The organism is Limnomicrobium aquaticum (genome assembly GCF_040545545.1).
GTDB classification, from domain to species: Bacteria; Pseudomonadota; Alphaproteobacteria; order Rhizobiales; family Rhizobiaceae; genus Ensifer_A; species Ensifer_A aquaticum.
This window is the reverse complement of the sequence record NZ_JBEPMB010000001.1, coordinates 1,571,771-1,627,325: the sequence shown is the minus strand read 5'-3', so window position 1 is coordinate 1,627,325 and position 55,555 is coordinate 1,571,771. Positions and strand designations below refer to the sequence as shown.

The following is a 55,555-nucleotide window of genomic DNA, read 5'->3' as shown; positions in this document are numbered from 1 at the left end:
CTGCGGCTTGCTCAACCATTCGGAGCCGGCGAGGAAAATGGCGTCGGGCGCGGCGGACAGCACATATTCCGGACGCAGCGGCCCCCAGTTGCCGACCTGACCCTTGGCGATATTGACGCCGCCGGCCATGTCGATCACCCCGGCCCACATCGTGTCGCCATAGGAATTGCCGAACTCGCCCGGACCCTTCTGGGCAAGCTCCACATAGACCTTCTTCGGCGGACCGCCTTCGGTTTTCTGGGCTTCCTTCACGCGGGCAATCGTGTCCTCGACAGAGCCCTTGTAGAAATCGCCGAGCTTTTTCGCCCGCTCCGGCTGGCCCAGCACCGCGCCGAGAACCGTTGTCGAGCGCAGATGCTTGTCGAGCGTCTGCGCATTGTAATCGATGACGACGACAGGGACGCCCGCCGCCTCGAACTGCTTCACCGTCTCGCCCAGCGCCTTGAACTGCCAGGCGGCGAGGATGACGAGATCCGGCCGCGCCGAAATCGCCTTTTCGACGGAGAACGTGCCGGCCTCGGCATCGCCCACATCCACCTTGTCGGCAATGGAAGGGATCGCCTTTACATAGGCCGCATATTGTCCCGGCCGCCAGTCGCGCCAGACGGGGGCGGAAACGGCAACGACGCGGTCCATGACGCCCGGTCCGCCGACCGCCATGAAGTCCTCGAAGTTGAAGCCGAGCAGAATGCGCTGCGGCGGCGATGCGAGCTCAACCTTGCGATCGAGAACGTCGGTGACGGTGGCCGAAAGCGCGGTGCTTGCGCCAAGGAGAAGAGCGGCGGCGGAAAGCGCCAGTGACTTGAAGATGGTCATGCTGCTTTTCCCTTGCTGCTGCGCGCCGAGGTCGTCGGGTTGTTGCCGGATGCGATTTCCTTCAGTCGCTCGGGGCGGGTGAGTGTCACGATTTCGGCATGGGCGTAGTCGATCACGCCGTCGCGCTTGAACTGGTTGAGCGTGCGGCTCACCGTTTCAATCGTCAGCCCCAGCCAGTCGGCCAGATCGCTGCGCGTCAGATAAAGCGTCAGCACCGGGCGGCCCTGGCGCAGCTTGCGGGGGAATTGTTCGGCAAGGTCGAGAAGCCCGTTGGCCACCTTTTCCGCAGCATTCATGCGGCCCAGCAGCGTGGCGTGGCGGGTCAGCCGCATCAGCGCCTCCAGCGCGGTCTCGGCTGCCAGTGCGGGGTTTGCTGCGGGGTCCAGCACCTCGACCTCGGTATAGGTCAGCGCCTTGATCGAGCGGTTGCCGTCATGCGCGGGCTGCTGCGCAATCGCCCGGCCGGGTCCGATAATGTCGGTGATCTGCCGGCGTCCGTCGGCCAGAAGGTGGTAGACGGCAAGGCAGCCATCAACAACGCGGTAGAGCCGCGGGCTCGTCTCGGAAACGCCGAGATCTTCGCCGGGCGCGATGAAGTTGACGAAGGATTTCACCGTCTCCACCGGTTTCAGGCCGATATGGACGGTGACGGGATGCGGCAGGATCGCTTGCCGCGTGTTGACATGAAGCATGGGAAAATTCCGCTTGGCTGGCGGATTGCGCCGCCTCGATGAGGGTGTGGCGCGGATCCGCTCGTGACAGAGGGCGCCGCACGACAAGGTCGCGGCGCCGGTTCGGTCTGTCAGGCGGATGCGGGTGGTGCGCGCGGGCCGGCGCCGGGCGGATAAAGACGGTGGCGAAGCGCATCCGGTCGCGCCGGATCGAGCCCTTCGGCCACGATGACGAGGCGCGCGCCGGCCGTCTCGGCTGGAACGGGCAGGATCACGTCATGATGATGAAGCCCGAGACTGTCGGCCCCCAGCTTGACGATCTTGCCCTGGCCGGAGCCATCTGGAATGGTGACGCAGAGCGACGGCAGCGAGCCGTCCGGCAGCATGTAGGCTGCGATTTCTTCGCTCGACAGCGCGCGCGAATTGGCCTCCGCCGGGGCTGAAAGCGCAAGCGACAGGAGAGCGATCGCGCAGAAGAAGCGCGTCACGATCCCCGTCAATGTCGCCCGTTTCGACTGCATCGGCAGATAAATTCCCTCGTCCTTCACCACGGATAGGCCGCAGGACGTGAAACGTCAATGCGGCATTCTTGCCCAATCGGTGGGGTGATTCTCCATCCGTTATCAGACCGGATAGCTCAGATCGCGACGGAAGACTTTGCGCTGGCGCAACTCCACAAGTCTGTGGCGCTCACCCGCTTGCCCGCGGCCAACAAACCATCTAGCACTTGTCACAGTGGTTCCATCGCGCCTTGAGGCGCGAGGATTAAAAGGGAACACGGTGAGGCGTATCCATCAGGACCCGAAACCGTGGCTGCCCCCGCAACTGTGAGCGGAGAGCCTTCCTTCGAATGCCATTGGTCTGAGGCATGTCCCTGCGCGACATGCCAGCAAAGATGACCGATAAGGCGAAGGAAAAGGCGAAGACCCGCAAGCCAGGAGACCTGCCATGGACCGCCGCAGCCACAAGGCTGCGGTTCGACAAAACACCTTTTGCGCGGTGGGCGCAAAGCAAGGAAACGAATATGCATATCGAACCTGGAATCATCGATCCCCTGCGCGTGGCAGCCGCCAATGCCGCAGCACTCGCCGTTGTGGCCACGCAGCTCCCGGCGCTCGTCCGCGCGCCGCTCAACATCGTCAAGACCGGCCTTGCGGCGGTGGTCTTTTCCGTCCTCATGCAGTCCTGGCATCTCGCCGTCGGCCCGTCCGAACTGCATCTGATCGGCGCAACGACCGTCTACCTGCTCTTCGGCTTTACGCCGGCCATGCTGGGCTTCGCGCTCGGCCTCCTGCTGCAGGGCTTCTTCTTCGAGCCGCAGGATCTCCTCCATCTCGGCGTCAACTCGCTCTCCCTCATGCTGCCGCTGGTGGCCGTCCACGAGACCTTCGGCAAGCGCCTCTTTGCCGCAAACGCGGCTGACCGCTTCAGCTTCGCCCGCGTGCTGCGCATCGATGCGGTCTATTATGCCGGCGTCTCCGCCATGGTTGCCTTCTGGCTGATGATCTCGAATGACAGTTTCGCCCTTGTCGACTGGGGCCGCTGGGCGCTCGCCTACATGCCCGTCTTCGGTCTCGAGGCGCTGATCACTTTCACGACGGTGACGATCATGAAGACCTGGCGCAATTCGGGCGCGCTCGCCCGCTTCACGGAGCTTGGCCGGCTGAACTTCGCCTGATCCAATTACTGTTTCACCCTTTGGAAAGGGCGGGCTCCTCGCGGAGCCCGCCCTTCTTTCGTGATGCACAGTTTCAGGATATGAGGAAAAAAATCCCAAAACATTCGTCAAATTTCCGAAAACTTAAGAAAAAACAATCATAGATTGCTGAGGGCGGCTTCCAAACATCCATGGAATCCCTCTAGGGTGTATGAATAAATTCCTATCACGTAGGAGGCTTTCATGAATCTCAGCAAAGATCCGGGGGCGGCAGAGCGCACCGAACCCCGCGCGCCGAGGCGGCAACCTGCCCGGCAACCGCTTTCGGCGCTGCGCGATGCGCGGCCGGAACGCATCATCTGCCAGTCGGTGCGGCTGATGACGGCGGAATTTCTCTTCGTCTGCAGCGACCGCATCGGCATGCGCCGCGAGCGTCGTCGGCTCGCCTGCCATATCCGTCAGATCGCCATGTATGTCTGCCATGTCGCACTGCAGATGCGCATGACCACCATCGGCGAGGGCTTCGGCCGCGACCGCTCCACCGTGGCGCATGCCTGCGCGGTCGTCGAGGATCGCCGCGACGACCGCGACTTCGACGAATTCGTCGCCGCGATCGAGCGCATCGCTCTTCTCGCCTTCGGCCATGTCGGCGAGGTCGCCAATGACTGAGAATGCGACGAAATCCGTGCCGGCGCTGCTCCGTTTCCTCAAATCCCTGCCGCCCGCCGGTGCGCAGATTTGCGCGACCGCCGCGCCAAAGACGGGTGCATCGGCCGCGACGCTTGAACTGCGGACGCCGACGGCACGGTTCGGCGTTGCGCCCGCCATCCTGCTCCTCGCCGCCCGGCAGGGGCTGATCGCCCGTGAAGGCACGCGCATCCGCCCGCTGCCCGAGGCGCAAGCCTATCTGGCGCGCCACGAAACGCCCGAGCCGGACTTTGCTCGCCCGCATCGCGACATCGAGGAGACAACCGCTTCCGTCGATGGCGAGACCGTCCGTGTCACCCGCAACCTCGCCGAATCACCGCTTTCAGCGCTTGAGCGGCTGAAGGGCAGGGCGGGCGAGACCTATTTCCCGTGCGAGGCGCTGGCTGCCGGCGAACGCCTGCATCTGGATTTCACCCGCGGCCAGCTGCAGCCGCAGATCACCATGCGCTTCGAGCCGCGCCTCGGCACATCCGTCAAGGGCGATCGAGGCAGTGTCGCCGATCTCTCCGACACGGCAATCGCCGCGCGCCTGCGCGTCAACCGCGCACTCGCAGCGCTGGGCCCCGAACTCTCCGGCGTCGCGCTCGACATCTGCTGCTTCATGAAGGGGTTGGAAACGGTAGAACGCGAACGCCAATGGCCCCCGCGCTCGGCCAAACTGATGCTGAAAACGGCACTAATGGCGCTGCACCGGCACTACACGCCGCCGGCGCGGCGCGAGATGCGGCAATGGGGCGAGGAGGGGTTTCGGCCGGAGTTGTGAGGGGGGGCGAAATACCCCCTCTGGCTGCCGCCATCTCCCCCACAAGGGCAGGGCAATCGCATATGGCCAATATGAAGGTGCAAATTGTCTTGGCTCCCTCTTCTCCCCTTGGGGAGAAGGTGGCCCGAAGGGCCGGATGAGGGGTTCTCTTGACCCCTGCGCAAGATGGGAACCCCTCATCGCCTCACTGCGTTCGGCACTTCTCCCCAAGGGGAGAAGAGGGAGAGGACCGCACACCGTCACCCAGGAATTTCAAATGCGATAGCCCTCCCCCTTGTGGGGAGGGTTGGGAAGGGACTTCTCAAACCCGCAAGCTCACCCCGCCGCCGCGACCGCCTCCGCCCTGATCCGCTTGATCATCGAGCGCAGCCCGTTCGCCCGTTGCGATGACAGGTGCTCCACCAGCCCGATCGTGTTGAACGTGTCGATCGCATCCGTTGCGGCAATCTCGGAGGCCTTGTGGCCGGAATAGATGGACAGCACGATGGCCACCAGCCCGCGCACGATATGGGCGTCGCTATCGCCTTCGAAGGTCATGACCGGGTCTGCCCCTTCGCCCCTATGGCTGACGAGCCAGACCTGACTGGCGCAGCCCTGCACCTTGTTTTCAGCCGTCTTCTCGTGGGCCGGGAGATCCGGCAGCGCCTTGCCCAGTTCGATCACATAGCGATAGCGATCTTCCCATTCGTCCAGAAAGGAGAAGTCCTCGATGATCTGCTCGATAGTCGCCATGCAGTGCCTGTCCATTTTTTGTCAGGCCCGGATATAGAGACAAATTCCGCCGAATGAAACCTTTTCCATTTGGACAAAAAGAAAACGCCGCAGGCACGGGGCTTGCGGCGTTCGCGAAAGTCGCGAGTTCAGGCAGGATCGGTAGATGAGTAGAAACTTAGTGTTTCGGGCGGGCCGAAGGAACGGGGATGACTGTGCCGGTGACCACTGCATCTGGCAGCGGCTGCTCGGCGGCAGCGGGAATGGATTTGGTGGCTTCCGCCACGTTCGGGCTGGTTTCGGCCTTGGCGGCAGCGGTTGCAGCGGCTGTCGTGGCCGGCTTGTCCGAGAAATTCTTGTCGAGAAGCTTGTAGGCGACGAGCGCGCCTTCCTTGGCGCGGTTGCCGAGTGCCGAGACGGTTTCGGCGCCCTTGATGCAGACTTCCGGGCGCTGCGAGCACATTTCGCCGATATAGGAGAGTGCGCCGGTGGCGGCGCTCACGGCATCGGCGGCTTCCACCTGCGGCGCGCCTTCCAGCTTCTTCTGGGCTTCGCCATCAAAGAAGGGCAGCACGACCAGTACGGCGCAAAACCAGAAGGTTCCCTTGATCAGCATGCCCATGGTTTCGGTTCCTGTCTTCTTGCTCTTGTCCCGGTCTTTTTGCCGGTTCTTGTCTGCCGGTTCGTGTTCCCGTCCGGCTTGAGAAGACATTAGGCTTGAAGATGCAAAAACCGCTTTTCAAAAAATGCGAGGCTTTGAAGCGAATTTGTCTCAAATTTTATCGATTTTGCCTTTTGGAGCATTTGAGCCGCATTTGAGCGATCTTCGTTAATCTTGGCCGCCCCGAAGTCCAGTTCTTGCAGGGCTTTGCGGGGATCGGCTGCGGCCGAAACGTTAACGCTTGCGGCAAATTGAGGTTTTTCAGGCGCTTACGGGGTGTTAACCACGATCTCCGATGCCCTCGATAATTCGCTCCAAAACGGGATTGCGACAGAAAAACTCAACGGTTCGGCTCCCGTTTTTAGACTTTCCTTAAGCCGGGTGCGCCAATGTCGTCCCATATAAGAATATGAGTCACAGGGTAATCGCGTTGCGGGTTCTGCGTAACATGGCCGGAAAAATGTCGTCGCTGCCGCCAAGGCTGGCGAACGCATGGGCGCCTGGCCTTGCGCTGGAAAACCCTGCTGCCGCCCGGCGTGTCGAGCGCATCGCCGCCTTCGGTCTCTATGGCATGATGGTCGCGCCCGCCGCCCTTTGCCTCGTCGCCAGCCCCGCCGTTGCGCTTCCCGCCGGTGTCGGTGGCGTTGCGGCGCTCGCGCTCGCCGCCGCCGCCTGGCTTTCCAATAAGACGCAACAGTCTGCTGCCCCGGAAGAGATCGTTGCCGACGACGCGATGGCCCGCACAACCGACGACCCGCTGCTCGACCTGCTGCCCGGCCTCGTCACCGTCCACGACGAACGCGGCCTTGTGATTCGTGTGCGTGGCCGCGACCGTGCCCTGATGATGCGCGACCTGCGCGCGCTCGACGCCAAGGGTTTCCTCGACCAGATCCACGTTTCCGACCGCATCCTTTTCCTGCAGGCCGTCGATGCGATGCGCCAGGGCGGCAGGGGCTCGACGATCGACCTGCGCTTCGAAACGCGCGGTACGGATGAAGACGCCCGCAGCCAGTTCGTTCACCGCCGCCTCATGCTCAGCGCCATTCAGAGCCGCGGCGGCGACTTCGCCGGCTTCCTCTCGCAGATGCACGACACGGCTGCCGACGAGGCGGTGACGCGTGCGCTTTCGGCAAAGGCCGAAGAGGCAAATTCCGCCAATGAGGCGAAGACGCGCTTCCTCGCCGCCGTCAGCCACGAACTGCGCACACCGCTGAACGCCATTCTCGGCTTTTCCGACATTCTGGCCGGCGAATATTTCGGCAAGCTCGAAAACGACCGCCAGCGCGAATATGTCGCCCTCATCAACCAGTCGGGCAATCATCTGCTCGCCGTGGTCAACACCATGCTCGACATGAGCAAGATCGAAGCAGGGCGCTACGAACTCGTCTGCGAGGATTTCGCGGCCGCCGACGCCGTCACCGCCTGCGAATCCATGCTCTCGCTCCAGGCGAAGAACAAGGGCGTGACGCTGACGAGCCGTGTTGCCCGCGATGCCGGCGAACTCGTGGCCGACCGCCGCGCCGTCCAGCAGGTGCTCATCAATCTCGTCGGCAATGCGCTGAAATTCACCGATGCCGGCGGCGTCGTCTCGCTCGATTGCGAACGCAAGGGCGCAGACATCGTCTACACAGTCAGCGATACCGGCATCGGTATCCCGGAAGACAAGATCGCACTGCTCGGCCGCCCCTTCATGCAGGTGCAGAACGATTATGCGCGCCGCTATGAAGGCACCGGCCTCGGCCTCTCGCTCGTCAAGGGCCTGGTCGAGCTGCATGGCGGCCGTGTTTCCATCGCAAGCCGGCTGGGCGAGGGGACCGTCGTCTCCGTCAGCTTCCCCGAAGCCGGTCCTGAAACCTCGAATGAAACGACACCTGCCGTCGTCGAGATTGTCCCTCTCGACGCAAGAGCTGAATTTCCGCCGCGCCTGCCGGTCGCAGCGAAAAGCATGAATGACAAGAAGGAAAATGCCCATGACCACGCGAAAGCGCAGACCGCCTAAGAGGCAGGCCGGGCGCGTCTCGCGATTGATTGCGGGCGGCGCGGCGATGATCGGTGCGGCCGCCATGCGCAACCCGGTTGCGACCGGCGGGACGGCAGCCTTTGCCATCGTTTTCTCGTTCGTAGCCGCCAATGCGCTCTGGTATCAGCCGAGCTCGCATCCGCATCCCTGGCTCGACACGCGCGATGCCTTCCGCGACTATGCCGCCAAGGCGATGCATCCGGGCGGAGACGCCGCGACGACCTATCGCATCGAGCGCGACGCGACCGCCCCCGCGGAAGCCGCCCCGCAGCAAGCTGCGCAGAAGCCGGTGGACGGGGTTGTCGTGCATGACGATCCTGCGCCGGGCGCGGACAATATTGTCGGTCAGATCCAGGCCAATCTCGCCCGCCGCGGTCTCTATGAGGGCCCGGTCGATGGCGTCATGGGCTCGAAGACCGAAGCGGCCATCATGTTCTATCAGGAAACGCGTGGTCTGCAGCAGACCGGGGCAGCGGATGCGGCCGTGCTTGATCTTCTGAAAAAGGACAATGCCGAGTTCAACGTCGTCCCGCCCGACAGGCCCAGCGACGTGACCGGCGCGATTGTCGCCAAGGCCCCCCAGAAGCCCGTCGACAAGCCCGTTGAGAAGTCCGCCGAAAAGCCCGCGCCGAAGGCGGCCGACCCGGTCGCCGCGCTGATTGCCAAGACGCCACGTCCGCAAGCGTCCAAGCCGCAGACGGACATGACGCGGTCCGAGAGCGTGAAGGCCGCCCGCCCTGCCGTGGCCCCGCCCATTCCCCCGGCGCCGATCCCGAATGCCTCGGCCAAGACGGCGAAACAGCCGCATAAGCCCGCCGAAAAGCAGGCCGAAAAGCCGAAACAGAAGCCGGTTCAGAAGGCAGCGGAAAAGCCGTCGGACAATGCCGCACAGAGGGCCGCTCAAAAGCCCGCGCCGCAGAAAATCGTCGCGACCAGCCAGCGGCCCGCCGCCATCCCGGCGAAGGCCGAAGCCCCCGCCAAATCGGGGGGCACGCCCTCGAACCTCACGATGGCCATCCAGAAGGGCCTATCCAATCTCGCCTATCGCGACGTCACCGTCGACGGCGTCGCCCGCGAGCAGACGAAGGAGGCCATCCGCCACTTCGAGAAGCACTACCGTCTCCCCGTCACCGGCGAGCCGAACGAGGCGGTGCTGGAAAAGCTGAAGAAGATCGGCGCGCTCTAGCAACGGCGAGCCGAAAGCAGAAACAGCCCGCTACACCAGCGCCTCTGCGCTTGGCAGTCCCCTCATCCGACCCTTCGGGCCACCTTCTCCCCAAGGGGAGAAGAGGGAGTTTGCCGCAGCCTCTCCGTTCCTCCTCGCCCCACCGGGGAGAGGTCTGCCGAGCGAAGCGGAGGCGGGGTGAGGGGGCGCTGCGAATAAAAACATCACCGGTCTTGCCCGGCAATCCGATGCAATCGTAACGAACACCTAGAACTTCACGCGATAGCTCGCCGAAACCCAGGTCGTATTCTTCCCCGTCTGGTTCGATGTATTGACCATCACCAGCCCGTCGCCGTTGCCGATCTTGTAGCTCACGCCCAGACCGCCACGCAGCCAATCCTGCTGCACCGAAGCGCCGTCGATGGAAAAGGCCGAAAGCCCGAGGATCTGCCCGCTCACTCCCGCACCGGCCTTTTCGAAACGATGGCCGTATTCGAAACGGGTGACGAGGGCGAACTGGTCGTTGAGCGGTGTCGTGGCATCCGCCCCGATACGCACCGCGTTGGAAACCTCGCGCGACCCGTTGAACTGGACCGGGAAGCTCCCGCCCGTTTCGGTGTAACCGTTCATCTGCGCATTGAGATAGGTGTAGCTGACGAAGGGGGAGACGCCGGTGGATGCGAGCTTGAATGCATCCTGCCAGTCGACACGGGCGCGGACACCATAGGTCTGAGTCGCAGCCGAGCCGAAGGACGAATCGTTGGCTGCGCCATTGAGATAGCCGCGACGGATATCGGCCTTGCCCCAGTTGAAATAGCCGGAGAGCGTTGCGACCACGCCGCCGCCGATCGCATAGGACACATCGGGAGCAACATAACCAGAAGAGAACACCGAATTCCCTGCATTCGGCGTATCGAACCTGGCATATTGTCCGCCGCCCGCGAGCCTCACCGTCCAGCCGCCCTCGATCCCGCGCCCGAAGCCGAATTCGCCTGCGCCGAGGCCGCCACGATAGGAAGCGCCATTGGCATAGCCGCCATCGCCCGTGAACGATGCGGAGGACTGCCCCGCATCGAGCAGCATGAAGAGCGGAGATGAATGCGCGCCGTTCATGACGAGATCGGCATTCTGCACCTGCGGCGCCAGCCGCGGCGAGGCGGCAAGGCTGGTGGCGTAGTTGGTCACATCCATCAGGCCGGCGGTGGTGGTGGTCGTCCCGGGGGTCGCGGGATTGTTTGTCCCGCCTGCGGCCGGCGCCTGCACCGCCACCGCGCCGCGCGCGACATAGGCATGGCCGTTCCGCAACCAGCCCACGACAACGTTGCCATCGGCCGAAACGCCTGTGGCGGTCGTGGTCTGGTTGTTTCCAACCGCGACACCATTGTTCTGGAGCCATTGTTCGACCGTGATCATGCCCGTGGCCTGGGTCCAGCGGAAGCCGCGCGTGATCGCGTTCTGGCCGTCGATATCGGCGATGCCGACAATGACCGAGCCGTCCCTGTTCACCGCGTTGGCGCGGGACACGCTGCCGCCATTCAGAATGTCGAGGCTGGTCATGGTTCCGACGCCGTTGACAAGCCTCCAGGCGAATGCGCGTTGAACATTGTTGAGATTGCCGTCGTTGGCATAACCGACGACCACCATGCCGTCGCCGCTCACAGCCGTTGCGTGAACAGCGTTTCCGTTGTTCAGTCTTGAAAGGGCTATTGTGCTATTGGCAGTCCAGCGGTACGCGCGCGAATTCAGGCCCGTCCCGTTGCCGTCATCCACGTTATAGACGGCGACGTTGCCGTCATAGCTGATGCCGACCCCGTGCGAAGAGGATCTGTTATCCAGTGTATTCAGGGCTTCATAACCTACTCCTTGCGTCCACAAGAAGGCGCTGCTCTCCGTGCCCGGCCTGTCACCGACCACGCGGGTGCCATCGGCGCTGACGGCATTCGGGATGGCAAAGACCGGATTGTTCGGGTCCAGAACGGAAGCACCGTTTGTGGCGGTCCAGATAATGGGGATCTCCTGCCTTTGGGAGTTATAGGCCCAGCCGACGACGACCGTTCCGTTAGCGTTTACAGCCGTCGCCAAGCCGGACGTTCCGTTGATTCCGGCGGCTTGCAAGAAGCCCGGTATCGGTTGCATCGTGCCGCCCTGGACGAAGCGGAAAACATCGCCGCCATTGCCCCCGACCACCGTCGTTCCATCCGCGCTCACGGCAGTGGCCCACGATTTTCCTGCGCCATCCATCGTTCCGAGATCGAGCGGGTTAGCCTGCGGCACCTGCTGCGCCATGGCCGGCGCGAATGCCGCGCTTGCCAACAGGGCTGTTACAAGGCCAGTCACCCGCGATGCCGTCCGCGCGGCATGAGCTTCGGTTTTCGTATTGCCCTGCAAGGACTGGAGGGTGGAGGCTGCGCTGAAAATCCGCTTCAACATTAATAAATCCTTAACGCATAAATTGTGGCTACGCCTAACAGCGAAGTTTGCCTTTCGTCAACGCGAACGCGGCAAATAAAACTGGGAGGATTTGAGTCGCGCGCGGAGATTTTTGCGTATATTTCCGTTCATTTATTATTTAACTAAAATATTATATAATGCAAAATCTATGAATTCGCGTCGACCTTTCGGTCTGTACTTGGAAAGTCTCAAGGCTTCACGATCTGTATTGCGAAAGGCTAGAACTTCACGCGATAACTCGCCGAAACCCAGGTCGTGTTCTTGCCCGTCTGGTTCGACGTGTTGACCATGACGAGCCCATCGCCGTTGCCAAGCTTGTAGCTCACGCCCAGACCGCCGCGCAGCCAGTCCTGCTGGACGGACGCGCCGTCGATGGAGAAGGCGGAAAGTCCGAGGATCTGGCCGTTGACACCCGCACCGGCCTTCTCGAAGCGATGGCCATATTCGAAGCGCGTCACCAGCGCGAACTGGTCGTTCAGCGGCGTCGTGGCGTCAGCGCCGATGCGCACCGCGTTGGAAATCTCCCGAGACCCGTTGAACTGGACCGGGAAGCTGCCGCCGGCTTCTGTGTAACCGTTCATCTGCGCGTTCAGATAGGTATAGCTGACAAAGGGCGAGACGCCGGTCGAGGCCAGCTTGAATGCATCCTGCCAGTCGACACGGGCACGAACGCCATAGGTCTGCGTCGCAGCGGTGCCGAAGGAGGAATCGTTGGCCGCGCCATTGAGATAGCCGCGACGGATATCCGCCTTGCCCCAGTTGAAATAACCGGAGAGCGTTGCGACCACGCCGCCGCCAACGGCATAGGAAACATCGGGCGCGATATAGCCGGACGAGAACACCGAATTCCCCGCATTCGGCGTATCCATCCGCGCATACTGCCCGCCGCCTGCAACGCGCACCGTCCAGCCGCCCTCGATCCCGCGCCCGAAGCCGAATTCACCGGCGCCGATGCCGCCCTGCGCGGACCTCACGCTTGAATAGCCGCCATCGCCGGTGAACGATGCAGACGACTGCCCGGCATCCAGCAGCATGAAGAGCGGAGAGGAATGCGCGCCGTTCATGACCAGATCGGCATTCTGCACCTGCGGTGCAAGCCGCGGGGACGCGGCAAGGCTCGCCTGATAGTTGGTGACATCCATGAGACCGGCCGTGGTGGTCGTGGTGCCGGTTGTCGTCGATGTCGTGTTTGCCGGAGTGTCTGTCCCGCCGGAAGCTGGCGTCTGCACCGGCACCGGACCGCGCGCGATATAGGCATGGCCGTTCTGCAATGTCCCGACGACGACGCTGCCGTCGGCCGAAACGCCGGTGGCGGTCGATGTGACGTCGGCGTTCAGCGTCACGCCGTTATTGCGCAGCCACTGGTCTACCGAGATCATGCCCGTGGCCTGGGTCCAGCGGAAGCCGAGCTGCGTGTTGCCGTCGTCAGAGTTGCCGACGATGACGGACCCATCGGCATTGACGGCTTTCGCGAAGGATACGCCGGCCAGGGTTCCCAGACTGACCATCTGCCCGGTCTGTGTCCAGCGAAACGCCCGCTGCCAGTTGCTGTCATTGCCATCGTTGGCATAACCGACGATGACGGTTCCATCCGAGCTGACGCCTGTCGCGCGGGACTCCGTGCCGCCATTGAGGGTTCCAAGGCTGACCATGCTTGTTGCCTGAGTCCAGCGAAAGGCGCGCTTCGGAAGACTGACGGTGCCGTCGTCCGACTCTCCGACGACAATCGATCCGTCGCCGCTTACGCCGGTGGCCGAAGACGTAAACCCTCCTGGCAAGGTTCCCAGGTCGAACATGCCTGTTGCCTGCGTCCAGCGGAACGCCCTGTTGAAGGAGCCAGCATTTGCCTGTCCGACCACGACCGACCCGTCGGCGTTGACAGCACTAGCCGTGGAACCAGCGCCGTTTGGAAAGGCGCCGAGGTTGATCATGCCGCCGGCTTGAGTCCAGCGGAATGCGAAGTAACCGTTTCCGGTGTCTGTTGACCCGACGACGACCGTTCCGTCCGCGTTGACGCCATAGGCAAACGAATTGCCGCCACCGGCCCCGGCCATGTCGCCCAGATCGGCCATGCCGCCTGCCTGCGTCCATCGGAAGGCATGGGTCCAGCTGCCATTTTCCGCCTGTCCGACGACGACCGATCCGTCGCCGCTCACCGCAAATGCATCGGAAGTCGGCCCCCCAAGCGTCCCGATGTCGAGAGGATTGCCCGGCTGCGGGTTCACCTGGGTCGCCATCGCCGGCGTCAGCGCCGCGCTCGCCAGCAGGGCGGCTGTCGCGAGGGCCGCAAGCCGCCTGGGCGGCGCGGTGAGAGGGAGAGCGGGGCCCGTATCGTTCTGCTGCGACCGATGGGCGGCAATTGCCCCGTTGACCCGCTGAAACATGAATAAATCCTTAACGCATAAACGCCTCACGCCTATCAATCCGGCTTGCGTTTGGTCAATGCCGGAGCCCGTAACATATCTGGGAGGATATCCCCGATAACCGGAGATTTTAGGTATGTTATTTTATATTTGATGAACTTCTTAAGTAGCTTCCGTGAAGCGGGACGACTTTGCTCGCGCGTGAAAAGACAGTGCTCCGAGGAGTTACCGCCGCCCTACAGTCGGGATCGACGATGCTTCAGAACTTCACGCGATAACTCGCCGAGAGCCAGGTCGTGTTCTTCCCCGTCTGGTTCGACGAGTTGACCATGACGAGCCCGTCGCCATTGCCGAGCTTGTAGCTCACGCCCAGCCCGCCGCGCACGAAGTCCTGCTGTACGCTCGCGCCGTCGAGCGAGAAGGCGGAAAGCCCGAGAATTTGCCCGCTGACACCGGCTCCTGCCTTCTCGAAGCGGTGTCCGTATTCGAGGCGGGTGACGAGGCCGAGATTGTCGGTGAGCGGGGTTCTTGCATCCGCGCCGATGCGGACCGTGTTTGAGATTTCCCGGCTGCCGTCGAACCGCACGGGGAAGCTCCCGCCGGTTTCCGTGTACCCGTTCATCTGCGAGTTCAGATAGGTATAGCTGACGAACGGCGAGACGCCGGTCGAGGCCAGCTTGAACGCATCCTGCCAGTCGACACGGGCGCGAACCCCATAGGTCTGCGTCGCGGCCGAGCCGAAGGATGAATCGTTGGCCGTGCCGTTGAGATAGCCGCGCCGGATATCGGCCTTGCCCCAGTTGAAGTAACCGGAGAGCGTTGCGACCACGCCGCCGCCAACGGCATAGGAGACATCGGGAGCAACATAACCAGAGGAGAACACGGAGTTACCGGCATTCGGCGTATCCATTCGGCCATATTGCCCGCCACCTGCAAGCCTGACAGTCCAGCCACCCTCGATCCCGCGCCCGAAGCCGAATTCACCCGCGCCAAGCCCGCCCTGCGCGGATCTCATGCTGGTGTAACCGCCATCGCCGGTGAACCAGACAGACGACTGACCGGCATCCAGCAGCATGAAGAGCGGCGAGGAATGCGCGCCGTTGATCGCGACGTCCGCATTCTGCAGCTGCCCGGACACGCGCGGCGCGCTGACAAGGCTCTGCTGGAAGTTTGTGACATCCATCAGACCGGCGCTCACGGTCTGTGTGGGAACCGTCTGCGCGGGAACCGTCTGATGGGGAACCGTCGGATCGGGTGTCGTCACCGTGGTCGCGCCGCGCGCGATGAAGGCGTGACCGTTCTGCAGCGTCCCGACGATGACATTCCCGTCGGCGGAGACGCCTCTCGCCTCTACGGTCACATCGCTCACGAGGGTGACGCCCTGGGCCCGAAGCCAGTCGTCCACCGAGACCATGTTCGAAGCCTGCGTCCAGCGGAAGGCGCGTGATCCGGCATTGATGGTCGCGAGGGCCTGGCCCACGACGACGGAGCCGTCGGCATTTACACCGTAGGCATAGGAGTTTGTCCCCCCGAGGGTGCCGAGGTCGGTCATGGCGTTGGTGGACGTCGTCCATCGGAAGGCGTGAAGTGCGGCGTTGTTGGTCGTGTTGGCATAGCCCACGACGACGGAGCCGTCGGCGTTGACACCGTAGGCATAGGAGTCTGTCCCACCGAGTGTGCCGAGGTCGGTCATGGCGTTGGTGGTTGTTGTCCAGCGGAAGGCGTGGACTCCTGCGTTGTTGGCCGTGCCGGCATGCCCCACGACGACGGAGCCGTCGGCGTTGACGCCGGTGGCAGAGGAGCTTGTCCCGCCGAGGGTGCCGAGGTCGGTCATGGTGTTTGTGGTTGTCGTCCAGCGGAAGGCGCGCTGTGCCGCATCGTTGGGCGTGTTGGCATAGCCCACGACGACGGTTCCGTCGACGTTGATACCGGTGGCAGAGGAGTTTGTCCCGCCGAGGGTGCCGAGGTCGGTCATGGCGTTGGTGGTTGTCGTCCAGCGGAAGGCGTGACGTGCGGCGTTGTTGGTCGTGTTGGCATAGCCCACGACGACGGAGCCGTCGGCGTTGACACCGTAGGCATAGGAGTCTGTCCCGCCGAGTGTGCCGAGGTCGGTCATGGCGTTGGTGGTTGTTGTCCAGCGGAAGGCGTGGACTCCTGCGTTGTTGGCCGTGCCGGCATAGCCCACGACGACGGAGCCGTCGGCGTTGACGCCAGTGGCATAGGAGTTTGTCCCGCCGAGGGTGCCGAGGTCGCTATAGCTTCCCGGTGTCGTTACGCTACCGGCAAATGCGCCGGTTGCCATGCTCGCAGTAAGGCCGAACCCCAAAATGCCCGCATAAGAGATTGCATTGCGCAACCGCGCTTGCTTCGTGAACAGGCCGGCTACTTTCGAAAGCCGAAGCGCCTCCGCGTCCATCGTCCCTGGCGCGGCGAACCGGAATTCGCCGTGGTTCGGCTTGAATGGCGTCATGAAATGCTCCGGTCAAATGCTTGAAAACCAATGCTTTGGTTCTGAAATCGGCATACGTCCGGCGGCAGGGCGCTCCGCCGGGCGCAATCTGGCCGGACGTTACAAGCCTGTTCCTGTCGGGACATCCCTCAAATGGAGGATGCGAAGTGGTTTCCGGGCGGAATTTTTGCCGTGGTCCGCAGCGGTCGAGTAGCAATACCTGCACCAAAATCCCGCGTCTGTCGCAGAACTGAAACAAATGTCCCGCTCCGCCGGAAACCCTGCAGCGGATATTAGAAGTTTCTTTACTACCTTCCGTCACCCTCTCTTAACCGTGACAAAGGGGATGGGGATGAACGCGGCTGCCTATAGCTTGCCATCTGAGATGGAATATGAGGAGCGCGCGCCGGGCACAGCGCCTGCGCCGCCCGCGCCGGAAGTTCTGCGCGACGTGATCGTGCGGCTTTCGCAGGACGCCTCGCGGCTTGGCATTGATCTTGTCGACATTGCCGGCGCCATCCAGACGGTGGCGGCGTCCTCGTCCAAACATACGCAGGTTTTCCGCCATCTCACCGGCACGGCGCAGGAGATCGCCGAGGCCAATCGCAGCATCGCTAATGCGCTGCGCGGCACAGACCAGATGGCCGGCCGCGCCCGCGATGCGCTGAAACAATCGGCGGACGACCTGACCCGTTCCTCCACCGGCATTGATGCGATGGTGGAAGTGAGCGCCGATATCACCAGTGAAATCTCCCAATTTGCCGTCTCCCTCAACGATGTCGACAAATTCGCCGGCGAGATCGGCTCGATTGCCCGCCAGACCAATCTTCTGGCGCTCAATGCCGCCATCGAAGCCGCCCGCGCCGGCGAGGCCGGCAAGGGCTTTGCGGTCGTCGCCGCCGAAATTCGCGCGCTGTCGCTGCAGACCTCCACGGTGACGGCAACAATCCAGAAAACGCTCTCCGATATCCGCAACCGCATCCTGCGTCTCGGCCATGCAGGCGAGGGGGCCGCGCGTTCTGCGGGCGAAATCAAGGAGATCACAGTGGCGATGGATGCCTCCTTCCGCCTGATGGAAGAGGTCTTCACCCGCATTCTCGACAATTCGCAGCAACTCTCCGGCACGACTGCCGGCGTCGAGACCCGCTGCACGGGTTTCGTCAGCCAGCTCGAATCGGCGCTCGATGAAATGCTGGCCTCCAACAAGCACCTTCAGGGTGCGGCCGAACGGGTCGACGGCCTGGTCGACATGTCGGAAAAGATCATCCAGGTCGCCGCCAGCGCCGGTATCGAGACGCCGGACCACCGCCTGATTGTCGAGGTGCAGGATGTGGCGGCCCGCATCTCGGCCGCCTTCGAGCAGGGGATCGCCTCCGGCCGCGTCTCCATGTCCGACCTTTTCGATCGCAACTACCGGGAAATTCCGGGCACGAACCCCAAGCAGTTCTCCACCCGCTATCTCGATTTCGCCGACCGGGTGCTTACTCCGATCCAGGAGAGCGTCATCGAGGCGGACCCGTTGCTCGCCTTTTGCGCCTGCGTCGATGAAAACGGCTACCTGCCGACGCATAACCTGAAGTTCTCGCAGGCGCAGCGGCCCGGCGAGGTGGAATGGAACACCGCCAACAGCCGCAACCGCCGCATCTTCAACGACCGCACCGGCTTGGGCGCCGGCCGCAACAAGGAACCCTTCCTCGTCCAGACCTACCGCCGCGACATGGGCGGCGGCAATTTCATCATCATGAAGGACATCTCCGCCCCGATCTTCGTCAACGGCCGGCACTGGGGCGGGGTGCGTCTGGCGGCGAAGGTGTGACCCGCAAAGCAATTCCAGCAAAAGTGTATCGCGGTTTTGCGTCCGGAATTGCGCAAGAACGATCTAGATATCCTGCCCTTTGAACCCCTCCGGGTCCTTGGCCCCTCGGCTCACCCATCTCCGCAGCGCCTTCACCGGCCGTCCGTCTATGGCGGCAAGTCCGATGGCGATCAGGGCAAGTCCGCCGAAATGGCGCGGCATCAGCCTTTCGCCCAGGAAAACCGCGCCGAGAAGGATGGCGCTGACGGGGATGAGGAAGGTCACGAGCGCGATGTTCGTCGCACCGGCGCTCGAAAGAATGCGGAAATAGAGGATATAGGCGAGCGCGGTGGAGAGCAGCGCGATGCCGGCGACCGAAAGCCACACATCGGCGGCCGGAAAGGCAAGCCGCCAGGGCATGTCCACAATGGCCGTGATCGGAGCGAGCAGGATTGCGGAAGCCGTGACCTGTCCCGTTGCGGTGGCGAGCGGCGAAACGCCCATTGCCTTGAACCGCCGCCCGAAAATGCCGGCAAACGAATAGGAAATCGCCGCTCCCAGCACCGCACATTGCGCCCAGAGATTGACCGTCGCTCCCGTGAGAGCAGAAGGCCCGATCATCAGCACCACGCCGGAAAAGCCGGCGAGCACACCGACCACCCGGTTCGCCGACATCTTCTCGTCAGCGGTCAGGAGATGTGCGGCGATGACGGCAAAGAGCGGGGTCGTGGCATTGAGAATGGAGGCGACGCCGCTCGCGATATGCGTCTGCCCCCATACGATCAGCGTGAACGGCACGACATTGTTGAGAAGCCCCATGCCGAAAAAGGCCATCCAGACCCGCCGATCGAACGGCAGCGGCGTGCCGCGCAGGATGAGAACGGCGTTGAGCGTCAGTGCCGCGAGCGCCACCCGCAGGAAGACCAGCGTCAGCGGCGGCAGCGCCTTGACCGCCACGCCGTTGAAGAAGAACGAGCCGCCCCACAGCAGCGACAGCGCGATCAGCATCGCCCATTCCGCCGGTCCCATCGTTCTGCGCACGGTCATGTCCAGTTCCTTCACATCGATAATTCAGCTAAAGCCGAATGAGGTTGCAGGCGATGTCATGCGCCATTATTTTCGCCGGAAGATCGATGATCCACCCGTTTCCTGCAATCGAGACTTTTTCTTGCAACGATTGAGTTCTACTAAACCATGAGCCCGCCGCTTCCACCCCTTGTCAGCCTGCGCGCCTTCGAGGCCGCTGCCAGGCACATGAGCATGAGCCGGGCTGCGGAAGAGCTTTGCGTGACGCCCGGTGCGGTCAGCCTCCAGATCAAGGAACTGGAGGCCACACTGGGGCTCAGGCTCTTCATCCGCAAGCCCCGCGCGCTGGAACTGACGAGCGAGGGCCAGGCCTATTTCGCCAGCCTCAAGGTCGCGTTCCGCATGCTGCGCGAGGCGACCGAGGCGCTGCAGAAGACGGCCTGCGCACGTGTCATCACGTTGAGCTGCACCTCGACGATGGCCGTGCAATGGCTCGTGCCCAAGCTCGCCCGCTTCGAGGCGGAAAATCCGGGTCTCGATGTGCGCATCAGCATCTCCCATCGCCTGGTCGATTTCAGCCGCGACGCGGTCGATCTGGCGATCCGCCATGGGTTGGGGCGCTATGACGGTCTGGTTGCCGAACGGCTGCTGGATGACGAATTGACACCGGTTGCGGCCCCCGCCGTGGCGGCGCGGCTCTCCGCGGTGGAGTCGCTGGCGGGGCTGACGTTGCTGCATGACGAAACCCGCGACGATTGGCGGCTCTGGCTGGCGGCGGTGGGTGCCGAGCGCGTGGACGCCGGCGGCGGCCCGATCTTTACAGGCAGCAATGGCGCCATCGATGCGGCCAAGGCGGGGCTCGGCGTGGCGCTCGCCCGCCGTTCACTGGTCGTGCGCGAGCTGGAAGAAGGGACGCTTGTCGCGCCCTTCCCGCAGGGCGTGGCCAATGCGCTCGCCTATTTTCTCATCTACCCGCCGCAGGCATTGGCGCGGCTGGAGATCGAAACGCTGCGCTGCTTCTTGCTGCGTGCCGCCGGACGACCCCTTACGGGCTGATCGTCATTTCGCCTTCCGGTGCCGTCATCTCGAAATCGGAGATCAGGATTTCGACGCGGATATGCCATCGGCCGGGGAGCGGCAGGCGCAAGCCTTCCACGACATACTCCCCGTCGCCGTTAAACTCGGCCTTCTTGCGGATCGGTTCGATCCCGGCGCCGGGATTGGAGACGATGACGGAGAGTTCCTTCACGGTGAGATCGCCCGTTCCATGCGCCATGGGGGTAACGGTGACGGTGACGGGTCCCGGCGCGGCCGGAAAGATGCTGAGCTCGACCATTGCCTTGTCGGACATGAGTTCGGTCGCGACCGCTTGCCGTGCCGCGAGCTGCAACGCCCGCGGCGGCGGCGTGAAGCGCCAGTTGGCAACGGTGATCAGGATGGCAAAAACAATCAGGATCTCGAGGAGAATGGAGATGCGCAACGACCGGCCGACGGTTGTTGAAGACCCATCCCCAACGCTCCCCCCTTGTGGGGGAGATGGCGGCAGCCAGAGGGGGTCTTTGACCCCGTCCAGAGCCGGCTTCGTCAGGAACGCCCGGTTGACCGCCGCCGCCGCAAAGAGTGCGACGAGAAGAGCGATCTTGATCGACAGGACCGTGCCATACTGGGTCGTCACAAGCGCTTCGACCTTGCGGACCTGCACCACGGCAAGCGCGATGCCGGAGATGAGCAGCAGGGTGACAACGGGAAGGATGCGTCGCGAAAATCGTTGCAGCATCGCAGCACCCGCCGCGCCGCCGCGCTTGAGCGCAAGTGTCAGCGGAAGCAGCGCGCCGATCCACACCGCCACGCAGATCGCATGAACGAAGACGGCGCTGCGCATCAGCCACTGGGGTTCGGCAGCACTGGCATGACCGCTGGCCGCGACCGCAAGACCCGTCATGACCAGCGCGAGCAGGGACGGGACAGCGGCCCATCGTCCGCGTCGCGTCAGCGAGGCAAGCGCCGTGAGCATCGCGATGGCGGCCAGCGCCAGCGTTGCCGCATAGGTCGCCGTCAGCCCCTGTCGCCACGGTGCGGCACTTTCGAGCGCCGTGGGCGAGACGGCCAGCATGTCCAGCCCCTGCAGCCCGATACCCGTAACGGCAGCAACGAGGCCCAGCCCGAGGAACGCCCGGATCATCAGGACACTTTCTCGACCATCGCGACCGAACCAGTTGAGCGCAAACACCCCGCCGACACCCAGGAAGAGCCCGAGATAGAGCGCCACGCGCTGGGCCAGAATGAGCAGCCGGCTCGCCTGCGGCGTCGTGTCCGCCGCTATCGCCGAACCGCCGGCACTCGGTGCGCCGATGGAAAAGCCCAGCGTGCCGCCGATCGGATGACCGTCCTCGGAGATGACACGATAGCTCAGCGCATAGCTGCCATTGGCGAGAGCCGGGGGCAGCGTGATTGTGATTGCGCTGCCGTCGCTCCTGATGGTGTCGATCAGCGAGACCGAGCCATCCGGCCGCGCCAGCTTTATGGTGATGGGCGAGACAGGCTCGTTGAAGGTCAGCGTCACGGCCGCCGGCGCGGAAGCCAAGACCGCACCGTCGTTGGGGTCTGAGGAGAGGAGCTGGGCGTGGGCAAGCGCGAGGTTAGGCAGAAGGATGAGGGCGACGAGTGCCCAGATCGTCCGGAACAGGGTGCGGGGAAGGCTGCCCAGACCCCACCCCAACCCTCCCCACAAGGGGGAGGGGGAGTGGCTGCTGCGGCGAGCCTTGTTCTCAGATCGTCCGAGATGGCAGGGTGGCCGCCCCAACCGTCTCCCCCGCTTCAAGGGCAGAGATGGCGGCAGCCAGAGGGGGTCTTTGGCGCCGGACATGTCGACAATGGGGGACGGCCTTGTCATGCGCTACTTCTTCTCGATCAGCTTGACGCCCGGCGCCGGCGATTCCGGCTCGCCCTTGCCCTCGACCGGAATTTCGATCCAGCGCGTGGCCGACCCGTCGACGCAACCCTGGACCACCGGGAAATAAAGCATGGTGCCGGCCTTGAGGCTCGCGTCAATATAGGTCGAAACGGTGAATTCTTCATATTCGTCATCGGGCAGGTTGCCGCCCTTCCACTCGATTTCCTTCACGCCTTCCGAGACTTCATGACCATAGGGCTTGTAGGTGGCGGCATATTTGCCCTTCACCTTGTCGAGTGTCCAGCCGGCCTTTGGCATCGGTTTGGCGTTCACCACGCCCTCCGGCAGTTGCACGCGGATGGAGCTGGTCGCCTGCCCCTTGCAGCCGTGCGGCACCCGCAGAACCAGCTTGAAGCCGGCGCCGACCGTGGCTTCCCTGGCCTCGATCGTCACATGGGCGAAGGCGGGGGCGGCGAGGCTGGAGGCAAGCGTGGAAGCAAGCGCGAGCGCGAGAGTGGATTTCAGAAACTTGGACATGGTTGTTCCTTGCATAGTTCAAGTGACGGCAGGCCGGCGCGCAGGCTTTGGCGCATCGATCCCGGCATCTGGCCGTCAGGATGGATTGGATAGGTTTCGCTTTCCGCGAGCCCGGATGCGACAAGCGCAAGCGCTTCGGGCCGGCTCACGGAAACCGTTGTCAGGCAAGGAGGGCTGACGGCGGGGCGCGGGGCAGGGCGCGCGAAGTTTCGGCAAGATCAGGCTTCGGAATGTCCCGGCAATGCGCGCAGCGCTGACGCGGAAACTCGACCGCGCTGGCATTGACGGTCGGCGGTTCGGGCACGAGGATCGAGGCGGCGAGCCGGCAGGCATCGCAGCCATATGCACCCATGCCGCCCTTGGCGGTGCTGCCCATGTCCTCGTCGCCCGTGACGGTGATGCAGATCACCGGAAGCGTGCCGTCCGGCAGCGTATAGGCGGCATATTCGACGGAGGTGGGGAGCGAGCCCGCCATGACGGGTTGATGCGCAAAGCCGATCATCGTCAGGGCGACGACGATCATCATGCGCATCATTATGTTCAGCCTTTGCCGCATGAAACCTGTCCCGTCCCGATCCGGATTGCAGTACCCGTCAAGAATATGCGTGTGGTGTGCGTCAGAAACGGCTTTCCATCGTTGACACAGCGCAAATCCAGCGCATCTTCCCTCGGCCTGAAGCCCTTTTTTTCCATGCCAAGGGCTATCGCCAGACGTGCCTTTGGTCAATTGTGGCGGATGCGGACCGATTGCCGCACTGGAGCCTTGTCGAGCATTGTTCACAATCAGGCGGCCCACCACGATCAACAGAACACCTATCCTGATTGAGTTTTGACCCTAGACTTGCCCACAGTTCTCCGTCATCACGGCTTGAAACGCTCCGGAAATCACGCATGCGCCTCAAAACCGAAATCGTCGTCTCGGCCCTCGTCCGCCGCATCTTTTCCGATGGCGGCTTTGCGGCGGTGGAACGCAAGGGCGAGGAGCAGGCGGGCGCGATCTTCCTCACGCAGCGCTTTCGCGACGGCCTTGTCTCGCTCTATGCGCCGGCGCCGCAGACTTTCTTCGAGGAAGGCGAGGAACGAGGCCGCAAGTTCGAGCAGCGGCTGGATCGGGTGGAGGAGGAAACGGTGCGTGAGGCGCTGTCGCGCGAAATCCGCTTCGATCCGGACCTCTGGGTGGTCGAGGTGGAGACGGAGAGGCCGCTCGGCGATTATATAGAGACGGCGGAAGCCTAACCTCGAGCGCTCAGCCTGTCCGCCGGCGCCACATTGCTGTTGCCGGCAGCAGCCGCAGCGGCCTCGGCCTGCGCGGCCATGTCAGCTTCCACATCCTCGTAGCGGCCCGTGCGGGTATAGATATCGGCGCGGCGCCAGGCGATGACGCGGGCGACGCAATCGGCCGGATCAAGGCTGCGCACCAGCTGGAAGGCACGGTTCCGGCCGTCGACGATCTGGGAAAGATGCGGATAGATGCCGGTGAGAATCTGGCGGGTATCGGCAGCACGCAGGCCCAGCGCAATCAACGTCGAGGCAAGCTGCGAGCCGGAGACGTCGAGCAGAATGCGTTCGGAAAGAGCGGAGGAGGCATCCAGCGCCTCGGTGAGAACACGGGCAAGGAGCGGCATCTGGCGGACGCGCGCGAAGCGCACCAGCAGCGCCTGATGCATCTCGTCGGCGGCGCGCAGCATGACGGCGGGGCGAACATCCTCCGGCGCCTTGGCGGCAACCAGCTGGCGCAATTCGTTGCGCAGCGCTTCTTCGCGGGCCTGCCGCGCCTGTTCCGGCGTGGAGGGACCGAGGCGGGGCGCGGCGGCCTCGGCGGTAACCTGGGTTGTGACGGCGACAGTTGATGGATCGGACACGGCGTCTGCCTGCGACAGTTCCGTATCCTCCGCAGGCTTCACGTTGCGGCGATAGCTGCTGCCGTCATGGAGGGCGGCAAGCGCATCCACGACAATGGGAGAGAGGTTCGCCCGCGTGGCGATCGCGCGCGCATGCGCCTCACCCTGGCTGCGTGCAATGTCGATGAGCGTGGCATCGGTAATGGCAACCGATTGCGACAGGAAGATCGCGGCAATTGCGATGGGCTGCGAGCCGACGAAGAAACAGACGGCCTGGGGAAGTGTCTGAAGGCGCGAGAGCGCGGCGACCGCCTGACGGCGGGCCTCCGGTGTGGATTGTTCATAAAGCGGGCGGAACAGTTCGGCGAATTGCTTCAGCTCGATCCGGGTCGGCGTGCTGAGTGCCTCGAAACTGGTGACGGTTGCCATCAAGACCACATCTCGCTTGCGGATAGAGTGCGGCTTCTCCAACTCTCTGAACCTGTCCAACACGGGCACACCTGACGCTACGCAATACAGTCGCGGACCGGCCGGCGAAACGCGCCGCAGTGCTGCCTGTCCCCTATTCACTCAAATTAGGGGAAAACCGTTTACAACCCATTAACTATCGGTGTGGCTTGATGATCACACGGAGCGCGGGGGGAACCGCAACCGTCGTGGAGCGTTAAATCTCCGCGGTAAGCATCGTTTGGCAGGTGGCCCGAAAGGCCGCAGACAGGGGATGAGAAAGCGCAGATGTCCCGGCCTGGCGGCAAGGGGGTTTTAGAGCGCCGTGTGTCCGATGGGACGAACCGGTGCTTGAAATCGAGCCATCCGGAAATTGCGCTGGTCCGCGAGCGACAGGCGGACAGGGTGAAATTTGTTCTTCGTTCATCCGTCTCAAGGTTTCAGGAGACGAGAATGGCACAGGTAATCAGCATCAGCGAGCGCATGCCACGCACGCCGCGCCGGGCAGAACCCGGCGTTCAGGACGCACAGATCCTGCTCTTCACGGGCATCCGCTACGAACGCTTCGGCCAGGCCCCGGAACGGGTAGAGCTGGACGAGCGCGGCGAGCCGGTAAGGCATTGATATCCGTCTCACAAGGCGGGGATTGTATGCCATTATCTTGAAAGAAGCCGCGCGAGCTCGCTCTGCCGGCGTGATCCGGTTTTTGAGAAGATGCTTTTCAGTTGCGATCTCAAGGTCGCGCGCGAAAGGGACAGCATGTCGGCGATCGTGCCGAGTTCGTATCCCGCCTCAAGAAGCTGGCAGAGACGGATTTCGGCTGGCGTCAGATTGAAGTATGTCCGGAGCGCCTGAGCATCCATGTCCGGCGACCTGAAAATGTCCTGAACCAGAACGAGAGCAAGACGCTCGATGCCGAAACTCAGCCGGCTAAACTGTGCCGCTGCGACCGGGATCGGATAGAACCGGCATTTCCAGGTGGTCGTCTCGTCACGGAAATAGCAGGTCGTGCCTTTAGACGGCAATCTTCCGGCAAGTGCGTCCATCTCTGCATTGAGCCATTTGTTGGCGTCTGCCGCCTGAAAGCTAACCTTGCCTTTGGACAGCTGAACGGGGGCGCCTTGCGCAAACGCGCGCTCGGCAAGGTCATTGGCCTCAACGAGCTTCAGGCGGGTGTTCAAGACAAAGGCTATCCTGTCTGAATGCGCCGCAAGCGATGCAATGGAAGCAGACCGTGAGATTTGCCTGAGCTGGAGATGGTTCAGCTCCGCCGCATGCCGGATGGAATTCGAAATGCCTTGCAGCGTGTGCCTGATGGCCGGCGAATAGACATTCGCCAGCGGCAGCGGAAAGTGAAGCGTCATCAGCAGCTGGTCGGCGTCGGTCGTGTCGATTTTCAATCCAAAACCGGCGTCATAATCCCCCTGCCGCCGGAGAAAATCTCTGTAGAATTCCGTGTTGTCGAGAGTGGAAATGGGCAGCGACTGTTCCGTCTCCACGATGCCGCGTTCGTCCGTCAAATTCCAAAGCGCGTTGAGTGGATTTACCGTACAGTAATACTCGTCATAGGCGCTGACGGCCTTTCGCTCCAGTCCTTCGACCATGGAGAAATGGACGGCTCCAGATGAAATATTCTGGTTGAAGATGCCGCAAAAGGAGTCCGGGAAGCGCTTGGTGATGATTTTTGGGATCTCGTCCCAACGCCCCAGGCCGACGCCTGCAGCATCGACCGCATGTTTGAGGTCTTCGACTGTATCCTGCAGCCATCGATTGCTATGAAACACGGTTGTCCCTGCAATGCACCGATGGGCCGTCTGAAATATCACGGCCTCAGTTTCGATATGCTAGGGAGGATATAACAACTTTACGGTGTTTTTAACCCGTCTGGCGAAAAATTGTAAGGCTTACAACCCATCGCAGCTCGCACTATCCAGAAACGCCTGCGTGGACGCCGCCATGCTTGTCTCCGGCATGACGGCGCGGAGCACGACATAGGCGTCGTCGGCGGGGAGGGTGACGAGGATGTGGTTTTCGGTGGCATTCACGCCGCTGTTCTTGAGCGCGGTGATCTGCGCTTCGGTGCCGGCAATGATGTCGAGCGTGCCGCGCACGGCGGTGCGGTCGCTCATGCTGAAGATCTCGTTGGAGCGGCTGTCATAGATTGCTGCCGACCAGAAGGGCACGCTGCCTTCGGCAGTCAGGTTCACCGGTCCGTCATCAACGGAAAAGGCACAGACCGCTTCCTTCAGGAACGGGCCGCTGACGGCGAGACCACCGTCGACGGGCTTGTCGGGCAAGGGGCGGAACTCGCCGTCGGCGCCGAGATCGAGCACGCGGGCATAGATGTCGGCGCCCGTATAGACCGGGGTCGCCAGAATGACGGTGATGTGGAGCACGAGCGCGCCGAGCAGGCCGACGCCGACGGCATAGAAGAGGCTACGCATCGCCGCATCCCTCCCGGACAATCGTCGGCATCGACAGGTCGAGGAGGCCGGAACTGCCGGCGACCGGCGTGTCGAACAGCGTGAAGGCGAGGCGATAGTGCCCGATTGGCGGCACCGAGAGCCAGTTTCCGGCTTGCGGATTCTGCGAGACGGAGACGGTGAGCGTCCCGTCATTGTCGTAGAGCACGGATTGCGCATTGAGCGCTGCGGGCAGGCCGGGCCTGTTCGTCAGCGGTGCGTTGGCCGCGTTGGTGATCGAAAGCGTCCAGAAGCGCGCCTGCGGCACCTTGCCCGAGACCCGGTAGGTGCAGCCGCCGACCAGCGCCTCGCCGGCATCGTCGTTATCCGCATAGAAGACGAGCCCCTCGGCGCTGCCAAGCAGCAGGCCGGTGGCCTTGGCGCGATGGTTGCGGGCGTATGGATCGGCTTCCGATGTCTGCGCCTTCGGATAGGCCTGCCATGCGCCGAGCGTCAGCGCGCTGAAGCCGGACGATCGGCTGATCGCACTCCTGGTGATCAGGATGCCGACGCCGAAGGCGATCGATAAGGAAACGGCAACGAGAAAGGGAACCCGGAACATGAACTGGCTTGCTTCTTTCTCGTTCTATCTCATTGTCTTCATGGGCATATGCCGGCGAGATACACGTCTCGCGCCGCCCTATTTGCTGCCGACCTGAACCGGCAACGCCACACCATCTGCGCTTGCACCCGTCAGCGGCGGCGCAGTCGACAGCGCCTTGCCGATGCTCTCGATCAGCTTGGTCGATGCCGGGCTTAGCATGCGCGGACGCTCGATCGAAAGACGCGTATCCTCGCCTCCCGGCTTCTTTTCACCATTCTGGCTGGAAACGTTGCTGGCGATGATCGCGGGCGTCGGATTGTCGATGCCGGGGATGGGGCGCAGCGGTATGCCCTCATGCGCATAATCCATCAGCTTCTTGAAAGTCGCGGCCGGCAGCGAGCCGCCGGTGATGCGGTTGGTCGGCGAGAAGTCGTCATTTCCGAGCCACACAGCGCAGGTGAAATTGCCAGTGAAGCCGACGAACCACGCATCGCGATAGGACTGCGTCGTGCCCGTCTTGCCGGCGGTCGGGATCGCATTGTCGAGAGCGGCACGGCGCGCCGTGCCGTTGACCGGGATGGTGACGAGAATGCGGTTCATCGAGGTGGCCGCCTGCTCGGACAGCACGCGCTTGGCCGGCGGCTCGTCGCGATTGAAATCATAGACGATCTTGCCCTGATCGTCGGTGATCTGCACGATGCCGTGACGGCGGGTCTGCATGCCGCCGGACATGAAAACGCCATAGGCGGTCGCCTGGTCCATGATCGTCACTTCCGACGTGCCGATGGGGATCGTCACGTCGTTCTTGATCGGCGTCTCGACGCCCATGTCATGCGCCATCTTGATGATCGGTGGAATGCCGAAATGTTCTTTCGCAAGCCGCACCGGCACGGTGTTGATCGACTTCGCCAGCGCCGTCATCAGCGAAACGCGACCTTCATAGGAGCGCTCGTAGTTCTGCGGCGACCAGTTGCCCCAGGAAATCGGCCCGTCGGTGATCATCGATTCCGGCGTGAAGCCGTTCTCCATGGCGAGCGAATAGGTATAGACCTTGAAGGACGAGCCCGGCTGCCGCAGCGCACGCGTTGCGCGGTTGAACTGGCTTTCGCCATAGTCGCGCCCGCCCACCATGGCGCGCACCGCGCCGCCATTCTCGATCAGCACGAGCGCGCCCTGGCCGATATGGGCGCTTTCGCCGAACTGCCGGAGCGTCGACTGCATGGATTCGTCAGCCGCCTGCTGCAGCTGCGGATCGAAGGTCGTCTTCACGATGAGCGTGTGCGAGGATTTCGGCCCCGCCAGCCGCTTGGCCTCGTCGAAGGCCCAGTCCAGGAAATAGTCGGGCGACTGCGAATTGGCGCGGTCCACCACGCTTGCCGGATTGCGCCGTGCCGCGACCACCTGGCCCTCGGTCATGAAGCCCGCCTGCACGAGATTTGTCAGCACGTCGTTGGCGCGGGCGCGGGCCGCCGGCAGGTTGACGGCCGGCGAATATTTGGTCGGCGCCTTGAAAAGTCCGGCCATCATCGCGGCTTCGGCGAGATTGACGTCAGTGACGTCCTTGCCGAAATAATATTGCGCCGCCGCTTCCGCGCCGAAGGTGCCGCCGCCCATATAGGCACGGTCGAGATAGAGCCGCAGGATTTCCTTCTTCGTCAGATGCGATTCCAGCCACAGCGCGAGGAAGGCTTCCTTGATCTTGCGTTCGATGGAGCGCTCGCTGGAGAGGAAGAGGTTCTTCGCCAGCTGCTGCGTCAGCGTGGAACCGCCCTGCACGACGCCGCCGGCCCGCGCATTGGTCGAGAGCGCACGGAAAAGGCCAATGATATCAATGCCGAAATGGTCGAAGAAGCGGCGGTCTTCGGTCGAGAGCAGCGCCTTGACGAGATAGTCCGGCAGGTCGTCGACCGGCACGGATTTTTCGTGGATGATGCCGCGATGGCCGATCTGGTTGCCATAGCGGTCTAGGAATGTCACGGCGTAGTCGCCGCGCTTGCGCCAGTCGTCCTTCGTCTCCTGAAACGCAGGCTGCGCCAGCGCCAGCATGAGCACGAAACCGGCAGCGCCCAGCGTCATCGCTTCGCCCGCAACCTCGAACAGCGCCTTCCAGAGGCCACGCGCGCGGAAACGCTGGAAGAAGATTGTGATCGATTGCCAGGTGGAGGCCAGCCGGTCGCCAAGCGTCCACAGCGCCGAATCCAGCGCCGCGTCGAGCTGCAGAAAGAAAAACCGCTTGCGGATGCGCCGCTTTTCGTTCTTTGAAGGGTCGTTCGGATCGGTCATGGCGCAGGCTTGGCTTTGCTCGGATGCGTGTCCGGAAACGGGACACCTCTCGTATAATTCAGATTTCGTTGATTTGAACGGAAATCACAAGAAAAGAATGCAGGCACAATCATGACCGAAGCTCCCTTCTGGAAAGCGAAGACGCTTCTTGAAATGTCGGACACCGAATGGGAAAGCCTGTGCGACGGCTGCGGGCTCTGTTGTCTCAACAAGCTGGAAGACTGGGACACGGGCGAAATCGCCTGGACCTCGATCCGCTGCACGCTACTCGACGGCGACACCTGTCGTTGCAAGGATTACGAGAATCGCCAGAAGACGGTGCCGGACTGCATTCGCCTGACGGTGCAATCCGTCAACGAAATCACCTGGCTGCCGCCCACCTGCGCCTATCGCCTCGTCCGCGATGGCGAAGACCTGAAATGGTGGCATCCGCTCGTCTCCGGCAATCCGGACACCGTGCACGAGGCCGGCATTTCGGTGCGCGGCCAGACGATCAGCGAAGACGGCATCGATATCGACGACTACGAAGATTATCTCGTTGACTGGCCGGTCAACCGGGAAGGGTGATCGTCTTTCCACGCCGCACCGCGCGGCCGCACTCTTGATATAACGCAAGGCGCCATGCCTCTTGCGATAATAGATATGAAATATTATATCTATTCCATCACAGGAGACATGAGCATGACCAAGAACTATCCCGAGATCATCAAGGGCATATCCGCCAATTCCCGCAAGATCCGCAAGGCGATCCCCGAGACCATGGCCGGCTTCTCGCAACTGGCGCAAAACGCCAGCAAGGACGGGGCGCTCTCGGCAAAAACCAAGGAAATGATTGCGGTCGCCATAGCGATCGCCACCCGCTGCGACGGCTGCATCGGCTATCATGTCGAGGCGCTGGTGAAGCTCGGCTGCACGTTCGAAGAGTTCAACGAAGTGCTGGGCATGACCGTCTATCTCGGCGGTGGCCCGTCGCTGATGTATGCCGCCGATGCGGTTGCAGCCTTCGAGCAGTTCTCGGCCGCTGAAGGGGTCATGACCGCGTGAGGGCAGGGGGCGAATTTCTCATTTGACTCGAACCGGTTAGCGGAAATCGACGAAAATAGGAAAATAAGCCTTGACGGCGATACGGTCGTTTGGTACTTATAAGGCACAGTCACAGAGTTGTGGCTGCGCTAGAGGGAAACCCCGATTTCCCCTCCCGGGCCTAGAATCGTTGGCTTTCTGATGGAAGCTGCAGCGTGGGTCATACGGGTTTGAACGCGCAAAGATGACGGGCGGTTCCGGATCATATAAGGAATTTATTCCTTGATCCGGCCGCCCGTCGGCGTTTCCGGGAATTGATGATTTGGAACTGCTGGTTCGGCGACGCGTTGAGCGGCACGCTGGCTTTCGCTTTCGGCTCGTTTCGGCTGGAGACCATCATGACATTCGACGACATTGACCCCGGCCTTTACGGTGCCTGGGGCGAGGGTGGCTATTGCGGCTGCGCTGCCGCGACTGCGATGTCGCCCGCGCCTGACCGGCGGACGCGGCGCGTCACCTATGACCTTGCGCAGGAACTGGCGCTGGAAATCAAGTCGGCGCAAGCGCTGGCTGCCGGCGCGGATCTCCGATCCCTTCTCAACGAGGCGACGGAGGAGCTGAAGGAACAGCTGCGCCTGTTCCAGCGCCTGCGCCGCGAGGCGGCCAATATGCTGGACGATCCCGATGGCGACCACAAGCTCGCCCGCGCCGACCTCAAGGCCGCCACCGATGCCATTTCGCTCATCGTGCGCACGCTCGACAAGACCGACGAATTGCAGAGGAAGATCGACGATGCGGGCGAGGCGGACCGGGCGCGGCATGTCGACGATGAAACGCTCGACCGCCTCTGCGAAAGCCTCAACCGCCATATCGCTGTTCGGGCCGATGCGCTTGCCCGCGATCGTCTCGCCAGCGGACCTCTTCCAGCAGAGCCTCCTCCGGACGACGCGCCGGGATGAGGTAGTATTGATGCTCCGGCAGCTTTTCCGGCTGGAGCAGGATTTCGCCGACGAGATCGACAGGATTGCGATAGTGCGGACACAGTTTGCGGGTGGTCGGGTTTTGGCAGCTGTCTTGGACGGCGACAAGAAGACCCCTCCCCACCCTCCCCACAAGGGGGAGGGGGACCGTGTCGGACCGGTTTCCCTTGATGCGGGACCGGAGCCGGATGCCGCATCCGAAATGGAGATCATGGGGCAGGCGGGCGCTCCATCCGTCTCCCCCCTTGTGGGGGAGATGGCGGCAGCCAGTGGGGGGCTTGCCCCGAGCGCTGATGCCGCCGACACCGCCCTCTGCCTTGCCAGGCATTTCCGCCTCAAGGGGGGAGATTGGCAGGAGGCGCCTGCCGAGGCTGATCCGGCACCCGTTCAACCCGACGGTCGGGACACGCTGACTGGCACGTCTGGTCCAATCGTCGCCGATGGATCGGCTGAGCCGGGCGGCCGCCACGAGTCAATCTCCCCCCGTGAGGGGGAGATGGCCGGCAGACCAGAGGGGGGTGCCCCAACCTCTGCCGCCACCCCCCGTTGGCGCATCGGCCCGCATCTTCTGACCGATGCCGAACTTCTCGCCGCGTCGCGCGAATGGCGCATCCTTTCCCGCCCCGAACAGCAACCGCCACCGGGTGACTGGCGGACATGGCTGCTGATCGGCGGGCGCGGATCGGGCAAGACGCGCGCGGGAGCCGAATGGGTGCATGGGCTGGCGCGGCGCATGTCCGGCCTGCGCATCGCGCTCGTGGCCGAAACGTTTGCGGATGCCCGCGAGGTGATGATCGACGGCCAATCCGGGATCATGCGCATTGCCGGGCGGGAGCGTCCGGTCTTCGAAATCTCGCGCCGAAGGCTCGTCTGGCCGAACGGTTCGAGCGCCTATCTCTTCTCGTCCGAAGACCCGGAAAGTCTGCGCGGCCCGCAATTTCACGCTGCCTGGTGCGACGAACTCGCCAAGTGGAAGCATGCCGAGGCAACCTTCGACATGCTGCAATTCGGCCTGCGGCTGGGGGACGATCCGCGCCAGCTGGTCACCACGACCCCGCGCCCGCTGCCGCTGCTCAAACGCCTGATGGCTGACCCCGGCACGGCGTTGACGCGGATTGCGACGCAGGCGAACGCCGGCAATCTCGCGCCGGGCTTCATCGCAGCGCTCGAGGCGCGCTATGGCGGCACGCGGCTTGGAAGGCAGGAGCTTGACGGCGAGCTGATCGAGGACCGCGAGGATGCCTTCTGGCGGCGCGATGCGATCCCGGTGGCGTCGCTGGCCGAAATCGGCCCGCTCACCCGCATCGTCGTCGGCGTCGACCCGCCCGTCGGCCACGGCGCGACAAGCTGCTGCGGCATCGTGGTCGCGGGCATCGATGGCAAGGGCAGGGCGGTGGTGCTGGCCGATTGTTCGGTCGAGGCCGCGACGCCCGCCGGCTGGGCGCTGGCCGTCGCCCGCGCCTATCGTCGCTTCGAGGCCGACCGTGTGGTGGCCGAAATCAACCAGGGCGGCGACATGGTGGTCTCGACGCTGCGCGGCATCGACGAGAACCTGCCGATCACCACGGTCCGCGCCGCCCGCGGCAAGGTCGCCCGCGCCGAACCGGTGGCAGCCCTCTACGAACAGGGCCGTGTCACCCATGCCGGACGGTTCCAGGCGCTCGAAGACCAGATGTGCGACTTCGGACCCGACGGCCTCTCCTCCGGCCGCTCGCCGGACCGGCTCGACGCGCTGGTCTGGGCGCTGACCGCGCTGATGCTGGAGGGCCACGGCGAGCCGCGGGTGCGGGAGGTGTGAACCCCCTCTGTCGTCATCCCCGGCCCTGTGCCGAGGAACTGCCACGGAAGAAATTCTGCCTCTCCCTCAATTGCTTGGCTTCTTCAGCAGATGCCCGGGACAGGCCCGAGCATGACGGCATGTGTGGGCGGCTCATCGAAACAAAGGACCCCCATGACCGACCGCACCGGATTCTTCACACATGTTCGCCAGACCCTCGGACGCGGCACACTCTCGCCCGCCCAGATCGATGGCCTCACGCGCCTTCTCGATGCCTTCGCCGCCCGGCGCGATCTCTTCGATCCACGCCATCAGGCCTACATCCTCGCCACCGCCTGGCATGAGACAGGTGGGCGCATGCAGCCGGTGACGGAGAACCTGAACTATTCGGCGCGCGGGCTCATCGCCACCTTCCCGAACCGTTTTTCCGCCGAGGACGCAAAGGCCTATGCCCGCCAGCCGGAGAAGATCGCCAACCACATCTATGCCGGCCGCATGGGCAATGGCGACGAGGCGACGGGCGACGGCTGGCGGTTTCGCGGACGCGGGCTGGTGCAGATCACCGGCCGGCGCAACTATCGCTGCTTCGGCATCGAGGGCGCACCGGACAAGGCGCTGGACCCTCAGATCGCCACCCGCATCCTCATCAACGGCATGGTCAGCGGCGCTTTCTCCGGTGCCCGCCTCTCGGACTATTTCCGCCCCGGCCGCGAAGACTGGGTGAAGGCCCGCGCGATTATCAACGGCCGCGACAAGGCGGATCTGGTGGCGGGCTATGGGCGGGTGTTCTGGGAGGGGTTGGGGGCCGTGTCGTCCTCTCCCCTTGTGGGAGAGGAAGCGATTTCAACATCTTAGCCAAAGGCTAAGTGTTAGAAATCGCAGGTGAGGGGTTTCCTTTCTGGCACTGTCGCAAATTACCCCTCACCAAGCCTGCCATGCCAATCGGCTAACGCCTCTTGGGGCAGGCTATCCTCTCCCACAAGGGGAGAGGAGAACCCCATCCCGAAAGGACCCACAATGCGCATCCCCTTCCTCACACCCCGCGCCACCCCCGCCGAGACCAAATCCACCGGCCTTTCGACCCTCTTTGCGCTCGCCACTTCCGGCCCGGCCCACTGGTCGCAGCGCTCCTACCAGAGCCTCGCCCGCGAGGGCTTCATGCGCAATCCGGTCGCCTATCGCGCCGTGCGGATGATTGCAGAAGCGGCGGCCTCCGTGCCGTGGATCGTGTCCGAAGACGGGACTGAAGCGCCGGACCATCCGATGAAAGCGCTGCTCGCCCGGCCCAATCCACGCCAGGGCGGGGCGGAGTTCATGGAGGCGCTTTATGGGCATCTGCTCCTCTCCGGAAATGCCTTCGTCGAGCCCGTCGAGGTCGGCGGGGAGTTACGCGAGCTGCATCTCCTGCGCCCCGACCGCATCCGCGTTATTGAGGGGCCGGACGGCTGGCCGAGCGCCTATGAATATCGCGTCGGCGGCGCGGTCCGTCGCTTCTCCGTCGAGGCCGAGCCGGGGCTGTTGCATCTGCGGCTCTTCCATCCACTCGATGACCATATGGGCTTTGCGCCCCTGGAGGCCGCAGCCAAGGCGCTCGATCTTTCCAACGCGGCAGCGAGCTGGAACAAGGCGCTGCTCGACAATTCCGCCCGCCCCTCCGGCGCGCTCGTCTACCAGCCCAAGGAGGGCGGCAATCTCTCGGCAAGCCAATACGAGCGGCTGAAGGCGGAACTGGCCGAGGGCTATTCCGGCCCCGCCCGCGCAGGCCGCCCCATGCTGCTCGAAGGCGGGCTCGACTGGAAAACGATGGGGCTCAGCCCCCGCGAAATGGATTTCGCCGAGGCGAAAAACGGTGCCGCGCGCGACATCGCACTCGCCTTCGGCGTCCCGCCCATGCTGATCGGCATTCCCGGCGATAACACCTATGCCAATTATGCTGAAGCCAACCGCGCGTTGTGGCGGCTGACCGTGCTGCCGCTGATTTTTCGCACGGCCGAGGCGATGACGGGCTGGCTGGCGGATGTCTATCCGGGCGTGACGCTGGGGTTTGATTTGGACCAGGTCGCAGGGCTCTCTGCCGAGCGCGGGGAATTGTGGGCAAGGGTGGGGGCGGCGGGGTTCCTGAATGATGCTGAGAAAAGGCAGGCGGTGGGATATGACAGGTGAAACCTCGCGCCCGGCGCGCCTCACATCACGGTCTTCCTGAACTTCCCCATCAGATACGGACCCGACAGCACCGGCTCGTACTTCCCCTCTTCCCCCGCGCCCACACACGAAGGCAGGGTCGCGATTTCCGCGTGCCAGTCGGGCTGGTGGAAGAAGGCGATGGACTGGCGGCGGTTGAGGCCGCCTTGTTCGGGCGAGACGTTGACGACGCGATGCAGGGTGGAGACCCAGCGGTCGTTGGTCCAGCGCGCCATGAGGTCGCCGATATTGATGACGAAGGCGCCATCGACGGGCGGGATTTCGCGCCATGCCCCCTCCGGCGTCATGATTTCGAGCCCGCGCGAGCCGGCATCGGGAAGCAGGATCGTCAGGCTGCCATAGTCCGTATGCGCGCCGGCACGCAGCTGCCCTTCCGGCGGCGCGCGGTCGAGCTCCGGATAGTTCAGCGCCCGCATGGCGCTGATCGGATTTTCAAGGCAGGCGTCGAAGAAATGCGTCTCGAGGTTCAACGCCTCGGCAAAGGCGCGCATGATGCGCCTGGCCAGATCCGTCATGGCGGTGAAATAGGCCTCCCAGGCGGGGCGGAAACCCTCCGGCCCCTCCGGCCAGATATTGTCGGCAAAGCAGAAGGACAGGGCGTCCGCGTCGGTCATCCCCGGCGGCGTGGAGAGCGGGCCGGCATTGAAGCTCTCCTTCAGGTCCGGCGGTGAATCGACGCCGCGCGATTTCGCCAGCGCCTCCACGCCGGGGCCGAGATAGCCATACGGGTAGCCCGCATAGGGCGGGGCGGCGCGATGCTTTACCTCCGGCGGCAGATCGAAAAAGGCGCGCGCCTTTGTGCTCAAGTTGGCGATGACGTCCGGCGGGACTCCATGGCCGGAAATCGCCAGGAAGCCGGTCTCGCGGCAAATGCGGTCGAGTTCGCGGGCGAGGCTCTTACGGGCCTCCCCGGTGGCGGCCTCGAAGGCAGCGAGATCGAAAACGGCGAAATCGGAAGAGGTTGTCGTGGGCAAGGGCGGGCTCCTGATTGGCGAAGGAATGTTTCGCGTTTCAGGGCCCCTGTCCAGCACGCGAAACGTGTCCGGTCCGCGAAATCGGCTTGCACGGATTGAATTCGACCAAGCTTATCAAGGCTTTGCGACGCTCTTCCGAATCGGATTGTGCGGATCGACGCAGCGAGCCGGGCCCGATGTCTGAAGACATCCCGCCAGAGGGTTCAGATGATTCAGAAAATTCGGTTCGCCTGACTCAAGGTCAAAGCTTCGCCGGCGCGCAAAAGGCCTGGCCGCGCGGATGCGAACTTCAGACACTCTATCAGCGAGGGTTTAACGATGACTTATATCGCGGGCGACGGCCAGATCATGGCGGCGCGCATTGCCGGCTCCGTGGCCGGCGTGGCTCTCTCCCTGATCTACATGCTGCCGAAGGGCCGGCAGGAGGCCGCCACGCGACTGGCCACCGGCCTCGTTGCCGGCCTCGTCTTCGGCCCGGCGACGGGTCTCTTCGGCGCCGAAAAACTCGACCTTCTCGCCACGCTCTCCGCCCCGGAAATCGTCCTCTCCGGCTCCGCCGCCGTCAGCCTCACCGCCTGGTGGGCGCTGGGCGCGCTGAAAAGGGTGGCGGAGCGGTGGGGGCGGTGAGGGAGAAAAATACCCCTCCCCACATGAGGGAGGGAGCCAGTGCCGCGCCGGGTTCGCCCAAGAAACGGGCGGAGCGGGTGCCGCATCCGTCTCCCCCCTTGTGGGGGAGATGGCGGCAGCCAGAGGGGGACTACGCCGAAGGCGCATTCAATTTGGTCCGTCATCCGGGATCAGGCCCGGCATGCCGGAAATCAACATATGCCACCCACGAGGAAACCCACCCCATGCTGACCATCGACTGCGAGCGCAAATTCCTGAACCTCGAACTCAAGGGCCTCAGCGCCGAAGGCCGCTTCTCTGGCTATGCGAGCCTGTTCGGCGAACCCGATCTCGGCAAGGACGTGATCGAGCGCGGGGCGTTTTCGCGCTCGCTTTCCAGCCGGGGCGTCGCCGGCATCCGCATGCTCTTCCAGCACGACCCGGCCAGCCCGCTCGGCCACTGGGTGACGCTGAAGGAGGATGCGCGCGGGCTCTATGTCGAGGGCCAGTTTGCGCCGGGCGTTTCGAAGGCCGATGAAGTGCGCCGGCTGATGAAGGCCCGAGCGCTCGACGGCCTTTCCATCGGCTTCCAGACGGTGCGTTCCAAACGCGACGCCAAGACCGGCATCCGCCACATCCTCGAAGCCGACCTCTGGGAAATCTCCGTTGTCACGTTTCCGATGCTCCCCTCTGCCCGCGTCAGCGAGGTAAAGGAGATGAGCGGCGGGGCGATGCTGGCCGCGAAGCTGAGGCATGCGGCGGCGGTGATGCGGGGTTGAAAGAAGGAAATTTCCGGCCTGCCACACGCGCCGGTTTCGCCGAGGGGTCGCAAAGCGACCCCTCTTTTGTTGCCTGAAATGGGGGGGTCGCATTTGCGACCCCTTTTTGTTGCCCGAAAAAGGAAATGCTCATGACTCACGAAACACTGACCACCGCGCCGGAAATCAAGGCGGCGCCGGACGATGTGAATGCGGCTTTCGATACCTTCATGGAAGGGTTCGAGGCGTTCAAGGAGACGAATGACCGGCGGCTGGCCGAGATGGAGAAGAAGCAGGTCGCCGATGCGCTGACCGTCGAAAAGCTCGGCCGCATCGACAAGGCGATGGACGAACAGAAGAAGCTTCTGGACCGTCTGGCGCTGAAGGGCGCCCGCCCACCGCTCGGCCGGCCGGGTGTCTCGGCGGCCGAAGCGCTGGAGCACAAGGCGGCTTTCGAGGCCTATATCCGCCGCGGCGACGAGGCGAACCTGCGTTCCATCGAAGCCAAGGCCATGGCCATCGGCACAGGCGCGGATGGCGGTTATACGGTGACGCCGGAGCTGGATGCCGAAATCGGCCGCCGCCTCTCCGTCGTCTCGCCGATCCGGGCGCTGGCGACCGTGCGGCAGGTCTCGACCGCCGTGCTGAAGAAGCCGTTCGCGACGTCCGGCATGGCGACCGGCTGGGCCGGCGAAACGGCGGCGCGGCCGCAGACGGCGAGCGCGCAGTTGGCCGAACTCGCCTTCCCGGTGATGGAGCTTTACGCCATGCCGGCCGCCACGCAGGCGCTGCTGGATGACAGCGCCGTCGATATCGAGGCCTGGATTTCCTCCGAAATCGAGATCGTCTTTGCCGAGCAGGAGGGCGCTGCCTTCGTCAATGGCGATGGCGTCACGCAGCCGTCGGGCTTTCTCACCGCCACGAAGGTGGCGGATGCAAGCTGGAGCTGGGGCAAGCTCGGCTATGTGGCGACCGGCGTTGCGGGCGGCTTTGCGTCCTCCGGGCCGTCGGATGTGCTGATCGATACGGTCTATGCGCTGAAGGCCGGCTATCGCCAGAACGCGACGGTGGTCATGAACCGCAAGACGCAGAACCAGATTCGCCGCTTCAAGGATGCCAACGGCAACTATCTCTGGCTGCCGCCGACAGGCCCCGGCCAGCCGGCGAGCCTCATGGGCTATCCGGTGGTGGAGGCGGAAGACATGCCGAATATCGGTGCCGACAGCTTTGCAATCGCCATAGGCGACTTCCGCGCCGGCTATCTGGTTGTCGATCGCCTGGGCGTGCGCGTGCTGCGCGATCCCTATTCCGCCAAGCCCTATGTGCTCTTCTACACGACCAAGCGCGTCGGCGGCGGCATCCAGAACTTCGAGGCGATCAAGCTGGTGAAGTTCGGCACGGCCTGATTTGGTGTCTCCTCTCCCCTTGTGGGAGAGGAAGGAAAATCAGCATCTTAGCTGTAAGCTAAGTGCTAGATTTTCCAGGTGAGGGGTTCCATCGTCCTCGGCGCTCGCCTCATTCACCCCTCACCAAGCTCGCCATGCCAATCGCCTTCGGCTCTTGGGGCGAGCTATCCTCTCCCACAGGGGGAGAGGACAAAACCCCCTCTGGCTGCCGCCCTCTCCCCCGCAAGGGGGAGACGGATGGCCGCGCCCTCGCTGGAAATCGCAACCTTCTCATTCCCGTTCAAGGTTTTTGCACTGGCATGAGAGACGGGAAAACAGGCGCGGCACAGTCTCCCTCCCCCTTGTGGGGAGGGTGGGGAGGGGTCTTTCGCCCCACCCTCAGATGCAGCTGACATCTTTGAAAACACGAGGCCCCCATGACCCACACCATCATCACGCCGCCCGCCGCCGAATCGCTGACGCTGGCGGATGTAAAGTCTCATCTGCGCCTCGACGGGAGCGGCGAGGACACATTGTTGACCAGCCTCATCGCCGCTGCCCGGCAATATCTCGAAGCGACAACCGGCCTCGCGCTGATCACGCAGACGCTGCGCTTCTATCTCGACGACTGGCCGGCGGATGGGCTGATTCAACTTGCCATCGCGCCGCTGCAAAGCCTTGAAAGCGTGACGGTTTATGACGCGGCGGGCAATCCGCAGGCCGTGGCACTGACCGGCTATGTGCTGGATGCCGCCGCAAGCCCCGCGCGTCTCTTCCTGCCCACCCTGCCGCCGACGAGCCGGACGCTGAACGGCATCGAAATCGACGTGAGGGCCGGCTTTGGCGACACGGGAGCCGACGTGCCCGATGCGCTGAAGCGGGCCATGCTGATGCATGTCGCGCTGATGTACGAACTGCGCGGCGCGGTCCCCTCCGACATGCAGCCCGCCGCGATTCCCGCCGGTTACGACCGGCTGGTGTCGCCCTTTCGCCCGGTGAGGCTCTGACGCCATGAACATGACCTTTCTCGACCCCGGCCAGTTCACCGCCCGGCTCGACCTCGAAGCCGCAAGTTCAACGGCCGACTGGCAGGGCGGCGCGGTGACCGCCTGGACGGTCGCCGCCTCGCTCTGGGCGCGCATCGAGCCCGCGAACTTCACCTTCGCCGAGACGGCGGGGCAGATGCGCGGACAACTCACCCATCGCATCTGGATCCGCGCCCGCGAGGGCGTGGCCGAGGGGATGCGCTTTCGAAAAGGCGCGCGCGTCTTCACGATCCGCGCCATCCGCGAGCCGGACGAAACCGGACGCTATCTCGTCTGCCTGTGCGAGGAGGGCGCGCTATGACAGATCCGCAATCGGCCCTTTCCGCCGCTGTCGTTGCGGCGTTGAACGCCAATGCCGCACTGACGGCGATCATCGGCCCGAACGCCATCCACGACCGCCTGCTGACCAGGGCGGCGATGCCCTATGTCGTGCTGCGCGACATCGTCTCGACCGAATGGGGCGCGGACAATGACGGTGGGCTGGAACACCAGATCGCGCTCGACGCTTGGTCATCGCTCGCCGGTCACCGCGAGGCCCAGGCCATCGCCGGCCTCGTCCGGGCAAGCCTCGACAATGCTGCGCTGACGCTTTCCGGCGGAGTGACGCTGGTCAGCCTTCTGCATGTGAAAACCCGCACGCGCCGCGAGGCTAAGACGGATGCGCATGTGGCGGAAATGGTGTTTCGGGCCGTGACGACGAACGGTTGATGTATTGACGTTGTTATGACGTGGCGGTATTTTACGCGCTCATTACAACGTGGATCCTGCCATGGCTCTTGCCCGCAAGAACGAAACGGTGACTTTCCGTATGGAACCCGCCACGCTGGAAACGATCCAGCGCGCAGCGGGTGCTGCGGGCAAATCGCTGACTGCGTTCGTCACCGAGGCGGCCTATGCGGCGGCGCGCAAGGAACTGCTGGACCAGCGGTTCGTGGCTCTTGATCCGGAGGCGTTCGACGCCGTGGAAGCGCTGCTTTCGGAACCTGCCCGGGCGAATGCGGCGCTGGAAAAGCTGCTTGGCACCCATCGCGACTGGATCGACTGAGCTATGTATCGCCGGCCGGTAGCGCTTCAGAGCCGGCACCGGCTTCAGGGGTTCGAGAGCGGCAAGCCCGATCTGGATCATTATCTGCAAGACATCGCCGTCGCCAATCACGAAAACGGTCTCGCCCGCACCTTCGTCATCGCGACGGAAGACTTTTCAGTCGTCGGCTACTATTCGCTCTGCGCCGCCATGATTGCCCGTAACGAAGCGCCGCGCGAGATCGGCGGACATGGTAGCCCGCGTGACATTCCGGTGGCTCTTCTGGCGCGGCTTGCAGTTGACCGGCGGCATCAGGGCAGGGGGCTGGGCGCGCAATTGCTCAGGGCCGCGATTCTGTCCGCAGTCGCGGGTGCCGAGCATGTCGCCTTTCGGGCGCTGATGGTCCATGCGATGGATGACGAGGCCACAGGCTTTTACGCGAAATACGGCTTCCGCGCCGCGAGAGGCAGCGAGAGAACGCTGCTCCTGCCGCTTCAGGATATTGCACTTAATATCGGATCATGACGGCCCGGATATCGCCGCCCGCGCCTTCAGCAGCATCAGCCCGGTCATGCTGGCGCAGGTGAGAAAGGTCAGCGTCAGGGCCAGCGCAATCACGCCCGTCAGCCCGAAATTCTCCATCATGGCAGCGAAGAGGACGGGGGAGAGGGCCGAGGCTATGTTTTGCGGCAGTGCGACGCGGCTGGACATGAGGGCGAAGTCTGCGCGGGTGAAGAAGGCGAGCGGCAACAGAGCACGGGCAACAGCGGCCACGCCCGAGCCCGCACCATAAAGCAGCACGAAGATGAGCGGCACGACGAAGCTCGAGGCCGGAAAGGCGGCGAGCAGCAGGAAAGCGCCGAACATGGCAAGGCTGGCTGCAAGCCCCGAGGCGACCGGCGAGGTGCGCTCCCCGGCCAGAAGATCGGCAAGCCGCGCCGAAATGCCGATGACGCCGCGCAGCGACGCAAGCGTCAACGCAAGACCGGGAGCCGCGCCTGCGAGTTTCAGAAGCTCGATCAGCGAGGCTGAAATACCAAAGGACGTCAGGCTGTTGAGGCTGGAGGCCGAGGCAATCAGCAGAAAGGCGCGCAGCCTGTCGCGCGCATCGAGCGTTGGCAGTGTGCTTGTCGCCGGCGGTGCGCCTGCTTCCCCGTCCGCGCACTCGACCCGCGCAGGCAGGCCGAACATGTGTAGCGGCAGCAGCAGGGCGACATGTGCGGTGGCCGCAATCTGCAGGGCTGCGCGCCAGCCGATAGCGGCTTCGGCATAGTTCAGGATCGGCCAGAAAATGGCGGATGAGAGACCGGTGAAGATCATCAGCGTGCCGACCGTGCGCTTGGCCGCAACACCCTGCCGCTCGACGACGGCGGTATTGGCGGAGACCGTCAGCGCGCATGTGCCGCCAAGGCCGATCACCAGCCAGGCGGCGAAATAGCTGACTGGCCCCTGCGAAAGCGACAGCGCCAGAAGCCCCGCCGCCATCAGAACCGACCCCATGGCCAGCACACGAGCCGCGCCAAGCCGCACCAGCAGGTGCCCGGCCTTGGGGCTCGCCAGCGCCATCACAACCATCATCATCGTCAGCCCGCCGAAGATCGTCTCGAAGGGCATGGCAAGGTCGCGCTCCATCGCCCGTCCGAGCACGGAGGGCATGTCGAACGTCGTGCCCCAGCCGACAAGCTGGGAGACCGACAGGACGGCAATCAGGCGGAGCTTCGTCAGCGAAACGGGCAGCGGCGAAGCGGGCAAGGGTGCGACGGACAAGAGAGAGCCTGTGGATTGAGATGCACGGACACTCTGGCCACGTCCCGTGAACATAATATGAACATATCGCAATGATCCTCGAAAGGAAAGTGCCATGACCGCGCAAAAAGGCCGCGATCTGCTTCTGAAAGTCTTCAATTCGACCACCTTCGCCTATGTCACCGTTGCGGGCCTGCGTAGCCGCAAGCTGGCCTTCAATGCGAGCCAGGTCGACGTGACCGATGCCGAAAGCGCCGGGCGCTGGCGCGAATTGCTGGCCGGCGCCGGCATCAACCGCGCCGCGCTCTCAGGTTCGGGCCTCTTCAAGGATCAGGCTTCCGACGAACTCGTGCGCTCCGCCTTCTTCTCCGGCGCGATCCTCAACTGGCAGGTCGTCATCCCGGATTTCGGGACCGTGACGGGCCCGTTCCAGATCGCGGCACTCGAATATTCCGGCCAGTATAATGGCGAGGTTCTGTTCGATCTCTCGCTGGAATCCGCCGGGCAACTGACCTTCGGAGCGCTCTGATGGAGCGCTTGAGCAAAGGCCGCGCCAACCGCCGGCGCGGCGAAATCGAGGCGGTGATCGGCGGCGAGCGGCGCGTTCTCTGCCTGACGCTGGGCGGTCTTGCAGAGCTGGAAACTGCCTTTGGTTCGGACAGCTTGCATGACCTTGCCGCGCGCTTCTCGACCGGCCGTCTCAAGGCCGGCGACATGATCCGCATCATCGGCGCGGGGCTTCGCGGCGGCGGCAATCTGCTGTCGGATGAGGACGTGGGCGAGATGGAGATCGAGGGCGGGCTTGCCGGTGCGGCGCGGATCGTGGCGGAACTGCTGCTCTCGGCCTTCGGGCCGCAGGGCGGGGATGGAACGGGTGCTGCGCCTTCCTTGTCGGTTGCGCCGCAGGCAGACGGACAGACTTTGGGCGAGAGCCTCACGCCCCGCCCTTGAGCGCCGCAGCAGAAGAGCCGGAGCAGCCCCGCGCGTTCCCCTGGCGCGAGGCGATCCATGCCGGGCTTTTCCTGCTGCGGCTTTCCCCCCGCGATTTCTGGGCGCTGACGCCCATCGAGTTCCACGCCATCACGGGCGGCCTCAGCCCCCGCTTCGACCTGCCGCTGAAAGATCTGATGGCGCGCTATCCGGACGACAAGGAGCCCATTTCATGACCGATCCCACAAGCCCCGGCGGCCCCGGCAGCCTCGACACCGCCGCCCTCGATCAGGCGATGACGCAGCTTGAGGCACGCTCGAAATCCTTCGGCGCGGCCTTGTCCTCGGCGCTCAAGTCCGCGAGCGTTGATGGCAAGAGCCTGGAAGATGTGCTGAAGGGCCTCGCCCATCGCCTGACCGATATCGCACTCTCCGCCGGCACGAAGCCGCTGGAAAATCTCGTCAACAGCGCAGCCGGCAGCCTGGCATCCACTCTCACAAGCGGATTGTCCGGCGGGCTTTCCAGCCTCCTCGGCTTCGCCAAGGGTGGCGTGCCCGGCGCAATCCAGCCCTTTGCCGCCGGTGGCGTCGTTTCGGCGCCCACCTACTTCCCGACGGGCGGCGGGATCGGCCTCATGGGCGAGGCTGGGTCTGAAGCCATCCTCCCCTTAAAGCGCGGCCCCGACGGCCGTCTCGGCGTCGCGGCGGGAGCGGGCGGAGGTGGTGGCCAGACCATCGTCTTCAACGTCTCCACCCCCGACGCCGGCAGCTTCCGCAAGTCGGAAGCGCAGATCTCCGCGATGCTGACGCGGGCGACAGCACGGGGGAGACGAGGGGTGTGAGGGTCGTTCTTCCTCTCCCCTTGTGGGAGAGGATAGCTCGCCCCAAGAGCCGCAGGCGATTGGCGTGGCGAGCTTGGTGAGGGGTGTTCTTTGATCCTTCAGATTGGCTTGTCCAATGCCATCAGTATCTTTCGAACGACCAAATCCAGCGATTGCTCAACTTCATCATTCCAGAAGCGCAATGTCACGAAGCCATCGGCCGCGAAGGCCTCGTCTCGTATTCTGTCCGCTGCGCTTTCCGCGTGCTGGCTGCCATCGACCTCGACAATCAGCCGCGCCTCGAAGGAAATGAAGTCGATGATGTAACCTTTGAGCGGAACCTGGCGCCGGAATTTTATGCCGCCTATGCGGCGGTCCTTGAGTTGGCTCCAGAGGATTGCTTCTCCTCTGGTTCCCTCCTTGCGCATGGACCGTGCATGTCGCCGATGCCGCTCCGGCGGTTCATGATGGGGCATGAATAAGACCTCTTCGACACCGCCAAGTGTCTTCTGAAACTTCGGGAGACGCAACCGGAGATTTACCCCTCACCAAGCTCGCCAAACCAATCGCCTCCGGCTCTTGGGGCGAGCTATCCTCTCCCACAGGGGGAGAGGAGGAAAGGCACCCATGACCTCCTTCCATGAGGTCCGTTTTCCGCTGCGGCTGGCGCTGGGCGTCAGTGGCGGGCCGGAGCGGATGACGGATATTGTCAATCTTTCCAATGGGCGCGAGGCGCGCAATGCGCGGTGGCGCAATTCGCGGCGCAGCTACGATGCGGGCTCGGGCATCCGCTCGGTGGCCGATCTGTATGCGGTGCTGGCCTTCTTCGAGGCGCGCGCGGGAGAGCTTTACGGGTTTCGCTTTCGCGATCCGGTGGACCATCAGTCGGGACCGCCGGGGCAGGCGGTCGCGGCGACGGATCAGGTGATCGGGACGGGCGACGGCGTCACGGCGACCTTTCAGCTCGTCAAGACCTACGCAGATGCCGGCGCCTCGACCGTGCGGACGATTGCCAAGCCGGTGGCGGGCACCGTGCGGGTGGCGGTCAATGGCGCGGAGCAGGCGGCGTCCCGGTACTCCCTCGATACGACCAGCGGTCGCGTCACCTTCGGCAATGCCTATATCCCGCCGGCCGGTGCGATCGTGCAGGCGGGGTTCGAGTTTGACGTGCCGGTGCGCTTTGCGGTGAGCCGGATCGATATCGATCTTTCCGCCTTCAATGCCGGGCGCATTCCCACCATTCCGCTGATCGAGGTTCTGCCATGAGAACGCTTCCGGCCGCGTTGACGGCGCATATCGACACGGGGGCGACGACGCTCTGCCGCTGCTGGCGGTTGACGCGGCGCGACGGAACCGTGCTGGGCTTCACCGAACACGATGCAGACCTCACGGTCGATGGCATGCGCTTTTTCGCGGCCAGCGGCTTTTCGGCGAGCGAGGCAGAAACCGCATTGGGGCTGGCTGCGCCAAACGGTGAGGTGGCCGGGGCGTTTTCGTCGGATGCCATTTCGGATGTCGATCTCGAACGCGGGCGCTATGACGGCGCGCGGGTCGACGTGCTGCTGGTCAACTGGGCCGATCCGTCACAGTTTCTGCTGGAGCATGTCCGCGAGATCGGCGAGGTGACGCGCACCGAAAACAGCTTCCGCGCCGAGCTGCGCGGGCTGGCTGGCCGGCTGGATCAGCCGAGCGGTCGCCTCTATGGCCGCCGCTGCGATGCGCGGCTGGGGGATGCACGCTGCGGCGTCAGTCTCGCGGCATTCCGGGCGACGGGAAGTATTGTGGCGGCGGATACACTGCAGGCAAGCGTATCCGGAGTTTCAGCTTTTGCGAGTGGCTGGTTCGGCTTCGGTGTGCTGACCTTTACCAGCGGTGCGCTGACGGGCCGTGCGGTCGATATTGCCGGGCATCAGGCGGGCGATCCCGCGCGGCTCACCTTCTGGCTGCCGTTGCCTGAAAGCCCGTCCGCCGGCGATACGTTCGAGATCGTTGCCGGCTGCGACAAGGCCTTTGCGACCTGCAAGGGCAAATTCGGCAATGCTCTGAATTTTCAGGGCTTTCCGCACATGCCGGGTTCCGACTTTGCCTATAGCTATGTGAGTGGCGCAACCGCCCATGACGGTTCGGTGCTGGCGGGTTGAGCTACGCTGCCGAAAAGGGGAGGCAGCGATCAGCGTCCCGCCTTCCGGCGAAGGCCGAGCATATCGATCAGCGAGGCGCGCTCGGGCGCGGAAATCAGGAAGAAGCCTGCGAAGACAAGGCTGACAATAATGAGCGTCTGGTAAGTCATGTGCGATCCCCAAATACAGACTCGATACTCTCTGTAATCGCGATGCAGGTCAGAAGTTCCACCGTCAGCCGCACCGTTAACAAATTCTTTACACGATCCAATCTGAACTGGACATGAACCCGGTGAAAACTTCTGCGCGCATACTTAACGCGGCCGCCGGCTGGATCGGCACGCCCTATCGCCATCAGGCCTCGCTGAAGGGCGTCGGCTGCGATTGTCTCGGGCTCGTGCGCGGCCTCTGGCGCGAGCTCTGCGGCGAGGAGCCGGAAGAGCCTGGACCCTATGCGCCCGACTGGGCCGAACGCGGCGGTGCCGAACGGCTGGCGGATGCGGCGCTGCGCCATTTCGGCCCGCCGATCGACCGGGCAGAGATGCAGCCGGGCGATATCCTTCTCTTCCGGTTCAGGCCCGGTGTGGCGGCCAAGCATCTCGGCATTTTTGCCGGCGAAGGGCGCTTCATTCACGCCTACGAACCGGCGGGCGTCGTCTCCTCGCCGCTCGTTCCCTCCTGGGCGCGGCGGATCGCTGCCGTCCATCGCTTTCCCGATATCTGAGGCATTTCATCATGGCGACATTGCTGTTGCAGGCGGCGGGCGCGGCGCTCGGTTCGGTCTTCGGTCCCGTGGGCTCTGCCATCGGGCAGGCGGTGGGCGCGCTTGCGGGCGCATCCATCGATCGCGCGCTGATCGGCTCCGGATCGACCGTGACGGGCGCGCGGCTGGCCACGGCGCGCATTCCGGGCGCCGACGAGGGCACGCCGATGACACGGCTCTACGGCACGGCGCGCATTGGCGGCACGCTCTTCTGGGCCACACGCTTCGAAGAAGAGGTCACGACGGAACGATCCGGCGGCAAGGCCTTCGGCGGTGGCGGCGTCACAACGACAAGCTATCGTTATTTCGCCAATTTCGCTGTCGGGCTTTGTGAGGGCGAGGTCACGGCCATCCGCCGCGTCTGGGCGGATGGGCAGCCACTCGATCTCTCGGGCGTCGAGATGCGGCTTCATCGCGGCACGGCACACCAGCTGCCCGATCCGTTGATCGAGGCGAAACAGGGCGTGGGCAATGCGCCCGCCTATCGCAACACCGCCTATGTGGTCTTCGAGCGGCTGCCGCTCGACGATTTCGGCAATCGTATTCCGGTGCTCCAGTTCGAAGTCGTCCGCGCCATCGGCACGCTGGAGAAGGAGATCGAGGCGGTCACCATCATTCCCGGCGCGAGCGAGCATGGCTATGCGCCGGTTCAGGTCACGGAAACGACCGGGCCGGGCGCCTCGCGCATCCTCAATCGGAATGTCGGCTATGCCGCGACCGACTGGCAGGCCTCGCTTGACGAGCTGCAGGCGCTCTGCCCCAACCTGAAGCGTGTCTCTTTGGTCGTATCGTGGTTCGGGACGGATTTGCGGGCCGAACAGTGCCGCATCGTGCCGGGCGTCGAGGTGGCGGCCCGCACGGACGAAAGTACGCCCTGGCAAGTCTCCGGCGTGCCGCGCAGTGCCGCGCATCTGATTTCGACGGTCAATGGCGGCCCGGCCTATGGCGGCACGCCGAATGATGCGGCAGTGCTCGCCGCCATTGCCGACCTCAAGGCGCGCGGGCTGGCGGTGACGCTCTACCCGCTGATGATGATGGATATCCCGGCAGGCAGCGGCCTGCCCGATCCCTATGGCGCGAGCCAGCAGGCCGCCTATCCCTGGCGGGGCCGCATCACGGCGATGGCGGACAAAAGTGCCTCGACACGCGCCGCCGTCAATGCGTTTTGCGGGAGCGCCTCTCCGGGTGATTTCAACGTCGCGGCCGGTGCGGTCAGTTACACGGGATCGGGCGAGGGCTATCGCCGCATGATCCTGCATTATGCGCATCTGGCGGCACTCGCCGGCGGGGTGCATTCCTTCATCATCGGCTCGGAAATGCGCGGACTGACGCGGCTGCGCGATCAGGCAGGTGCGTTTCCCTTTGTGGAGGCTCTGACCACCCTGGCCGCCGATGTGCGCGGCATTGTCGGCAGTGGGGTCAAACTCACCTACGCCGCCGACTGGAGCGAATATTCAGGGCTCCATCCCGAAGACGGTTCGGGAGACCGTTTCTTCAACCTCGATCCGCTTTGGGCGAGCCCCAATATCGATGCGATTGGCATCGACAATTACATGCCGCTCGCCGACTGGCGCGACGACGACTTGCTTGCCGCCAATCCGGACGGTGCGCGAACAGCTGACGATCGCGAGGCCATGGCCCGTGCAATCAACAGCGGCGAATATTTCGACTGGTATTATGCAAGCAATGCCGCACGGGCGAGCCGGACCCGCATGGCGATCACCGATGGCGCGGCCGGAAAGCCCTGGGTGTTCCGCGCCAAGGATATCGCCGGCTGGTGGGCGAACCGCCATTACGAGCGGCGCGGCGGGGTGGAACTGGCAAGCCCCACCGGCTGGCTGCCCGGCATGAAGCCGGTCTGGTTCACCGAACTCGGTTGTCCTGCGGTCGAGCGCGGCGCGAACCAGCCGAATGTCTTTCCCGATCCGAAATCGGCGGAAAGCGCCATGCCGTATTTCTCCTCCGGCCAGCGCAGCGACGCGATGCAGCGGCGGTTTCTGGAGGCGCATTACGCGCATTGGAAGAGCGGGACGGCGCCCGCCGGGATGCTGGCGATGCGGGACATCACGGTCTGGACCTGGGATGCGCGACCGATCCCCGCCTTTCCTTACGACACCGCGCTCTTCGCCGATGGCGGCAACTGGCAGACGGGGCATTGGCTGAACGGGCGGCTGGGGGCGGGGACGCTCGCCGATGTCATTGCCGCGATCCTGGCCGATCACGGCTTTGCGGATTTTGATGTCTCCGCGGTCTCGGGCGACCTCACCGGCTATGTGCAGGGCGATGTCGCTTCGGCGCGCACCATGATCGAGCCGTTGATGTCGGCGTTTCAGATCGATTGCCGCGAGAGCGGCGGCAGGCTCGTCTTCTCCTCGCGCGCCAAAGTGTCGAACCCGCCGCTTGCGCTCGAAGTGTTCGCCGATCTCGAAGACAAGCCGCTCTGGACCGAGACACGGGCGCAGGAAAGCGATGTCGCCGCTCAGGTGACGCTCGACTACTATGACGAGGCGGGCGATTATGAAAGCGCTGTTGCCCGCTCGCGGCGCATGGCGGTGGGCAATGATCGCGTTGCGTCCGGCGCGATCGCCGGCGTGCTGGCGGAAGCGACGGCGGCTGCGGCGGCAGAAGAAACCCTGCGCGACCAGCGGCTGGGTCGCCGGTCCATCAAGCTTGATGTCGCGCCCTTTCAGATGGAGCTGGAGCCCGGCGACGTCGTCACTCTGCCCGGTCTTGCCGGGCGCTTCCGCGTTGCCCGTGTCGAAGACGGCGCGGCGCGCGCGGTGGAGGCACTGGAATACAGTCCCCCGGTCGGCGCGCATGCCTATGCGCAGAGTGTGGCGCGCGTCGGTTCCGGCGGTGCGGCAGAGGCTTTCGCGCCGGAGGTGGTCTTCCTCGATCTGCCGCGTCTGGGATCGAAGCCGCCGGAAGCCTATGCAAGCGCTGCCGTTCTGGCTCGACCCTGGCGGACGGTCACGCTGTCTGCATCCATGGGCACGGAAGGCTATCGCCCGCGCGCCATCGCCACGCGCCCGGCGACCATGGGCACGCTTGCAAGCCCGCTGGCGCCTGGCATTTCCGGCCGGATCGATCTGGGCGGCGTGCTCGACGTGACGCTGGCATTCGGCAGCTTCGCCTCGGTGACGGAGGCCGAATTTTCCGGCGGTTCGAACCGGCTGGCGGTGCGCGCGGCCAATGGCGTTTTCGAGATCGTCAGCTTCGCGATGGCGGAGGAAGTGGCCGTGGGCCGCTGGCGGCTCACCAGACTGTTGCGCGGCCAGTTCGGTACCACGGACGCCATGACGGCGGGTGCGATGAGCGGCGCGGATGTCGTGCGCCTCGATGATGCCGTCGTCTCGCTGGGGCTCGATCCGGGCGAGGCGGGGCTTTCTCTCAACTGGCGGGCCGAAGCAGGGATATCGACCGTCGGTCCTTTCGCCTTTGCCGGCGGGCGGCGGGCGGCCACACCACTGGCTCCGCTTCATCTTCGCGCCGAGCGTCGGCCGTCGGGCGATATCGGCCTATCATGGACGCGCGCCGGCCGTATCGATGGCGACAACTGGGACGCCTACGACATCCCGCTCGACGAGCCGGAGGAGCGCTATCTCATCGAGATCCTGGATGGAAGCGGCGCGCGCCTGCGCAGCGCCGAAACAACGATAGCAGGCTTTACCTACGCCGCTGCCGATGCGCTCGCTGATCTCGGAGCGCCACCCTCTAACATTCACTACCGCGTCCGTCAGATCGGCTGGACCGTCGCCGCCGGCCTGCCTGCCGAGGCCAGCATCTCCCTTTAAATGCATGAACCTCTTCAACCCGAAGGAGAAGACCCATGGAAGACATGAAGACCTGGTATCAGTCCCGCACCATCTGGGGTGCGGTGATCGCCATTTCCGCCTCGCTGGCACATGCCGGCGGTTACAATCTCTCCGTTGCCGATCAGGGGCAGCTGGCGGATGCCGCGCTGTCGCTTGCCGGCACGGTCGGCGGGCTTGTGGCCATCTGGGGCCGGATGAAGGCCACCGCGAAAGTGGCGTGAGGCTTGCGGCACCTTCCGTACCCCCTGATTTTCGGGGTGCGGAAGGCGGCCGATCGGATATCTTCAAGTGATTCGTTTCGGCTATTTTGGGTGCACACATGTTTTTCGAGATTTTGATCTGGACCGTCCTGCCCGTTGCGGTTGGTCTCGCCTGCTTTGCCTATGTGGCTCACGAACCGCGCTCTATGAAATCGGGCGATTGAACGGCTCGCCGGCGGGACTATCCTGGCGTCCTGCCGTTCGGGAAAGCGGGGAAACGTCGCGCTCGGCATGGCCTTTCGGCTTGCACGGCGGCGACTTTTCGCCTCATGTTCATTTGTCATTCAGATGCACATCTGTATGAATAAGCTCGATTTGAGACATTCAAGCTCATGAAAGCAATGCAATGGGATCGCATCTGATTTTGGCCGTGGCGGCCCTAGGACTTGGCTTGGCGGGAGCACCCGCCAACCACGCCAACAAGGACATTATCGCCGTTCGTGGCGATTGTTCGGCAGCCGCCCGCGAGGCGCTGTCGGAGAATGGCGGAACGCTTCTTTCGGTCGAGCCCGTTGGCAACGAATGCGTCATCACGATATTGGTGCAAAATAGCGGCGAACGTCCGAAGAAGAAGGTCGTTCACAAACCTATGTAATGGGCCGATGTAATATGCGCCGGCTAAGTGGCGCGAAAGACGGGATTTGACGCATGCGCATTCTGGTCGTTGAAGACGACGCAAACCTGAACCGGCAGCTGAGCGATACGCTGAAAGAGGCGGGCTACGTCGTCGATCAGGCATACGACGGCGAGGAGGGGCATTTCCTCGGCGACACCGAGCCCTATGACGCCGTCGTGCTCGATATCGGCCTGCCGGAAATGGACGGGATCACCGTTCTGGAAAAATGGCGCGCCGCAGGGCGTGTCATGCCGGTTCTGATTTTGACGGCCCGCGATCGCTGGTCCGACAAGGTGGCCGGCATTGATGCGGGTGCCGACGACTATGTCGCCAAGCCCTTCCATATCGAGGAAGTTCTGGCGCGGCTGCGCGCACTCATCCGCCGCGCCGCCGGCCATGCCTCGTCCGACCTCATCTGCGGCCCCGTCCGCCTGGACACGAAGAGTTCCAAGGCGACCGTCGATGGCGTGACGCTGAAGCTGACCTCCCACGAGTTCCGGCTTCTGTCCTATCTGATGCATCACATGGGCGAGGTTGTCTCGCGCACCGAACTGACCGAGCACCTTTACGATCAGGACTTCGATCGCGATTCCAACACGATCGAGGTGTTTGTCGGCCGCCTGCGCAAGAAGATGGGCGTCGACATGATCGAGACCGTGCGCGGTCTCGGTTACCGCATGCAGGCTCCCGCCAAATGAGGTCTCCGCGATGAGGCCACCCGAATGAGATGCCGCGCATGAGAGGCTTCGGCGCACAATCGCTGACGCTCCGCGTCGTCCTGTCGGTTTCGATCTGGGCGATTGCCGGTCTCGTGGTGATTGCCATTGCCATCTCGACGCTCTATCGGCGCGATGCGGAAAAGAGCTTCCGCGATCTCCTGCGCGCCCATCTCTTCAACGTCGTCAACTCCGTTTCCATCAACGAGAACAAGCAATTGGCCGGCCGGCCCGAACTCGGCGACCTGCAGTTCTCGCAGCCGGGCACCGGCTGGTACTGGATCGCGGAAGGGGTGGGACAGTACAAGACGACACCGCTCGTTTCGCCCTCGCTGGGTGCGACCCCGCTACCGGAAAAGCCGGCAAGCGAAGTGCCTTTCGATATCCGTTTCCAGCGCTTCTACGACATCAAGGACGCGGCCGGAAACAGTCTCTCTGTCGCCGAGACCGAGGTTGAGCTGGATGACCAGGGAGATATCGTGCGCTTCCGCGTCACAGGCAACAAGGCCGTGGTGGAGGCGAGTGTGACGGCCTTCAACCGCAGTCTCTATCTGGCGCTGACCATTTTCGGTGCCGGCAGCCTGCTGGCCAATGCGCTCGCCATTCTCATCGGCCTGCGCCCGCTCGACCGTGTGCGCAATGCTCTGGAGAATATCCGGACCGGGCGGGCCGAGCGGCTGGAAGGGCGGTTCCCCAGTGAAATCCGGCCGCTGGCCAATGAGGTCAACGCGCTGATCGACAACAATCGCCGCATCATCGAGCGCGCGCGCATGCAGGTCGGCAATCTAGCCCATTCGCTCAAGACCCCGATCGCGGTCCTCCTCAACGAAGCCCGCGCCATGACGCAGGCACATGGAACACTGGTGGCACAGCAGGCCGAGGCGATGCAGTTGCAGGTGCAGTCCTATCTCAACCGCGCCCGCATCGCCGCCCAGCGCGAAACGGTTCTGGCGCGCACCGAGGCGCGGCCCGTTCTTGATCGCATCGTACGCGTCATGCAGAAGCTCAATCGCGAGATCGAGTTCGAGATGGATGACAAGGCGCCCGGTGCCGTGCTCGCCATGGAGCAGCAGGATATCGAGGAAATCCTCGGCAATCTTCTGGAGAATGCCGCACGTTTTGCCAGATCCGAAATTCGTGTGTCTTTCGTGGAGCTCGATCAGCAGGATGGCCGCGACATGGCCGAACTTGCCATCGAGGATGACGGGCCGGGTCTGGAGCCGGACGAGATCAAGGAAGCGCTGAAGCGGGGCAGGCGGCTGGACGAGAGCCGTCCCGGCTCCGGGCTTGGTCTTTCCATTGTCAGCGAAATCGTTTCCGAGTATTCGGGGCGCTTCAGCCTGTCGCGTGGCGCGTCCGGTGGACTGCGCGCTTCGCTTATTTTGCCTATTGTCGCGCAAGAAAAGCCGAAACGTGGTTGATTATGAGGCGCTTGTTCCCCATAATTAAAGTGGAGGACTGAAGCGGACGATACGGCGAGGACGGAAGACGGGGAAATGACGGTCGGGGGCAAGGCGAAGATTGTGAAGCTGATGGTGACAGGCGCCATGTTGGCGATGGCTGCCATTACGTCAGGTTGCGCCACGGGCAAGCGTGCCGCGGCTCCGCTCGCCTTTGCCACGCCGCAGACGTCCTACTCATCAGGCGATGCTTTTGTGCGCGCTCTCGACGGCGGACTTGTCTCGCAAATTCAAGGCGCTGACCTCGGTGCTGAAGACCGCAAGCTTGCCT

The 55,555-nt window shown here is 63.8% G+C and carries 56 protein-coding genes and 1 riboswitch (2 of these 57 cut by a window edge); of the genes, 36 read left to right on the top strand and 20 right to left on the bottom strand.

What is annotated here, in order from left to right; all coding sequences use genetic code 11:
* The 3 genes from ABID16_RS08145 to ABID16_RS08135 form a co-directional block, all read right to left on the bottom strand.
* On the bottom strand, positions 1-816 hold the 5' portion of the coding sequence (locus tag ABID16_RS08145) for an ABC transporter substrate-binding protein (protein WP_354555787.1). It extends 303 nt beyond the left edge of the window; 816 of the gene's 1,119 nt are visible here — the first part of the coding sequence; its start codon is at positions 814-816; its stop codon lies off the left edge, out of view.
* Complete coding sequence (locus ABID16_RS08140) at positions 813-1,508, bottom strand: Crp/Fnr family transcriptional regulator (RefSeq protein ID WP_354555786.1); 696 nt, start codon at positions 1,506-1,508, stop codon at positions 813-815. The genes ABID16_RS08145 and ABID16_RS08140 overlap by 4 nt, the downstream gene beginning before the upstream one ends.
* A 110-nt stretch (positions 1,509-1,618) precedes the next feature.
* Entirely contained in the window at positions 1,619-2,008 is a 390-nt protein-coding gene (locus ABID16_RS08135) for a hypothetical protein (RefSeq protein ID WP_354555785.1), read from the bottom strand.
* A gap of 206 nt (positions 2,009-2,214) precedes the next feature.
* Positions 2,215-2,452: riboswitch (cobalamin riboswitch) on the top strand.
* Between the two features lie 59 nt (positions 2,453-2,511).
* Between ABID16_RS08135 and ABID16_RS08130 the strand changes: the two genes are divergently transcribed.
* From ABID16_RS08130 to ABID16_RS08120, 3 genes are all read left to right on the top strand, one after another.
* Entirely contained in the window at positions 2,512-3,165 is a 654-nt protein-coding gene (locus ABID16_RS08130) for an energy-coupling factor ABC transporter permease (RefSeq protein WP_354555784.1), read from the top strand.
* Positions 3,166-3,387: 222 nt separating this feature from the next.
* Positions 3,388-3,813, top strand: a complete 426-nt coding sequence (locus ABID16_RS08125) for a helix-turn-helix domain-containing protein (RefSeq protein ID WP_354555783.1) — start codon at positions 3,388-3,390, stop codon at positions 3,811-3,813.
* Positions 3,806-4,615: a DUF6456 domain-containing protein gene (locus ABID16_RS08120; RefSeq protein ID WP_354555782.1), complete on the top strand. Its 810-nt coding sequence runs from the start codon at positions 3,806-3,808 to the stop codon at positions 4,613-4,615. The genes ABID16_RS08125 and ABID16_RS08120 overlap by 8 nt, the downstream gene beginning before the upstream one ends.
* A gap of 315 nt (positions 4,616-4,930) precedes the next feature.
* On the opposite strand, the gene ABID16_RS08115 is transcribed toward ABID16_RS08120, so the two are convergent.
* Together ABID16_RS08115 and ABID16_RS08110 are read right to left on the bottom strand one after the other, a co-directional pair.
* Positions 4,931-5,347 (bottom strand): SufE family protein, encoded by a 417-nt coding sequence (locus ABID16_RS08115; RefSeq protein WP_354555781.1) that lies wholly within the window; start codon positions 5,345-5,347, stop codon positions 4,931-4,933.
* Between the two features lie 157 nt (positions 5,348-5,504).
* Positions 5,505-5,948, bottom strand: a complete 444-nt coding sequence (locus ABID16_RS08110) for a DUF5330 domain-containing protein (protein ID WP_354555780.1) — start codon at positions 5,946-5,948, stop codon at positions 5,505-5,507.
* Between the two features lie 487 nt (positions 5,949-6,435).
* Here ABID16_RS08110 and ABID16_RS08105 point away from each other — a divergent pair, with 487 nt between their 5' ends.
* Together ABID16_RS08105 and ABID16_RS08100 are read left to right on the top strand one after the other, a co-directional pair.
* Positions 6,436-7,986, top strand: a complete 1,551-nt coding sequence (locus tag ABID16_RS08105; RefSeq protein ID WP_354555779.1) for a sensor histidine kinase — start codon at positions 6,436-6,438, stop codon at positions 7,984-7,986.
* On the top strand, positions 7,958-9,193 hold the full coding sequence (locus ABID16_RS08100; RefSeq protein WP_354555778.1) for a peptidoglycan-binding domain-containing protein: 1,236 nt from the start codon (positions 7,958-7,960) through the stop codon (positions 9,191-9,193). The genes ABID16_RS08105 and ABID16_RS08100 overlap by 29 nt, the downstream gene beginning before the upstream one ends.
* A 246-nt stretch (positions 9,194-9,439) precedes the next feature.
* Here ABID16_RS08100 and ABID16_RS08095 read toward each other — a convergent pair whose 3' ends face one another.
* From ABID16_RS08095 to ABID16_RS08085, 3 genes are all read right to left on the bottom strand, one after another.
* Complete coding sequence (locus ABID16_RS08095) at positions 9,440-11,602, bottom strand: autotransporter domain-containing protein (RefSeq protein WP_354555777.1); 2,163 nt, start codon at positions 11,600-11,602, stop codon at positions 9,440-9,442.
* 239 nt (positions 11,603-11,841) lie between these two features.
* Positions 11,842-14,007 carry an autotransporter domain-containing protein gene (locus ABID16_RS08090; protein WP_354555776.1) on the bottom strand — a complete coding sequence of 722 codons (2,166 nt, stop codon included), beginning with the start codon at positions 14,005-14,007 and terminating at the stop codon, positions 11,842-11,844.
* Positions 14,008-14,245: 238 nt separating this feature from the next.
* Positions 14,246-16,456, bottom strand: a complete 2,211-nt coding sequence (locus ABID16_RS08085) for an autotransporter domain-containing protein (RefSeq protein ID WP_354555775.1) — start codon at positions 16,454-16,456, stop codon at positions 14,246-14,248.
* A gap of 331 nt (positions 16,457-16,787) precedes the next feature.
* Between ABID16_RS08085 and ABID16_RS08080 the strand changes: the two genes are divergently transcribed.
* Entirely contained in the window at positions 16,788-18,251 is a 1,464-nt protein-coding gene (locus ABID16_RS08080) for a methyl-accepting chemotaxis protein (protein WP_354555774.1), read from the top strand.
* 63 nt (positions 18,252-18,314) lie between these two features.
* Here ABID16_RS08080 and ABID16_RS08075 read toward each other — a convergent pair whose 3' ends face one another.
* The gene (locus ABID16_RS08075) at positions 18,315-19,277 is read right to left on the bottom strand and encodes a DMT family transporter (RefSeq protein WP_354555773.1); all 963 of its coding nucleotides are present in this window, start codon (positions 19,275-19,277) and stop codon (positions 18,315-18,317) included.
* A 147-nt stretch (positions 19,278-19,424) separates the two neighbouring features.
* Between ABID16_RS08075 and gcvA the strand changes: the two genes are divergently transcribed.
* Positions 19,425-20,312, top strand: a complete 888-nt coding sequence (gene gcvA / locus ABID16_RS08070) for a transcriptional regulator GcvA (protein WP_354555772.1) — start codon at positions 19,425-19,427, stop codon at positions 20,310-20,312.
* On the opposite strand, the gene ABID16_RS08065 is transcribed toward gcvA, so the two are convergent.
* From ABID16_RS08065 to ABID16_RS08055, 3 genes are all read right to left on the bottom strand, one after another.
* Entirely contained in the window at positions 20,302-21,975 is a 1,674-nt protein-coding gene (locus ABID16_RS08065) for a copper resistance CopC/CopD family protein (RefSeq protein WP_354555771.1), read from the bottom strand. The genes gcvA and ABID16_RS08065 overlap by 11 nt on opposite strands.
* A 177-nt stretch (positions 21,976-22,152) precedes the next feature.
* The gene (locus ABID16_RS08060) at positions 22,153-22,686 is read right to left on the bottom strand and encodes a YcnI family copper-binding membrane protein (RefSeq protein ID WP_354555770.1); all 534 of its coding nucleotides are present in this window, start codon (positions 22,684-22,686) and stop codon (positions 22,153-22,155) included.
* Positions 22,687-22,846: 160 nt separating this feature from the next.
* Complete coding sequence (locus ABID16_RS08055; RefSeq protein WP_354555769.1) at positions 22,847-23,242, bottom strand: hypothetical protein; 396 nt, start codon at positions 23,240-23,242, stop codon at positions 22,847-22,849.
* Between the two features lie 335 nt (positions 23,243-23,577).
* Here ABID16_RS08055 and ABID16_RS08050 point away from each other — a divergent pair, with 335 nt between their 5' ends.
* Entirely contained in the window at positions 23,578-23,922 is a 345-nt protein-coding gene (locus tag ABID16_RS08050; RefSeq protein WP_354555768.1) for a DUF1491 family protein, read from the top strand.
* Here the strand turns inward: ABID16_RS08050 and ABID16_RS08045 are convergent.
* Positions 23,919-24,956 carry a DUF2336 domain-containing protein gene (locus ABID16_RS08045; protein ID WP_354555767.1) on the bottom strand — a complete coding sequence of 346 codons (1,038 nt, stop codon included), beginning with the start codon at positions 24,954-24,956 and terminating at the stop codon, positions 23,919-23,921. The genes ABID16_RS08050 and ABID16_RS08045 overlap by 4 nt on opposite strands.
* Positions 24,957-25,427: 471 nt before the next feature.
* On the opposite strand from ABID16_RS08045, the gene ABID16_RS08040 reads away from it, so the two are divergent.
* Positions 25,428-25,598 (top strand): hypothetical protein, encoded by a 171-nt coding sequence (locus tag ABID16_RS08040; protein WP_354555766.1) that lies wholly within the window; start codon positions 25,428-25,430, stop codon positions 25,596-25,598.
* A gap of 32 nt (positions 25,599-25,630) precedes the next feature.
* On the opposite strand, the gene ABID16_RS08035 is transcribed toward ABID16_RS08040, so the two are convergent.
* From ABID16_RS08035 to ABID16_RS08020, 4 genes are all read right to left on the bottom strand, one after another.
* On the bottom strand, positions 25,631-26,758 hold the full coding sequence (locus ABID16_RS08035; RefSeq protein ID WP_354555765.1) for a helix-turn-helix transcriptional regulator: 1,128 nt from the start codon (positions 26,756-26,758) through the stop codon (positions 25,631-25,633).
* A gap of 120 nt (positions 26,759-26,878) precedes the next feature.
* On the bottom strand, positions 26,879-27,418 hold the full coding sequence (locus ABID16_RS08030) for a DUF1254 domain-containing protein (protein WP_354555764.1): 540 nt from the start codon (positions 27,416-27,418) through the stop codon (positions 26,879-26,881).
* Positions 27,411-27,998 (bottom strand): DUF1214 domain-containing protein, encoded by a 588-nt coding sequence (locus ABID16_RS08025; protein WP_354555763.1) that lies wholly within the window; start codon positions 27,996-27,998, stop codon positions 27,411-27,413. The genes ABID16_RS08030 and ABID16_RS08025 overlap by 8 nt, the downstream gene beginning before the upstream one ends.
* A 78-nt stretch (positions 27,999-28,076) precedes the next feature.
* On the bottom strand, positions 28,077-30,263 hold the full coding sequence (locus ABID16_RS08020) for a transglycosylase domain-containing protein (protein ID WP_354555762.1): 2,187 nt from the start codon (positions 30,261-30,263) through the stop codon (positions 28,077-28,079).
* A 111-nt stretch (positions 30,264-30,374) separates the two neighbouring features.
* On the opposite strand from ABID16_RS08020, the gene ABID16_RS08015 reads away from it, so the two are divergent.
* The 6 genes from ABID16_RS08015 (at position 30,375) to ABID16_RS07990 (ending at position 36,206) form a co-directional block, all read left to right on the top strand.
* Positions 30,375-30,830 (top strand): YcgN family cysteine cluster protein, encoded by a 456-nt coding sequence (locus ABID16_RS08015; RefSeq protein WP_354555761.1) that lies wholly within the window; start codon positions 30,375-30,377, stop codon positions 30,828-30,830.
* A 114-nt stretch (positions 30,831-30,944) separates the two neighbouring features.
* Entirely contained in the window at positions 30,945-31,307 is a 363-nt protein-coding gene (locus ABID16_RS08010) for a carboxymuconolactone decarboxylase family protein (RefSeq protein ID WP_354555760.1), read from the top strand.
* Between the two features lie 377 nt (positions 31,308-31,684).
* Positions 31,685-32,245, top strand: a complete 561-nt coding sequence (locus ABID16_RS08005) for a hypothetical protein (protein WP_354555759.1) — start codon at positions 31,685-31,687, stop codon at positions 32,243-32,245.
* A 517-nt stretch (positions 32,246-32,762) separates the two neighbouring features.
* Positions 32,763-34,064 carry a DNA-packaging protein gene (locus tag ABID16_RS08000; RefSeq protein ID WP_435532392.1) on the top strand — a complete coding sequence of 434 codons (1,302 nt, stop codon included), beginning with the start codon at positions 32,763-32,765 and terminating at the stop codon, positions 34,062-34,064.
* A 153-nt stretch (positions 34,065-34,217) separates the two neighbouring features.
* The gene (locus tag ABID16_RS07995) at positions 34,218-34,898 is read left to right on the top strand and encodes a hypothetical protein (RefSeq protein WP_354555758.1); all 681 of its coding nucleotides are present in this window, start codon (positions 34,218-34,220) and stop codon (positions 34,896-34,898) included.
* 162 nt (positions 34,899-35,060) lie between these two features.
* Positions 35,061-36,206 carry a phage portal protein gene (locus ABID16_RS07990; RefSeq protein ID WP_354555757.1) on the top strand — a complete coding sequence of 382 codons (1,146 nt, stop codon included), beginning with the start codon at positions 35,061-35,063 and terminating at the stop codon, positions 36,204-36,206.
* Positions 36,207-36,226: 20 nt separating this feature from the next.
* Here the strand turns inward: ABID16_RS07990 and ABID16_RS07985 are convergent, their stop codons facing one another.
* Positions 36,227-37,219 (bottom strand): isopenicillin N synthase family dioxygenase, encoded by a 993-nt coding sequence (locus tag ABID16_RS07985; RefSeq protein WP_354555756.1) that lies wholly within the window; start codon positions 37,217-37,219, stop codon positions 36,227-36,229.
* 318 nt (positions 37,220-37,537) lie between these two features.
* Between ABID16_RS07985 and ABID16_RS07980 the strand changes: the two genes are divergently transcribed.
* The 8 genes from ABID16_RS07980 (at position 37,538) to ABID16_RS07945 (ending at position 42,563) form a co-directional block, all read left to right on the top strand.
* A complete protein-coding gene (locus ABID16_RS07980) occupies positions 37,538-37,846 on the top strand; it encodes a DUF6107 family protein (RefSeq protein ID WP_354555755.1) in 309 nt (102 codons plus the stop codon).
* A gap of 224 nt (positions 37,847-38,070) precedes the next feature.
* Positions 38,071-38,604, top strand: coding sequence for an HK97 family phage prohead protease (locus tag ABID16_RS07975; protein WP_354555754.1), 534 nt, complete (start codon positions 38,071-38,073; stop codon positions 38,602-38,604).
* 125 nt (positions 38,605-38,729) lie between these two features.
* Positions 38,730-39,989, top strand: coding sequence for a phage major capsid protein (locus tag ABID16_RS07970; RefSeq protein ID WP_435532370.1), 1,260 nt, complete (start codon positions 38,730-38,732; stop codon positions 39,987-39,989).
* A 416-nt stretch (positions 39,990-40,405) separates the two neighbouring features.
* Entirely contained in the window at positions 40,406-40,975 is a 570-nt protein-coding gene (locus tag ABID16_RS07965; RefSeq protein WP_354555752.1) for a head-tail connector protein, read from the top strand.
* A gap of 4 nt (positions 40,976-40,979) precedes the next feature.
* On the top strand, positions 40,980-41,315 hold the full coding sequence (locus tag ABID16_RS07960; RefSeq protein ID WP_354555751.1) for a phage head closure protein: 336 nt from the start codon (positions 40,980-40,982) through the stop codon (positions 41,313-41,315).
* Positions 41,312-41,722, top strand: a complete 411-nt coding sequence (locus ABID16_RS07955) for a DUF3168 domain-containing protein (RefSeq protein ID WP_354555750.1) — start codon at positions 41,312-41,314, stop codon at positions 41,720-41,722. The genes ABID16_RS07960 and ABID16_RS07955 overlap by 4 nt, the downstream gene beginning before the upstream one ends.
* Positions 41,723-41,783: 61 nt before the next feature.
* Positions 41,784-42,059 carry a type II toxin-antitoxin system TacA family antitoxin gene (locus ABID16_RS07950; RefSeq protein ID WP_354555749.1) on the top strand — a complete coding sequence of 92 codons (276 nt, stop codon included), beginning with the start codon at positions 41,784-41,786 and terminating at the stop codon, positions 42,057-42,059.
* Positions 42,060-42,062: 3 nt separating this feature from the next.
* Entirely contained in the window at positions 42,063-42,563 is a 501-nt protein-coding gene (locus ABID16_RS07945) for a GNAT family N-acetyltransferase (protein WP_354555748.1), read from the top strand.
* Here the strand turns inward: ABID16_RS07945 and ABID16_RS07940 are convergent.
* Positions 42,558-43,805 carry an MFS transporter gene (locus ABID16_RS07940; protein ID WP_354555747.1) on the bottom strand — a complete coding sequence of 416 codons (1,248 nt, stop codon included), beginning with the start codon at positions 43,803-43,805 and terminating at the stop codon, positions 42,558-42,560. The genes ABID16_RS07945 and ABID16_RS07940 overlap by 6 nt on opposite strands.
* A 94-nt stretch (positions 43,806-43,899) precedes the next feature.
* Between ABID16_RS07940 and ABID16_RS07935 the strand changes: the two genes are divergently transcribed.
* The 4 genes from ABID16_RS07935 to ABID16_RS07920 are packed head-to-tail and all read left to right on the top strand — an operon-like array spanning position 43,900 to position 45,555.
* A complete protein-coding gene (locus ABID16_RS07935; RefSeq protein ID WP_354555746.1) occupies positions 43,900-44,313 on the top strand; it encodes a phage major tail protein, TP901-1 family in 414 nt (137 codons plus the stop codon).
* Complete coding sequence (locus tag ABID16_RS07930; RefSeq protein ID WP_435532391.1) at positions 44,310-44,735, top strand: gene transfer agent family protein; 426 nt, start codon at positions 44,310-44,312, stop codon at positions 44,733-44,735. Before ABID16_RS07935 ends, ABID16_RS07930 begins: the two co-directional genes overlap by 4 nt.
* Positions 44,732-44,950: a rcc01693 family protein gene (locus tag ABID16_RS07925; RefSeq protein ID WP_354555744.1), complete on the top strand. Its 219-nt coding sequence runs from the start codon at positions 44,732-44,734 to the stop codon at positions 44,948-44,950. Before ABID16_RS07930 ends, ABID16_RS07925 begins: the two co-directional genes overlap by 4 nt.
* Entirely contained in the window at positions 44,947-45,555 is a 609-nt protein-coding gene (locus ABID16_RS07920) for a phage tail tape measure protein (protein ID WP_435532369.1), read from the top strand. The genes ABID16_RS07925 and ABID16_RS07920 overlap by 4 nt, the downstream gene beginning before the upstream one ends.
* Positions 45,556-45,653: 98 nt before the next feature.
* Here ABID16_RS07920 and ABID16_RS07915 read toward each other — a convergent pair whose 3' ends face one another.
* A complete protein-coding gene (locus ABID16_RS07915) occupies positions 45,654-46,010 on the bottom strand; it encodes an endonuclease domain-containing protein (RefSeq protein ID WP_354555743.1) in 357 nt (118 codons plus the stop codon).
* A 151-nt stretch (positions 46,011-46,161) separates the two neighbouring features.
* Here ABID16_RS07915 and ABID16_RS07910 point away from each other — a divergent pair, with 151 nt between their 5' ends.
* From ABID16_RS07910 to ABID16_RS07870, 9 genes are all read left to right on the top strand, one after another.
* Positions 46,162-46,800 carry a phage distal tail protein, Rcc01695 family gene (locus ABID16_RS07910; protein WP_354555742.1) on the top strand — a complete coding sequence of 213 codons (639 nt, stop codon included), beginning with the start codon at positions 46,162-46,164 and terminating at the stop codon, positions 46,798-46,800.
* Entirely contained in the window at positions 46,797-47,675 is an 879-nt protein-coding gene (locus tag ABID16_RS07905) for a phage/gene transfer agent baseplate hub protein (protein WP_354555741.1), read from the top strand. Before ABID16_RS07910 ends, ABID16_RS07905 begins: the two co-directional genes overlap by 4 nt.
* Before the next feature lie 262 nt (positions 47,676-47,937).
* Entirely contained in the window at positions 47,938-48,378 is a 441-nt protein-coding gene (locus ABID16_RS07900) for a DUF6950 family protein (RefSeq protein ID WP_354555740.1), read from the top strand.
* Positions 48,379-48,389: 11 nt separating this feature from the next.
* Positions 48,390-52,211 (top strand): baseplate multidomain protein megatron, encoded by a 3,822-nt coding sequence (locus ABID16_RS07895; protein ID WP_354555739.1) that lies wholly within the window; start codon positions 48,390-48,392, stop codon positions 52,209-52,211.
* Between the two features lie 35 nt (positions 52,212-52,246).
* Positions 52,247-52,453: a hypothetical protein gene (locus tag ABID16_RS07890; protein WP_354555738.1), complete on the top strand. Its 207-nt coding sequence runs from the start codon at positions 52,247-52,249 to the stop codon at positions 52,451-52,453.
* Between the two features lie 430 nt (positions 52,454-52,883).
* Complete coding sequence (locus ABID16_RS07885) at positions 52,884-53,087, top strand: hypothetical protein (RefSeq protein ID WP_354555737.1); 204 nt, start codon at positions 52,884-52,886, stop codon at positions 53,085-53,087.
* 53 nt (positions 53,088-53,140) lie between these two features.
* Complete coding sequence (locus ABID16_RS07880; RefSeq protein WP_354555736.1) at positions 53,141-53,806, top strand: response regulator transcription factor; 666 nt, start codon at positions 53,141-53,143, stop codon at positions 53,804-53,806.
* A 38-nt stretch (positions 53,807-53,844) separates the two neighbouring features.
* A complete protein-coding gene (locus ABID16_RS07875; protein ID WP_354555735.1) occupies positions 53,845-55,245 on the top strand; it encodes an ATP-binding protein in 1,401 nt (466 codons plus the stop codon).
* Between the two features lie 75 nt (positions 55,246-55,320).
* Positions 55,321-55,555: the 5' portion of an RT0821/Lpp0805 family surface protein gene (locus ABID16_RS07870; RefSeq protein WP_354555734.1), read on the top strand. Its footprint extends 224 nt past the window's final position; only the first 235 of its 459 coding nucleotides appear in the window; it begins with the start codon at positions 55,321-55,323; its stop codon lies beyond the right edge, outside the window.

Bases quoted from the DNA above. Each gene is read 5' to 3' on its own strand.
- ABID16_RS08060 (WP_354555770.1), bottom strand. From the start codon at position 22,686: ATGTCCAAGTTTCTGAAATCCACTCTCGCGCTCGCGCTTGCTTCCACG.
- ABID16_RS07915 (WP_354555743.1), bottom strand. From the start codon at position 46,010: ATGCCCCATCATGAACCGCCGGAGCGGCATCGGCGACATGCACGGTCC.
- ABID16_RS08080 (WP_354555774.1), top strand. From the start codon at position 16,788: ATGAACGCGGCTGCCTATAGCTTGCCATCTGAGATGGAATATGAGGAG.
- ABID16_RS07990 (WP_354555757.1), top strand. From the start codon at position 35,061: ATGCGCATCCCCTTCCTCACACCCCGCGCCACCCCCGCCGAGACCAAA.
- ABID16_RS08100 (WP_354555778.1), top strand. From the start codon at position 7,958: ATGACCACGCGAAAGCGCAGACCGCCTAAGAGGCAGGCCGGGCGCGTC.
- ABID16_RS08000 (WP_435532392.1), top strand. From the start codon at position 32,763: ATGGCCGGCAGACCAGAGGGGGGTGCCCCAACCTCTGCCGCCACCCCC.
- ABID16_RS07955 (WP_354555750.1), top strand. From the start codon at position 41,312: ATGACAGATCCGCAATCGGCCCTTTCCGCCGCTGTCGTTGCGGCGTTG.
- ABID16_RS07975 (WP_354555754.1), top strand. From the start codon at position 38,071: ATGCTGACCATCGACTGCGAGCGCAAATTCCTGAACCTCGAACTCAAG.
- ABID16_RS07895 (WP_354555739.1), top strand. From the start codon at position 48,390: ATGGCGACATTGCTGTTGCAGGCGGCGGGCGCGGCGCTCGGTTCGGTC.
- ABID16_RS07880 (WP_354555736.1), top strand. From the start codon at position 53,141: ATGCGCATTCTGGTCGTTGAAGACGACGCAAACCTGAACCGGCAGCTG.
- ABID16_RS07875 (WP_354555735.1), top strand. From the start codon at position 53,845: ATGAGAGGCTTCGGCGCACAATCGCTGACGCTCCGCGTCGTCCTGTCG.
- gcvA (WP_354555772.1), top strand. From the start codon at position 19,425: ATGAGCCCGCCGCTTCCACCCCTTGTCAGCCTGCGCGCCTTCGAGGCC.
- ABID16_RS07965 (WP_354555752.1), top strand. From the start codon at position 40,406: ATGACCCACACCATCATCACGCCGCCCGCCGCCGAATCGCTGACGCTG.
- ABID16_RS08110 (WP_354555780.1), bottom strand. From the start codon at position 5,948: ATGGGCATGCTGATCAAGGGAACCTTCTGGTTTTGCGCCGTACTGGTC.
- ABID16_RS08135 (WP_354555785.1), bottom strand. From the start codon at position 2,008: ATGCAGTCGAAACGGGCGACATTGACGGGGATCGTGACGCGCTTCTTC.
- ABID16_RS08010 (WP_354555760.1), top strand. From the start codon at position 30,945: ATGACCAAGAACTATCCCGAGATCATCAAGGGCATATCCGCCAATTCC.
- ABID16_RS07950 (WP_354555749.1), top strand. From the start codon at position 41,784: ATGGCTCTTGCCCGCAAGAACGAAACGGTGACTTTCCGTATGGAACCC.
- ABID16_RS08025 (WP_354555763.1), bottom strand. From the start codon at position 27,998: ATGTTCCGGGTTCCCTTTCTCGTTGCCGTTTCCTTATCGATCGCCTTC.
- ABID16_RS08045 (WP_354555767.1), bottom strand. From the start codon at position 24,956: ATGGCAACCGTCACCAGTTTCGAGGCACTCAGCACGCCGACCCGGATC.
- ABID16_RS07905 (WP_354555741.1), top strand. From the start codon at position 46,797: ATGAGAACGCTTCCGGCCGCGTTGACGGCGCATATCGACACGGGGGCG.
- ABID16_RS08095 (WP_354555777.1), bottom strand. From the start codon at position 11,602: ATGTTGAAGCGGATTTTCAGCGCAGCCTCCACCCTCCAGTCCTTGCAG.
- ABID16_RS07910 (WP_354555742.1), top strand. From the start codon at position 46,162: ATGACCTCCTTCCATGAGGTCCGTTTTCCGCTGCGGCTGGCGCTGGGC.
- ABID16_RS08130 (WP_354555784.1), top strand. From the start codon at position 2,512: ATGCATATCGAACCTGGAATCATCGATCCCCTGCGCGTGGCAGCCGCC.
- ABID16_RS08120 (WP_354555782.1), top strand. From the start codon at position 3,806: ATGACTGAGAATGCGACGAAATCCGTGCCGGCGCTGCTCCGTTTCCTC.
- ABID16_RS07890 (WP_354555738.1), top strand. From the start codon at position 52,247: ATGGAAGACATGAAGACCTGGTATCAGTCCCGCACCATCTGGGGTGCG.
- ABID16_RS07980 (WP_354555755.1), top strand. From the start codon at position 37,538: ATGACTTATATCGCGGGCGACGGCCAGATCATGGCGGCGCGCATTGCC.
- ABID16_RS08050 (WP_354555768.1), top strand. From the start codon at position 23,578: ATGCGCCTCAAAACCGAAATCGTCGTCTCGGCCCTCGTCCGCCGCATC.
- ABID16_RS08055 (WP_354555769.1), bottom strand. From the start codon at position 23,242: ATGCGGCAAAGGCTGAACATAATGATGCGCATGATGATCGTCGTCGCC.
- ABID16_RS08105 (WP_354555779.1), top strand. From the start codon at position 6,436: ATGGCCGGAAAAATGTCGTCGCTGCCGCCAAGGCTGGCGAACGCATGG.
- ABID16_RS07995 (WP_354555758.1), top strand. From the start codon at position 34,218: ATGACCGACCGCACCGGATTCTTCACACATGTTCGCCAGACCCTCGGA.
- ABID16_RS08090 (WP_354555776.1), bottom strand. From the start codon at position 14,007: ATGTTTCAGCGGGTCAACGGGGCAATTGCCGCCCATCGGTCGCAGCAG.
- ABID16_RS08015 (WP_354555761.1), top strand. From the start codon at position 30,375: ATGACCGAAGCTCCCTTCTGGAAAGCGAAGACGCTTCTTGAAATGTCG.
- ABID16_RS07970 (WP_435532370.1), top strand. From the start codon at position 38,730: ATGCTCATGACTCACGAAACACTGACCACCGCGCCGGAAATCAAGGCG.
- ABID16_RS08125 (WP_354555783.1), top strand. From the start codon at position 3,388: ATGAATCTCAGCAAAGATCCGGGGGCGGCAGAGCGCACCGAACCCCGC.
- ABID16_RS08115 (WP_354555781.1), bottom strand. From the start codon at position 5,347: ATGGCGACTATCGAGCAGATCATCGAGGACTTCTCCTTTCTGGACGAA.
- ABID16_RS08085 (WP_354555775.1), bottom strand. From the start codon at position 16,456: ATGACGCCATTCAAGCCGAACCACGGCGAATTCCGGTTCGCCGCGCCA.
- ABID16_RS08075 (WP_354555773.1), bottom strand. From the start codon at position 19,277: ATGACCGTGCGCAGAACGATGGGACCGGCGGAATGGGCGATGCTGATC.
- ABID16_RS07960 (WP_354555751.1), top strand. From the start codon at position 40,980: ATGAACATGACCTTTCTCGACCCCGGCCAGTTCACCGCCCGGCTCGAC.
- ABID16_RS07945 (WP_354555748.1), top strand. From the start codon at position 42,063: ATGTATCGCCGGCCGGTAGCGCTTCAGAGCCGGCACCGGCTTCAGGGG.
- ABID16_RS08005 (WP_354555759.1), top strand. From the start codon at position 31,685: ATGACATTCGACGACATTGACCCCGGCCTTTACGGTGCCTGGGGCGAG.
- ABID16_RS07920 (WP_435532369.1), top strand. From the start codon at position 44,947: ATGACCGATCCCACAAGCCCCGGCGGCCCCGGCAGCCTCGACACCGCC.
- ABID16_RS08030 (WP_354555764.1), bottom strand. From the start codon at position 27,418: ATGCGTAGCCTCTTCTATGCCGTCGGCGTCGGCCTGCTCGGCGCGCTC.
- ABID16_RS08020 (WP_354555762.1), bottom strand. From the start codon at position 30,263: ATGACCGATCCGAACGACCCTTCAAAGAACGAAAAGCGGCGCATCCGC.
- ABID16_RS08140 (WP_354555786.1), bottom strand. From the start codon at position 1,508: ATGCTTCATGTCAACACGCGGCAAGCGATCCTGCCGCATCCCGTCACC.
- ABID16_RS07900 (WP_354555740.1), top strand. From the start codon at position 47,938: ATGAACCCGGTGAAAACTTCTGCGCGCATACTTAACGCGGCCGCCGGC.
- ABID16_RS07935 (WP_354555746.1), top strand. From the start codon at position 43,900: ATGACCGCGCAAAAAGGCCGCGATCTGCTTCTGAAAGTCTTCAATTCG.
- ABID16_RS08040 (WP_354555766.1), top strand. From the start codon at position 25,428: ATGGCACAGGTAATCAGCATCAGCGAGCGCATGCCACGCACGCCGCGC.